This window comes from Streptomyces sp. NPDC024555 (genome assembly GCF_055559335.1).
Genome location: NZ_JBVHKV010000003.1, coordinates 1 through 56568 on the forward strand (window position 1 = coordinate 1; position 56568 = coordinate 56568).

Consider the following 56568-nt stretch of genomic DNA (forward strand, 5'->3'; position numbering starts at 1 on the left):
GTCCAACGTCAGGTCATCGGCGAAATGCCGGTCACCGGTCGCGTCGGGCACGTACTTCACACAGACAACGATCCTCAAGCTCACGCCGGCTCTCCCTGTACCTGGTGGTGTTTCTGCGGTCATCCTATGGCACTCAGTACCCTGCGTAAAGGTACCCAGTGTCGGATGCGCCGTTCTGGTGCTACGTTTCCGGCATGACTGAGGACCGCCGGCCTGCCAAGAAGCCGCCCATGCGTGACGTGCTCGCCGAGGCGGCCTTCGCCCTCTTCATGGAGCGCGGGTTCGAGCGGACCACGGTGGACGACATCGTCGCCAGCGCCGGGGTGGGGCGGAGGTCGTTCTTCCGCTACTTCCCCTCGAAGGAGGACGCGGTCTTCCCCGACCACGAGCGGTGCCTCGCGGAGATGACCGCGTTCCTGGACACCGCCGGGGACGGCGACCCGGTGGACACCGTGTGCGACGCGGCCCGGCTGGTGTTCCGGATGTACGCGGAGAAGCCCGAGTTCTCCGTCCAGCGCTACCGGCTCACCCGGGAGGTCCCGGGGCTGCGCACGTACGAACTGTCCGTCGTGCGCCGGTACGAACGGACCATGGCGGGATATCTGGAGCGCCGCTGGGGCGACACCCCCGACGCCGCGCTGCGCGCCGAGGTGATCGCCGCCGCCGTCGTCGCCGCCCACAACAACGGGCTGCGCTCCTGGCTGCGTTCGGGCGGCCGGGGCGACGCGGGCGCCGAGGTGGACCGGGCGCTCGAACTGGTCCGGTCCCTCTGGGGCTCGGCCGCCGAGCGGCCGCTGCCGCCCGTCGCCGAGGAGGACGTGATCGTGATGATCGCGCCGAAGGGCGCCCCGATGTGGCGCGTCGTGCAGCGCATCGAGGCGGCCATCGGAGAGGAAGAGGCCGTGGCTGAGAGGTAGTTCACTCTTCTTCGGTACTGAGTACCTTTACTTCATGGAACTAAGTGCCATACGGTGCCGATGTGCCGTCGACGACGCGGCGCACCGAGTCGAGAGCGGGAGGCCGAGCCGTGATCAGCACCGGAATCGACAGAGGACCGGCGGCGGTTCGCCACCCGGCCGAGGAGCGCCGCACGGAGGGCCTCGTCTACCAGGTCTGCCGCTGGTGCGGCACCGCGTCCTTCCGCAAACTCCTGTGTCCCGTCTGCGCGTCGAGCGATCTGGTGTCCCGGCACAGCGAGGGCCACGGGGTCGTCGTCCGGTCCAGCGTCGTCAACCGCTACTCGCGGATCATGCGCAACGAGTCCCTGGTCCGCTTCCCCGAGGGCTTCGTCTACCGCTGCCGCATCGTCGGCGCGGCCCCGCACCTGGTGAACGTCGGCGACCGGGTCAGGCCGGTGGGCGGCACCACCTCGGAGGCCGGTGAGGTCGTGCTCGAACTCTGCGACCCGCCCGGCCGGGGCGACTGGTACTGACACCCCGCCCCGGGCCCGCGTTCACGCCTCCAGATAGCGCAGCACGGCCAGGATCCGCCGGTTGTACCCGGTGGCCCGCTCCAGGCCCAGTTTGTCGAAGATCGTGTTGAGGTTCTTCTCCACGGCGCTCTGCGAGATGTGCAGCCGCTGCCCGATCGCCGCGTTGGTGTGCCCCTGGGCCAGCGCCTCCAGCACGCTCCTCTCGCGCGGGGTCAGCCGCGACAGCGGATCGCCGTGCGCACTGCGGATGACCAGCTGCCGCACGACCTCCGGGTCGAACACCGCCCCGCCCGCGTGGATCCGGTCCAGCGAGCCCAGGAACTCCTCGACCTGCGCGACCCGGTCCTTGAGGAGATAGCCGACCCGTTCGGCGTCGGAGGCCAGCAACTGGGCGGCGTACGCCCGCTCCACGTACTGCGAGAGCACGAGCACGCCCACACCCGGGAACCGGCCGCGGATCTCCACCGCCGCGCGCAGCCCCTCGTCCTTGTGGTCCGGAGGCATCCGGATGTCGGTGACGACGACGTCCGGCGGGTCCTGCGCCACCCGCGCGAGCAGCGCGTCCGCGTCGCCCACGGCGGCGGTCACCTCATGGCCCTCCTCGGTGAGGAGCCGGACCAGCCCCTCTCTGAGCAGGGTCGAGTCCTCGGCGAGCATCACACGCACGGCAGCTCCGCGGTCACGGTGGTGGGGCCCCCGGCGGGGCTGTGGACGTCCAGCATGCCGTCGAGCGCGGCGACCCGGCCGCGCAGCCCCGCGAGGCCGGTGCCCTCCGGGTCCGCGCCGCCCGCCCCGTCGTCGCGGACCAGCACGGACAGCACCCCGTCCCGGCGCACGACGCGTACGTACAGCTCGCCGGCCTCCGCGTGCTTGGCGGCGTTCGTCACGGACTCCGACACCACGAAGTACGCGGCCGTCTCGACGGGCGGAGGCAGCTCCCCGGCCGCCTCGTACTCCAGCCGCACCGGCAGCGCGCACCGCTCGGCCACCCCGGCCAACGCCTCCCGCAGCCCCACACTGTCCAGGGCCGTCGGATAGACCCGCCAGGCCACGTCCCGCAGTTCGGCCAGGACCTCGCCCGCCTCCCGGTGCGCCTGGGCGAGCAGCGCGTCGGCCCGTCCGGCGTCCCGGGAGCGGCGGGCCCGGCCGAGCAGCATGGCCAGCGCCACCAGGCGCTGCTGCACCCCGTCGTGCAGATCGCGCTCGACGCGCCGCCGTTCGGCGTCCACCGCGCGGACCACCGCGGCGCGGCTCGCGGCGAGTTCGCCGATGCGCCGCTCCAGCAGCTCCCGCTCGTCGGGCACGAAGCACTCCCGGGCGAGCCGGGCGTCGAGCGCCGCCAGCGAGACCAGACCCTGGAGATCGAGGAAGAGCAGGACGGAGCCGAGGAGGATCTGGGCCGGCAGCTCCGCCCAGTCCACCGTCGACCGCACCACCCCGACCACCAGGAGCACCGCCAGCACGAGCCCGAAGGCGAGGAGCCCGATCACCACCGCGCTGAGCAGGCCCGCGTAGGCGCGGGCGGCCAGATAGCGCAGGATCTGCCGGTCCCGGGGGCGGTGCTCGGGGAACCGGTCGCCGAAGAAGACGGTCCGGCGCCGGCGCTCGGCCGCCGTCAGCCGCCGGGCGCCCGCGAGGAACCGGGCCCGCGCACGGTCGCGGGTGCGGGGCCACAGCAGGAACGGACCCAGCAGGACCCCGGACACCGCGAAGTGGAGGAGACCGGCGACCGCCGTCGGACACCCCAGGAGCATGCCCACGACCGACAGCGCCCGGCCCGAGCCCCTGACCGCCCCCGCGTCCCCCGTCACGTCCACCGATCCTAGAAGACCTCGTGTCATGACCGCGTACGGCGGTGCTGGGCCCGGCCGTTCGGGGAGCGGAGACGGACCGCGACGTACAGGGCGAGGGCCGCCAGGGCCAGGGCGAGGACGGCCTTGGACAGGACGCCGACCCAGGTCCCCACGGTGTCCCACTGGTCGCCGAGCCAGTAACCCGCCATCACCAGCACCGTGTTCCAGCCCAGGCTTCCGAGTGCGGTCAGCCCCAGGAACAGCGCGAAGGGCATGCGTTCCAGCCCGGCCGGCACCGAGATCAGGCTGCGGAAGACCGGCACCAGCCGGCCCAGCAGCACCGCCTTGGTGCCGTGCCGGGCGAACCACGCCTCGGTGCGCGCCAGATCGGAGGTCCTGACGAGGGGGAGCCGCGCCCACAGCGCGTACATCCGCTCCCGGCCGAAGAGCATCCCGAGCCAGTACAGCGCGGCCGCGCCGGCCACCGAGCCCAGCGTCGTCCAGAACAGGGCGGACGCCAGGGAGAGCACTCCCCGTCCGGCGGCGAAGCCGGTCAGCGGCAGGATCACCTCGCTCGGCAGCGGCGGGAAGAGGTTCTCCAGCGCGATCGCGAGTCCGGCCCCGGGGCCGCCCAGGGTGTCGACGAGCCCGGCGGCCCATCCCGCCACCCCGTCGGCGGGTTCCTGGGGGAGGGCGAGCACGAGGTGGTCCATACGAGGTCTCCGGTCCGGGTGGCGACCGCGGCACGGCACCGCGGCTCCCTGGCCACGCTAGGAATCCGGAGGCCCCCGCCGGTATGCGGTTCGCCGCCGCATCCCCTGCGGTTTTCCTCAGGGCGGCGGGCGCACGAAATGACAGGGCCCGATCAAGTCATCCGATGAACCCTGTCGCCACCCTTCTCCCGGCGCGGGGGCGCCGCTACCATCGGGACGCGAAATGGGAGCGCTCCCACATCCGTGCACGCCCTTACCGCCGCTGTCGGCGGTCCTGTTCGGAGAGGACGTTTCCGTGCGCTCAAGCGCAAGATCCCTGGCCACCCTGCTGGCCGCGCTCACGCTTACCGCCGGGCTGTTCGCCACCGGCGCCCCGGCGTCGGCGCAGACCCGAGCGGCCGCCCCGGCCGCCGAGGCATCCGATGTGTCGACGGCCGCCGACACCTATGACTGGAAGAACGTCCGCATCGACGGCGGAGGCTTCGTCCCCGGCATCGTCTTCAACCGCTCCGAGAAGAACCTCGCCTACGCCCGCACCGACATCGGCGGCGCCTACCGCTGGGACCAGGCCGGCAAGCGCTGGACACCGCTGCTCGACTGGGTGGACTGGGACCACTGGGGCTGGACCGGGGTGGTGAGCCTGGCCTCGGACTCCGTCGACCCGGACAACGTGTACGCCGCCGTGGGCACGTACACCAACGACTGGGACCCGACCAACGGCGCCGTGCTGCGCTCCTCCGACCGGGGCGCCAGCTGGAAGGCGGCCACGCTCCCGTTCAAGCTCGGCGGGAACATGCCCGGCCGGGGCATGGGCGAGCGCCTGGCCGTCGACCCCAACAAGAACTCCGTGCTCTATCTGGGCGCGCCGAGCGGCAAGGGCCTGTGGCGGTCCACGGACTCCGGCGCGAGCTGGTCGCAGGTGACGGCGTTCCCCAACCCGGGCAACTACTCCCAGGACCCGAGCGACACCAGCGGCTACGGCAACGACAACCAGGGCATCGTCTGGGTGACGTTCGACGAGCGGACCGGCAGCGCGGGCAGCGCGACCCAGGACATCTACGTGGGCGTCGCCGACAAGGAGAACACCGTCTACCGCTCGACGGACGGCGGCACCACCTGGTCGCGGATCGCCGGCCAGCCCACCGGATACCTGGCCCACAAGGGCGTGCTGGACTCCGACAACGGCTACCTCTACCTCTCCCTCAGCGACACCGGCGGCCCGTACGACGGCGGCAAGGGACAGCTCTGGCGCTACACCACCGCGACCGGTGAGTGGAAGGACGTCAGCCCCGTCGCGGAGGCGGACACCTACTACGGCTTCAGCGGACTGACGGTGGACCGGCAGCACCCCGGGACGGTGATGGCGACCGCGTACAGCTCCTGGTGGCCGGACACGCAGATCTTCCGCTCCACGGACAGCGGTGCCACCTGGACCCAGGCCTGGGACTACACCAGCTACCCCAACCGCACCAACCGCTTCACCCAGGACGTCTCCTCGGTGCCCTGGCTGACCTGGAACGCCAACCCCGCGCCCCCGGAGACCACGCCGAAGCTCGGCTGGATGACCGAGGCGCTGGAGATCGACCCCTTCGACTCCGGCCGGATGATGTACGGAACCGGCGCGACGATCTACGGCACGGAGAACCTCACCAACTGGGACTCCGGCAGCACGTTCACGATCACCCCGATGGTGAAGGGGCTGGAGGAGACCGCCGTCAACGACCTGGCCAGCCCGCCGTCCGGCGCTCCGCTGCTCAGCGCGCTCGGTGACGTCGGCGGCTTCCGGCACACCGATCTCGACGCCGTGCCCGGGATGATGTTCACCTCGCCCAACCTCACCTCGACCACCAGCCTGGACTTCGCGGAGAGCAACCCGAACACGGTGGTCCGGGTCGGCAACGCCGACGCCGCCCCGCACATCGGCTTCTCCACGGACAACGGGGCCAACTGGTTCCAGGGCTCCGAGCCCTCGGGCGTCACGGGCGGCGGCACCGTCGCCGCGGCGGCCGACGGCAGCGGCTTCGTCTGGTCCCCGGAGGGCGCGGGCGTCCAGCACACCACCGGCTTCGGAAGCTCCTGGTCGGCGTCGGCCGGCATCCCGGCCGGGGCCACCGTCGAGTCCGACCGGAAGAACCCGAAGAAGTTCTACGGCTACAAGGCGGGCACCTTCTACGTCTCCACCGACGGCGGCGCCACCTTCACCGCGAAGGCGTCGAGCGGACTGCCCGCCGAGGGCAATGTGCGCTTCAAGGCCGTGCCGGGCGCCGAGGGCGACGTCTGGCTCGCGGGCGGCAGCGCGAACGGCGCGTACGGGCTGTGGCACTCCACCGACTCCGGCGCGACGTTCACCCGGCTGAGCGGGGTCGACCAGGCGGACGCGGTCGGCTTCGGCAAGGCGGCCGCCGGGGCCTCGTACCAGACGCTGTTCGTCAGCGCGAAGATCGGCGGGGTGCGCGGCATCTTCCGCTCCACGGACGCGGGAGCCACCTGGACGCGGATCAACGACGACGCCCACCAGTGGGGCTGGACCGGGGCGGCCATCACCGGCGACCCGAGGATCTACGGACGGGTCTACGTCTCGACCAACGGGCGGGGCATCATCTACGGCGACTCCTCGGACGGCGACGGAGGCGGCGACGGCGGCACGGACCCGGGAACCGACCCCGGCACCGACCCGGGCACCCCGCCCGGTGACGCCGTCTGCGCGGTGACGTACAAGGTCACCAACCAGTGGTCGGGCGGCTTCCAGGCGGATGTGACGCTCACCAACACCGGGACGGCGGCGCTGGACGGCTGGACGCTGGGCTGGACCTTCCCGGACGGGCAGCGGATCGGCCAGATGTGGAACGCCACCCCGGCGCAGGACGGCGCGAAGGCGACGGCGTCCAGCATCTCCTGGAACGGCACGGTGGCGCCCGGCTCCTCGGTGGCCTTCGGCTTCACGGGCACCCTGACGGGAGGCAACACCGCACCGGCCTCCTTCGCCCTGGGCGACAAGGCCTGCGCCGTGAACTGACCGCCCGCCGGCCGGCGGCGGACACCCGGGGGGCGGGCCGCGGCGACGCGGACCCGCTCCCTGTCGCGCCCCGGCGCGGGGGAGGGGACGGCGAACGGCGGACTTACTGGCCCCGTACAGGTTCGTCGGCCATACTGCCCGCCGTGGAGCAGCGCATAGATCCGAAGACTCAGCCCGCGTACGCCGCGGGGACAGACCCGGCGTACATCCCCGGTCTCACGGCCCCCCGGACCGCCGCGTCGGCGGACAAGGAGCCGGAGGAGGCCGAGGGGACCGAGGGGACCGCGTCCGGGGACGCGGCGACCGACGAGGCCGCGGCGCAGGCCGTGCCCGAGGACGCGGTCCCCGACGACGAGCCCGCCACCGCGAAGGCAGCGGACGACGAGGAGGACGAGAGCGACGAGGAGGCCGCGGACGAGGGCGGCGAAGAGACCGCGGACGGGACCTCGTTCGAGGTGAAGGACCGGCGCGGGTCGATCACCGCGGACCGCGCCGGGATCCGGTTCACGCTGGACGACCAGGAGGCGGACTTCCGCTGGGACGAGATCGGCGCCGTGGAGCTGAAGCCGGCGCGGTTCGGCCGCCGGTTCACCGTCACGGTCCACATGTCCTCCCAGCGCTGGTTCAACGCCGAGGTCGAGGCGTCCGCCAGGAGCGAGCTGAAGGGGTGGACGGAGGGCTTCGACGCGGTCCTCGACGCCTACTTCGAGGAGTCCTGACGCGTATCGGCGGCGGCCGGGGCGCGCCTCGTGCGAAGGCGCCCCGGCCGTGCGGCGCGCGGCCCCGGCCGGCTCAGGCCTCCGCGAGGACCACGGAACGGGTGAGGTGGCGGGGGCTGTCGGGGTCCAGGCCGCGGGCGGCGGCACGGGCGACGGCCAGGCGCTGGACGCGGACCAGCTCGGCCAGCGGGTCGAGCCCGCTCTCGATCCAGCGCGCGCCGGTGGCGAGGACCTGCTCGCGCAGCCCCTCGGGGGCCGGGCCGAAGGTCCAGGTCGCGGTGCCGGTGGTGGCGATGCTGATCGGGCCGTGGCGGTACTCCATCGCGGCGTAGGCCTCCGTCCAGGACAGCGAGGCCTCCTTCATCTTCAGGGCCGCCTCGTTGGCCAGTCCCGCCGTCCAGCCGCGGCCGAGGAAGGTGAACTGGGAGCAGTCCACGAGCCCTTCGGGCAGCGGCTCGGCGAGCGCGGCCTCCGCGTCGCGGACCACGGCGTCGCCGTGCAGGCCCAGGTGGGCGCGGAGCAGGGTGAGGAGCGTGGTGGCGAACCGGGTCTGCACGACGGACCGTTCGTCCGCGAAGCCGAGGACCACGACCGCGTCGGCGGCCGACATGACCGGGGTGTCCGGGTCCGCGGTGACGGCCACGGTCGGGGTGGTTCCGCGCAGCCGGTCCAGCAGGCCGAGGACCTCCGTCGTGGTGCCGGACCGGGTCAGGGCGACCACCCGGTCGTAGCGGCGCCGGAAGGGGAACTCCGAGGCGGCGAACGCGTCGGTCTCGCCCTGTCCGGAGTCCTCGCGGAGCGCGGCGTATGCCTGAGCCATGTAGAACGAGGTCCCGCAGCCGACGACGGCGACGCGCTCGCCGGTGGCGGGCAGGACGTCGGCGTGGTCCGGAGCCAGCTCCGCGGCGCGGCGCCAGCACTCCGGCTGACTGGCGGTCTCGATCTCGACAAAAGACACTTTTGCACTCCGTATCCGTGTGTGGATGCTCGATTACGCACGTTACTCGCGTTGAGTGAGCACTATCAAGCATGCAGCGTGCAGGCGGCTTGACTCGGAGGGGCCGTGTGCGACGCTTGCGCGTGTTCCGGTGATCGCGCCCCGGGGGACGGGCGCCCGCAGACCGGACCCGTGAGGAGAGAGCTCGTGTCCAGGGACGCCCGGTGGAACGCACTGCTGGAACTCGTCGGCAAGCACGGCCGGGTGGACGTCGAGGACGCCGCCAGGACGCTCGACGTCTCGGCCGCGACCATCCGCCGCGACCTCGACCAGCTCTCCGAGCAGCAGCTGCTCACCCGCACCCGGGGCGGCGCGGTGGCGCACGGGGTCAGCTACGAGCTGGCGCTGCGCTACAAGGCGGGGCGCAACGCCCCGGAGAAGCAGGCCATCGGCCGCGCCGTCGCCGGACTGGTCGCGGTCGGCGAGGTGGTGGGCCTGACCGGCGGCACCACCATCACCGAGGTGGCCAGGTCGCTGGCCGTGCGCTCCGACCTCGTCGGCGAGGGCGCGGGCGCCGCGCCGGGCCAGCCGGCCCTGACCGTCGTCACCAACGCGCTGAACATCGCCAACGAGCTGGTGATCCGGCCGCAGATCAAGATCGTGGTGACCGGCGGTGTGGCCCGGCCCCAGTCGTACGAGCTGACGGGGCCGCTGGCCAGCGGAGTGCTCGGCGAGATCACGCTGGACGTCGCCGTGCTCGGGATCAACGCGATCGACACCGAGCGCGGGGTGTACGTCCACCACGAGGGCGAGGCCAGCATCAACCGGCTGCTCGCCCAGCAGGCGCAGCGGGTGGTGGTGGCCACCGACTCGTCCAAGATCGGCAAGCGGGCCTTCGCCCGGGTCTGCGATCTCGATCTGGTCGACTTCCTCGTCACCGACCGGGGCATCACCCCCGAGGCCGCCGCCCGTTTCACGGAGGCCGGTGTCACGGTGATCACGGTCTGAGCCGTCGCGGCGATGGCTGCCCCGGCAGCTTCCACGCGTCTGTTTTCAGCCATGCTCGGTGGGTAATCGGCCTCCGCTCGTTTGATGGCGGGTCGTCACGTTCTCGGACAAGGGGGGTGTGGATCGCGTGAGTTGCGGGGGGTATGCCCTGATCATGCGTCCCGCCAGGGCGTTCGGCCGCTCTCGTACGGTCACCAATCGCACCGCGCCGGGATGAGGCAAGGGCGGTTTCACGCCAACGGAATCAAATCGAGACCTGGTTCGAACGCGCGCCCGGATCGGTGTCGGCATAATCGCGTCCATGTCGATCACGGGTGGAGAAGTCGCTGACCTGGGCCGTGGCCTGTACGCCTGGCTGCCGCCGAAGCGGGGCTGGGGGCTGGCCAACTGCGGGCTGCTCGTCTCGCCGCGGGGCGCGCTCTGGATCGACACCCCGTACGACGCGGTGCTGGCGGGCCAGTTCCTCGCCGAGTCCACCAAGCGGCTGCCCGACGGCGTCACCATCGACCGGATCGTCGTCACCCATGCCAACGGGGACCACTTCTGGGGTGCGGGGGTCCTGCCCGACGCGGAGATCATCGTCACCCGCGAGGCCAAGGAGCACATCCACTACGAGCCCACGCCGCAGCAGCAGCACGCGCTCGTCAGCGGCGGCGACTCCGCCACCCCGCTCGGCGCCTACCTGGGCCGCCACTTCGGCCCCTTCGACTGGTCGGCCACCGAACCGGTCCGCCCGACCACGTACTTCACCGGGGAACTCGAACTGACCGTCGGGGACCACCCCGTCCGCGTAAGCTCCCTGCCGCCCGCGCACACCGCCGGTGACCTCATCGTCCACCTGCCCGCGCAGAGCACCGTCTTCAGCGGCGACATCATCTTCTCCAGCACGCCGCAGCAGCCGGGCGACCACCCGATCCACTGGGCCGGCCCCCTGGACAACGTGATCGCCGCCTGCGAACAGGTCCTCGCCACCGGCGCCGAGACCATCGTCCCCGGCCACGGCCCGGTCCTGGACCGCTCCGGCGTCCGCGACCACATCGTGTACCTGGAGTACGTGCGCGAACGCGCCCACGCCTTCCACGCCGCCGGAGTGCCCCCCACCGAGGCCGCCCGCCGCGTCATCGCCGAGGGGCGCCACCCCGAACTCGGCCTCCCGGAGCGGCTCGTGGTCACCATCGGCAGCGAGTACCGCAACCTCGACGGCTCGGAACTCCCCGGCGTCCTCCAGGTCATGACCGAGGTCGCCGAGGTCGCCCGCGAAGTGGAGGCCCGCACCACGGCCCCCGCGGCCGACTGACCCCGGCCCCCGGCCGTCCGGCCGGAGGTCACCCCGACGACAGAAACGCGGTAACGGCATGGCATGGATCGTGGCGCTGATCGCCGTCGTCGCCGCCGTGGCGGCGACGGTCCGCTCCTACCGGGCGGCCCGCTCCGAACAGCTCGCCGTGGCCCACGCCGAACTGTCCGAACGCCAGGCGAAGACGGCCGAGGCCCGTACCGCGGCCCTCGTCGACGAGATACGCCAGCTGGCCCGCAAACGCATACCCGCCGCGGCGCTCTCGCTTTCCCACCCCAGCGCCCCGGTCCCCGGACTGCGCGAGGCCGCCGAGGTCGACGGGGACGCCGCCCGGCTGCTCACCGAGGCCGTCCAGGCCACCCGCACCGCGGTCCTGGAAGAGCGCCGCCGCGTCGACGCCGCCGCCCGCGCCGCGATGCGCGGCACCTCCGCCAAGATCCAGTCCCTGCTCAACCAGTCCCAGCGCCTGCTCCACGAACTGCAGCACGAGTACGACGACCCGCGCATCCTCCAGCTCGACTTCCGCAACGAGCTGGCCCTGCGCCGCACCCAGGCCACCGCCGTGCTCTGCGACGCCTGGCCCGGCCTCGCCCGGCAGAACTCCCCCCTCGTCGAGATCGTCCTCGGCGCCCAGTCCCGCGTCGCCGGCTACGAACGGATCAAGGTCTCCAACCACCTGCGCGACGAACGCCTCGCCCTCGCCGCCCGCGCCGCCGAACCCCTCGCCATCGCGCTGGCGGAACTCCTCGCCAACGCCACCGCCTACTCGCACCCCGACACCGACGTCCAGGTGACGGTCCAGCAGAGCGGCGGCCGCGGCGCCTTCCTGGTCGTCGACGACGCAGGCATCGGCATGGACGACGACGCGCTGGACCGGGCCCGCGCCCTGCTCGCCGGCCCCTCCGAGGTCCTGCTCACCGAACTCGGCGACCCGCCCCAGACCGGCTTCGCCGTCGTCGGCCGGCTCGTCGTCCAGTACGGCTTCCACTGCCATATCGAAGCCTCGCCCTTCGGCGGCATGCGGACCATCCTCCGGGTCCCCGCGCATCTGCTGACCGTCATGGAGGACGACCACACGCTCTCCGTGCTGGCCCCGGCCCCCGTCTCCGCCCACCCGGAGCCCGGCCGGCCCGCCGGCGGCCGGGGGCGCGAGACGGAGCAGGACGCGCCGGAGGCCGCCGCCGAACCCTCGGGGCTGCCCACCCGGCGCCGCCGCTCACCGCGCCCCGCCCCGGCGGCGGCCCCGGCCGCCCCGGTCTCCGTACCGGCACCGCGCACACCCGAGCAGGCCGAGTCCTCCTGGGCGGCGCTCCAGCAGGGCACCCAGATCGGCAGGAGCGTCACCGGGCGGGCCCCCGCACCGGACGAGGACGGCCACGACCACCTGGGCGACCAGGACGACCAAGGAGACGACGAGAAGTGAGCGCCCCCAGCCCCCTCACCGGTGACCTCGCATGGGTGCTGACCCCGCTGCTTGAGCTTCCCGGGGTCCAGCACGCCGTGGTCGCCACCGGAGACGGTCTCGTCGAAGGCGCCTCACCCGGCCTCGACCGGGCCTCCGGCGAACGCGTCGCCGCGATGACGGCCACCCTGCACGCCGCCGCCCGCGCCTTCACCACCGCGTTCACCGGCGCCGACACCCCGCACCTGGCCCAGACCGTCGTCGAATCCGATCTCGGCTTCGCGATCGTCGTCCCGGCCGGCAAGAACACCACCCTGGCGCTCTTCGCCGAACCCGGCGCCAAGCTCGGGGACATCGCCTACCAGATGCAGGTGCAGGTCACCGCGCTGACCCGGGCGATGCACGCGCCCACCCGCCGGCCGGACGCCACCGACCGGCCATGACCGCCGGCCCAGAACGCCGTCTGATACCCGCCTACCTCGTCACCGGGGGCCGCACCCGGCCCACCGGCCCCGCGCTCGACCGGCTCGCCGTCCTCCTGCGCACCGGGGAGGCACTGCCGGGAGACCTCGGTTCGGAGCAGCGCAGACTCTGCGAGCTGCTGGAACCCGGCGCCCTCACCGTCGTCGAATGCGCGGCGCATCTGGAACTGCCGGTCAGCGCCACCGTATTCCTGGCCACGGATCTCGCGGCCGCCGGACTTCTGCTCACGCGACCGCCGATACCCAGTGCCGGGGACATCGACCGGCCGCTCGTCGAGAGGCTGCTCGTTGGACTCCGCTCCCTCCACTGACCGCACGGGCGTCGGCTATCTGCCGGCCGGTGCCCGGACCCTGATGAAGCTCGTCGTCACGGGTCCCTTCGGCGTGGGCAAGACCACCCTGATCCGGACGCTCTCGGAGATCGCCACCCTCCACACCGAGGAGGCGATGACCCAGTCCAGCACCGGGCTCGACAGCACCGCCGGACTCCCCGACAAGACCACCACCACCGTCGCCATCGACTTCGGACGCCTCACCGTCCTGGACGACCTGGTGCTCTACATGTTCGGCACCCCCGGACAGGAACGCTTCCTGCCGCTCTGGGAGGACATCGCGCGCGGCGCGCTCGGCGCCCTCGTCCTCGTCGACACCCGGCGCCTCGCCGACTCCTTCGCCGTCATGGACATGGTCGAGGAGCAGGGCCTGCCGTACGCCGTCGCCGTCAACCGCTTCCCCGACGCCCCCACCCACAGCGACGACGTCCTGCGCAAGCACCTGGACCTCGCCCCGGGCACCCCGCTCGTCCAGTGCGACGCCCGGGAGCGGCGCGGCAGCATCGACGCCCTGATCGCCCTGGCCGAACACGTGCTGACCCGCCTGCCGCAGCCCGAGGACCCGTCATGACCCCACTGCCTCAGCCGCCGCAGCCGCTCGCGCTGTACGGCCCCGCCTTCGCCGCCGATCCGCACGGCCACTACCGCAGACTGCGCGAGCACGGCCCGCTCGCCCCGGTCCGCCTCGCCCCCGGCGTCGACGCGCTCCTCGTCACCGACTACCAGGCCGCCGTCGACCTGCTCCGCGACAGCGACACCTTCAGCAAGGACCCCCGGGCCTGGCAGGCCACGGTCCCCGCCGACTCCCCGGTCCTGCCGGTCCTCGGACACCGCCCCACCGCCCTGTTCAGCGACGGTCCGGAGCACGCCCGCTACCGCGAGGCGATCAACGACACCCTCGCCCTCATCGAACCGCACCTCCTGCGCGCCGAGGTGGCCAAGGTCGCCCAGCAGCTCATCGGCGAGTTCGCCGCCACCGGCAGCGGGGACCTCATCGCCCAGTACGCCCGCCGGCTCCCGCTCCACGTCTTCGTCACCTGGTTCGGCGTCGACCCCGCCGACGGCGAACGGATCGTCGACGGCATCAGCGGGATGATGAACTCCGCGCAGGGCGCGGCCGCCGCCTACGCCGACCTCGTCGCCGTCGTCACCCGGCTCGTCGCCGACCGGCGCGCCCGGCCGCGCAACGACCTCGCCTCCTACTTCCTCGCCCACCCGGCGCGGCTCGACAACGACGAGACCGTCCGTCAGCTCACCCTGCTGCTCAGCGCGGGCCACGACCCCTCGACCAACCTCATCGGCAACACGATCCTCCACATGCTCACCGACCGGCGGTACGCCGGCTCGCTGCACGGAGGCGCCATGACCGCGCACGAGGCGATCAACGAAGTCCTCTGGCAGGAGCCGCCGATCGCCAATCTGGCCGCCCACTACCCGCGCCACGACACCGAGTTCCACGGCGTCAGGCTCCGTGCCGGACAGCTCGTCATGGTCTCGTTCGCCGCCGCCAACACCCAGTCGGCACCCGGAGGCGCGGACCAGGACGTCCCCTCCGGCGGCAGTGCGCACCTGGCCTGGTCGGCGGGGCCCCACCGCTGTCCGGCCCGGCAGCCGGCGCTGCTCATCGCGATGACCGCGATCGAGCAGTTCACCAGTCTGCTGTGCGACGCGGAACTCGCCGTTCCGGCCGGGGAACTGCTCTGGCGCCCCGGCCCCTTCCACCGGGCCCTGGTCCACCTTCCGGTACGGTTCACCCCCCTGGACACCACGGCCCCGGCCGGAACGGGACGCGCCGGCGCGGACGAGACGGCGGAACCGGTCGGTTCGCCCGGCTCCTGACCCGTGTCGCTGGTAGGCCGAACGGGTGAGGGGCGAGAGAATTGCCCGATGAACAGAGAGCGCGGCCGGCGGGACGCCAACCGGCGCACAGACGGGGTGGTCCGGTGAGCAGGTACGACAGGTATGACGTCACGGACGAGCAGTGGGAGGGACTGGCTCAGGTCGTGCCGTTGCGCAGTCGCAACGAGTGGCCCTCCCGGGTCGACCACCGCACGGTCCCGGACGAACAGGAGAGCGCCGAGCAGCGCCGCATGGTGGTGCTGCGGGTCCAGGTCTTCGCCGACGCGCGCGAGGTCGCCGAGTACCTGGTCGCCCAGGTCCCCGTGCTGCTCGACCTGACCGGCGCCGAGACCGATGTGGCCAAGCGGATCCTGGACTTCGCCAGCGGCGTGGTCTTCGGTCTGGGCAGCGGGATGCACCGGGTGGACCGCAATGTCTTCCTCCTCTCACCGGCCGGTATGGAGGTCGAGGGAGTGACGGCGGCGGGCGTCCCGGGAATGTAGGCGTACGGGACCGGGCGCGGGCGCCTCGGGCTCCCCGCCCGGTCCCCGGCCCCCGTCCCCGCGTCCGTGTGCGCGGTGGTAGACCTGGGGCCGTGACGGAACTCGATGTACGGACCCTCCAGCGGCGGCTCGCCGCGTTCGCGGCCGCCCGCGACTGGGAGCAGTACCACACCCCGAAGAACCTCGCCTCCGCCCTGAGCGTCGAGGCCGCCGAACTCGTCGAGATCTTCCAGTGGCTGACGCCCGAGCAGTCGGCGCGGGTCATGGACGATCCCGCCACGGCCCCCAGGGTGGCGGACGAGGTCGCCGACGTGCTCGCGTATCTGCTGCAGTTCTGCGAGGTGCTGGGCATCGACGCGCTGGCGGCGCTCGCCGCCAAGATCGAACGGAATGAGACGCGCTTTCCCGTGTCCGACCCCACCGATACACCTGACCGTCACTCTTCGGAGTGATCGAGTTGCCCACAGTCGAGCGAGTGTCCACAGATTTCCGAAATCCCCTGGCCTTTCGGTACCACCTCCCTCACTGTGGGTAATGGAGAGGGTGAGCGGTTTTCCTATCGAGCGGGGGCATCGGATGGAAGCGGAGCGGCTGGTAGGCATCATCCGGCAGGCACTGGCGCAGAGCCGGGGCACACCGGACATCATCGCGGAGGCCTGGCAGGCCCAGGCCCTGGCCCAGGCGATCGGGAGCCGGCTGGCCGCCGACGGCCCGAAGGAGTTACGGGGCGAGGCCTCCGGACTCAGCGAGATCGGCGGCCGGAGCAACGGGGCCCTGGACCACCCGGCGGCGCGGGCCGGGGTGGCACGGGCCGCGCGGCTCTCCGGAGTGGCCGACCCGCGCACGGCCCTGACCGGACTGGGCACGCTGCTCGGTGAGGTGGGCATGGCCCTGGTCGGCGTGGCGTGCGAGACCGACGAACAGGGCCTGTACTGGCAGTGCATGGAGGCGATCGACGCCGCCGACGAGTCGACCGACCGGGTGCACGGCATGCTCCGGCTGCTCGACGAGCGGGAGCGCGAGCGCCGGGAGGACATCGACCGGCAGCGGGAGCGCGACGGTCCGCACGGTGTGCTCCACGGGCCGGCGGGGTGAGACACGGCGGCGCGGTGGGGCGGCGGGGCGGGTGGGGCCGGTGCGGGGTCCGGAGGTGCAGGATGGATGCATGGATCTTCGAATCTTCACCGAGCCCCAGCAAGGGGCCGACTACGACACCCTGCTCACCGTCGCGAAGGCGACCGAGGACCTCGGCTTCGACGCCTTCTACCGCTCCGACCACTATCTGCGCATGGGCGGGGGCGACGGACTCCCCGGCCCGACGGACGCCTGGATCACGCTCGCCGGACTGGCGCGCGAGACCAAGCGCATCCGCCTCGGCACCCTGATGACGGCGGGCACCTTCCGACTGCCCGGTGTGCTCGCCATCCAGGTCGCCCAGGTCGACCGGATGTCCGGCGGCCGTGTCGAACTGGGCCTGGGCGCGGGCTGGTTCGAGGAGGAGCACAAGGCCTACGGCATTCCGTTCCCGAAGGAGAAGTTCGGCCGGCTGGAGGAGCAGCTGGCCATCGTCACCGGACTCTGGGCCACCGCGGTCGGCGACACGTTCACCTACGACGGCACCTACTACCAGCTCACCGACTCGCCGGCGCTCCCCAAGCCCGCCCAGGCCAAGGTGCCGGTGCTGATCGGCGGCCACGGCGCGAAGCGCACCCCGAGGCTGGCCGCGCAGTACGCCGACGAGTTCAACATCCCGTTCGCCTCCCTGGAGGACAGCGAGAAGCAGTTCGGCCGGGTCCGGGACGCCGCGAAGGAGGCCGGCCGGTCCCCGGACAGCCTGGTGTACTCCAACGCGCTGGTCGTCTGTGTGGGCAAGGACGACGCGGAGGTGGCCCGCCGCGCCGCCGTCATCGGGCGGGACGTCGCGGAGCTGAAGGCCAACGGCCTGGCCGGTTCGCCGGACGAGGTGGTCGACAAGATCGGCCGCTACGGGGAGGTCGGGGCCTCCCGCATCTACCTCCAGGTGCTGGATCTCGACGACCTGGAGCACCTGGAGCTGATCTCCTCGCAGGTCCAGTCCCAGCTGGGCTGAGAGGAGCGACCCGTGCCACCCGTCCCCGGTCCGTCCGGCGACCCCCCTCCCGCCGGTCCGGTCCGCCCGCTCGCCGCGGCGCTGGCGGCGGGGACGGTCCTGCTGGACGGCGGGCTCTCCAACCAGCTGGAGGCGCAGGGCTGCGACCTGTCCGACGCGCTGTGGTCGGCCCGGCTGCTCGCCGACGGGCCCGAGCAGATCGAGGCGGCCCACACCGCCTATGTGCGGGCGGGCGCACGGGTGCTCGTCACCGCCAGCTACCAGGCGAGCTTCGAGGGGTTCCGGCGGCGCGGGATCGGTCCCGCCCGCGCCGCCGGTCTCTTCGCCCGGAGCGTGGAGCTGGCCCGCCGGGCGGCCGGGGCGACCACCGAGGACGTGTGGGTGGCGGCGTCGGTCGGCCCGTACGGGGCGGTGCTGGCCGACGGCTCGGAGTACCGGGGACGCTACGGCCTCACGGTCCGGGAGCTGGAGCGCTTCCACCGCCCCCGTGTGGAGGCCCTGGTCGCGGCGGGGCCCGATGTCCTGGCACTGGAGACGGTGCCGGACGCGGACGAGGCACGGGCCCTGCTGCGCGCGGTCAAGGGGTGCGGTCTGCCCGTCTGGCTCTCCTGCACGGTGGACGGGGACCGGACCCGGGCCGGGCAGCCCCTCGCGGAGGCCTTCGCCCCGGCCGCGGACAACGACCAGGTGGTGGCCGTCGGGGTGAACTGCTGCGACCCCCGCGACGTCGCCGCGGCCGTCCGCCTCGCCGTCGCGACGACCGGCAAACCCGCCGTCGCCTACCCCAACAGCGGCGAGCGCTGGGACCCCCGCCGCACGGCCTGGACCGGGGCCACCACCTTCGCCCCGGACCTGCTCCCGGCCTGGCGGGAGGCCGGCGCCCGGCTGATCGGCGGCTGCTGCCGCGTGGGGCCCGAGGCGATCGCCTCGCTGACGGGGCGGTAGCCGGACGCGGCGGTCAACCGCCGCTCAGCGGTGAGACCGCCGCGCGGGATCGTGGTGGCTCCTTCCCGCGAGATGGGCCGGCAGGTGGGCGGTGACCTCGATCTCGATCTTCATCCGGGGATCGGCGAGGCCGCAGACGAGCATGGTGGCGGCGGGGCGCACCTCGCCGAAGGTGCGGCGCAGCACGGGCCAGCAGGGCTCGAAGTCGGCCCGTTCGGGCAGGAGGTAGCGGACCCGCACCACATCGGCGAAGGCACATCCCGCCTCGGACAGGGCGGCCCCGATGGTGCGCAGGCACTGTTCGGCCTGTTCGACCACGTCGTCGGAGATGGTCATGGTGGCGTAGTCGAATCCGGTCGTTCCGGAGACATGGACCCAGTCGCCGTCGATCACGGCGCGGGCGTATCCGATCTGCTCCTCGAACACCGAACCGCCGAGGAGGGAGCGTCGCTCAGTCATGGGCCGAACGCTAGGTGACCAGGGATGATACGTCTAATACTTCTTCGGGCGCGAGATGATATCTCTGAGCATATGGAGCGCCCCGAACTCGGCCTGCCGCAGGTGCACGCCTTCGTCGTCCTGGCCGAGGAACTTCACTTCGGCCGTGCCGCCGCTCGGCTCGGCGTCGCCCAGCCGCCGCTGAGCCAGCAGATCCGCCGGCTGGAGGACAAGGTGGGACACGCACTGTTCAGCCGTGAGCCGGGGCGGGTCGCGCTCACGCCGGCGGGCCGCGAGCTGCTGCCCGCCGCTCGGCACGCCCTCGGCCGGCTCGCGGAGGGGCTGACCGCGGCCAGGGAGGCCGGGGACGGAAGGGCCGGACGGTTGCGGATCGGCTTCGCGGCCTCGCTGGCGCTCACCGTCCTGCCCGGACTGCTGCGGACCTTCCGGGAGCGGTTCCCGGCCGTGGACCTGGACATCCAGGAGATGACGACCACACCGCAACTGGCCGCGCTGCGCGCACGGACCATCGACATCGGCCTGGTGCGCGAGCCGCCCGAGCCCGACGCGGAGCTGGACTTCCGGACGGTGCTGACCGAACCGTACGTGGCCGTCCTGCCCGCCGCGCACTCCCTGGCGGCCCAGGAAGCCGTCCGCGTCGAGCAGTTGGCGGACTGCCCCTTCGTGCTGCTGCCGCGTGCCGTGGGCCCGCCGCTGTACGACCGGATCACCGAGGTGTGCGTCGCTGCGGGCTTCACTCCCCGCGTGACGCAGCACGCCGTGGAGTGGCAGACCGTCTGCGCCCTGGTGGGGACCGGTCTGGGGGTCTCCCTGGCCCCGGAGAGCATCCGGCGCATCCGTCTCGAAGGCGTCGCCTTCCGCCCGATCGCGCCCGGCACCGCCCGCACCCGGGTCGCCGTCGCGTGGCGCAGGAACGACGCCAACCCTCTGGTCTCCCGGCTCCTGACGGTGCTCGACCAGGCCTTCGGCTCTCCGGCGACCGGGAAATTGCCTGGTGGCGGGGGCGGGGGCGCAGCATACTCGGACGGGTGTTCCTGACGATCAGTACCACCGGCACCCCGGAGCGTCCCGCCACCGATCTCGGTTTCCTGCTGCACAAGCATCCCGAGAAGGCGCAGACGTTCTCCACCTCGCACGGCGTCGCGCACGTCTTCTATCCCGAGGCGTCCGCGGAGCGGTGCACGGCCGCACTGCTGCTGGAGGTGGATCCGGTGGCGCTGGTGCGGCGCGGCAAGGGCAAGGGCCGGGGAGGAGCGCCCGACGCGGCGCTCGCGCAGTACGTCAACGACCGCCCCTACGCGGCGTCCTCGCTGCTGTCCACCGCGATGAGCGTCACCTTCAAGTCCGCGCTGCGCGGTGACTGCAAGGCGATGCCGGAGCGGGCGGCGGCGCCGATGCCGCTGCGGATCGAGGTGCCCGCCCTGCCGGCCCGTGGTGGTGCCGAGCTGGTGCGCAAGCTCTTCGGTCCGCTGGGCTGGTCGGGCGTTCAGGCGCGGCCCGTGCCGCTGGACGAGCGGTTCCCCGAGTGGGGGGACTCGCGGTACGTACAGCTGGTGCTGGAGGGCGAGTTGCGGCTCGCCGACGCGCTGCGTCAGCTGTATGTGCTGCTGCCCGTGCTCGACGACGCAAAGCACTACTGGGTGGCGCCGGACGAGGTCGACAAGCTGCTGCGGGCGGGGGAGGGCTGGCTGGCCGACCACCCGGAGCAGAAGCTGATCACCAGCCGCTATCTCTCCCGGCGCTGGGGACTGGCCCGGCAGGCGATGGAGCGCCTGGAGCTGGTCCGGCTCGCCGAGTCCGACGACCTCGCCGTCGAGAGCATCGACAACGCCGTCGACGAGACCGCCGACACCGAGGAGCGGCCGGTTCCGCTCGCGGTGCGGCGCCGGGACGCCATCCTGGCGGCGCTGGCCGAGGCCGGGGCGAGCCGTGTGCTCGACCTGGGCTGCGGACAGGGCCAGTTGGTGCAGGCCCTGCTCAAGGACCCCCGGTACACGGAGATCGTGGGCGTCGACGTCTCGATGCGCGCCCTCACCATCGCCTCGCGCCGGCTCCGGCTGGAGCGGATGGGCGAGCGCCAGGCCTCCCGGGTCACCCTCCGGCAGGGCTCCCTCGCGTACACGGACAAGCGGCTCGCGGGGTACGACGCGGCGGTGCTCAGCGAGGTCGTCGAGCATGTGGACCTGCCGAGGCTGCCCGCCCTGGAGTACGCGGTGTTCGGCGCGGCCCGTCCCCGTACCGTGCTCGTGACCACGCCGAACGTCGAGTACAACGTCCGCTGGGAGACCCTCCCGGCCGGGCACACCCGGCACGGCGACCACCGTTTCGAATGGACTCGCGCCGAGTTCCGCGCATGGGCGGAGCGCGTGGCGGGCCGTTACGGGTACGGCGTGGACTTCGTACCCGTCGGCGACGACGACCCCGAGGTCGGCCCGCCGACCCAGATGGCCGTCTTCACCACGACGGCATCCCCCCGGGGCGACACCCGGAGCACCGGCAGGACCGACACGACCGAGAAGGAGGCGGACGCCGCATGAGCACCCCCAGCACCACCCGTACGAGTAACGGCGGCGAGGACGCCGGACGCGTCCTTCCGGTCACCGACCTCTCCCTCGTCGTCCTCATCGGCGCGAGCGGTTCGGGCAAGTCCACCTTCGCCCGCAGGCAGTTCAAGCCGACCGAGGTCATCTCCTCGGACTTCTGCCGCGGTCTGGTCGCCGACGACGAGAACGACCAGAGCGCCAGCCGGGACGCCTTCGACGTCCTGCACTACATCGCGGGCAAGCGGCTGGCCGCCGGCCGGCTGACCGTCGTGGACGCCACCAACGTGCAGTCGGAGGCCCGCCGCCAGCTCGTTTCGCTGGCCAGGGAGCACGACGTGCTGCCGATCGCGATCGTCCTCGACCTGCCGGAGGAGGTCTGCCAGGCCCGTAACGCCGAGCGTCCCGACCGGGCCGGACTGCCCCGGCACGTGGTCCAGCGCCACCGCCGCGAGCTGCGCCGCTCGCTGCGCGGCCTGGAGCGCGAGGGCTTCCGCAAGGTGCACGTCCTGCGCACCGAGGAGGAGGCCGAGCACGCCCGGGTGGTGCTGGAGCGCCGCTACAACGACCTGCGCCACCTCACCGGCCCGTTCGACATCATCGGCGACGTCCACGGCTGCGCCTCCGAGCTGGAGACCCTGCTCGGCAGGCTCGGCTACGTGGACGGAGCGCACCCCGAGGGGCGGACCGCCGTGTTCGTCGGCGACCTCGTCGACCGGGGCCCCGACAGCCCCGGGGTGCTGCGCAGGGTCATGTCGATGGTGGCCGACGGCCATGCGCTGTGCGTGCCCGGCAACCACGAGAACAAGCTCGGCCGTTACCTCAAGGGCCGCAAGGTCCAGCAGACGCACGGCCTCGCCGAGACCGTCGAGCAGCTGGAGCGCGTGGACAAGGAGGACCCGGAGTTCCGCGGGCGCGTCGCGAAGTTCATCGACGGACTGGTCAGCCACTACGTGCTGGACGGCGGGCGGCTGGTCGTCTGCCACGCCGGGCTGCCCGAGAAGTACCACGGCCGCACCTCCGGCCGGGTCCGTTCGCACGCGCTGTACGGCGACACCACCGGCGAGACCGACGCGTTCGGGCTGCCGGTGCGCTACCCGTGGGCCGAGGACTACCGGGGCAGCGCCACGGTCGTCTACGGCCACACCCCGGTCCCCAGCACCTCCTGGATCAACAACACCATCTGCCTGGACACCGGAGCGGTGTTCGGCGGGAAGATGACCGCGCTGCGCTGGCCGGAGCGCGAGCTCGTCGACGTACCCGCCGAGCGGGTCTGGTACGAGCCGGCGAAGCCGCTGGTCACCGAGGCACCGGGCAGCCGGGAGGGCCGGCCGCTGGACCTCGGGGACGTGCAGGGACGCCGCGTCGTGGAGACCCGGCACCTGGGGCGCGTCGCCGTCCGCGAGGAGAACGCGGCGGCGGCCCTGGAGGTCATGAGCCGGTTCGCCGTCGACCCCCGGCTGCTGGCCTACCTGCCGCCGACCATGGCACCGACCGCCACCTCGCACGAGGAGGGCTATCTGGAGCACCCGGCCGAGGCGTTCGCCCAGTACCGGGCGGACGGCGTGGACCGCGTCGTGTGCGAGGAGAAGCACATGGGCTCCCGTGCCGTCGCCCTGGTCTGCAAGGACGCGGCCGCCGCCCGGGAGCGCTTCGGGATCGGCGGGACGGACGGTGACGGCCCCACGGGCGCGCTGTACACCCGCACCGGCCGGCCGTTCCTGGACGACCCGGCGCTCACCGAGGAAGTGCTGGACCGGCTGCGCGCGGCCGTCACCGCCGCCGGTCTGTGGGAGGAGTGGGACACCGACTGGGTGCTGCTCGACGCCGAGCTGATGCCCTGGTCGCTGAAGGCGGCCGGCCTGCTCCGCTCGCAGTACGCGGCGGTCGGCGCCGCCTCCGGCGCCGTGCTGCCCGTGGTGGGCGGGGCGCTCGCCGCGGCGGCCGCCCGGGGCGTCGACGTGGGCGCGCTCGCGGACCGGCAGGCCGGCCGGGCCGAGGACGCCGCCGCGTTCACCGAGGCCTACCGCCGCTACTGCTGGAGCACCGAGGGGCTGGACGGGGTGCGTCTGGCACCGTTCCAGATCCTCGCGGTGCGAGGCCGTTCGCTGGCCTCCGTTCCGCACGACGAGCAGCTGGCCTGGCTGGACCGGCTGGTGGAGCACGACCCGACCGGACTGCTCCAGGTCACCCGCCGGCTCGTCGTCGACACGGGCGACGAGGCGTCGGTGCGGGCCGGTGTCGACTGGTGGCTGGAGATGACCGGCCGGGGCGGCGAGGGCATGGTCGTCAAACCGCTCGGCGCGCTCGTCCGCGACGGCAGGGACCGGCTGGTGCAGCCCGGGGTCAAGGTGCGCGGCAGGGAGTACTTGCGGATCATCTACGGCCCCGAGTACACCCGGCCGGAGAACCTGGAGCGGCTGCGCGGCCGTTTCCTCGGCCACAAGCGCTCGCTCGCCCTGCGCGAGTACGCGCTCGGGCTGGAGGCCCTGGACCGGCTGGCCGACGGGGAGCCGCTGTGGCGGGTCCACGAGGCGGTGTTCGCCGTGCTGGCCCTGGAGTCGGAGCCGGTGGACCCGCGCTTGTAGCGTCCTCGGGTTCCGCCCCGGCGGCGGAACCCGAGGGCGATTCGCCGGGTGAACGGTGCCCCGCGCGGTGAGGATGAGGGCATGGGATTCCATGTCGACTCCGAGGCCGGGCGGCTGCGCCGCGTCATCCTGCACCGCCCCGATCTGGAACTGAAGCGGCTCACCCCGCGCAACAAGGACGCGCTCCTCTTCGACGACGTGCTCTGGGTGCGCCGCGCCCGTCAGGAGCACGACGGTTTCGCGGACGTGCTGCGGGACCGGGGCGTGGAGGTGCATCTCTTCGGCGATCTCCTCCAGGAGGCGCTGGAGATCCCGGTGGCCCGCAGGCTGGTGCTGGACCGGGTCTTCGACGAGAAGGAGTACGGTCCGCTCGCCACCGAGCATCTGCGCGCCGCCTTCGAGGAGTTGCCCGCGTCCGAACTGGGCGCGGCGCTGGTCGGCGGGATGACGAAGCGGGAGTTCCTGGAGCGCTGCCCCGAGCCGGTCTCGGTGCGCTTCCACGTCATGGACCTCGACGACTTCCTGCTCGGTCCGCTGCCCAACCACCTGTTCACGCGCGACACCTCGGCCTGGATCTACGACGGGGTCTCCATCAACGCCATGCGCTGGCCCGCCCGGCAGCGCGAGACCGTGCACTTCGAGGCCATCTACCGCCACCACCCGCTGTTCACCGGCCCCGACGCGGGCCCCTTCCACCACTGGTCGGAGGGGCAGGACGACTATCCGTCCACGATCGAGGGCGGTGACGTACTGGTCATCGGCCGGGGCGCCGTGCTCATCGGGATGAGCGAGCGGACCACCCCGCAGGCGGTGGAGATGCTGGCGCGGGGCCTCTTCGACGCCGGGTCCGCGCGGACGATCGTGGCGCTGGACATGCCGAAGAGCCGGGCGTTCATGCACCTGGACACCGTGATGACGATGGTCGACGGGGACACCTTCACCCAGTACGCGGGCCTCGGGATGCTCCGCTCGTACACGATCGAGCCGGGCGAGGGCCCCCGGGACCTCAGGGTCACCGACCATCCGCCCGAGCACATGCACCGGGCGATCGCGGACGCGCTGGGGCTGGACGCGATCCGCGTCCTGACCGCCACCCAGGACGTGCACGCCGCCGAGCGCGAGCAGTGGGACGACGGCTGCAACGTGCTGGCGGTCGAACCGGGCGTCGTCGTGGCGTACGAGCGCAACGCCACCACCAACACGTATCTGCGCAAGGAGGGCATCGAGGTCATCGAGATCCCCGGCAGCGAGCTGGGGCGGGGACGGGGCGGCCCCCGCTGCATGAGCTGTCCGGTGGAACGCGACCCCGTGTAGCCGGGGGAGGGGAGGCGGGCGGGCGCCGGCGGTCCGGGCGGGGAGGAGATGTCCGCACGGCCCTGTATAGCGATGCATTGCATCGTATAGACTTCCAGGGTTACCGTATGCGTCCCCCCGCCCGACCCAGGAGCAGTCACCATGGCCATAGACCTCGCAGGCCGCCACTTCCTCAAGGAGCTGGACTTCACGGCCGAGGAGTTCCGCGGCCTGATCGGTCTGGCCGCCGAGCTCAAGGCCGCGAAGAAGGCGGGGACGGAGACCCGGCACCTGTGCGGCAGGAACATCGCGCTCATCTTCGAGAAGACCTCGACCCGCACCCGCTGCGCCTTCGAGGTCGCCGCCGCGGACCAGGGCGCCTCCACCACGTACCTCGACCCCTCCGGTTCGCAGGTGGGGCACAAGGAGTCCGTGAAGGACACCGCCCGGGTCCTCGGCCGGATGTTCGACGCGATCGAGTACCGCGGCGACAGCCAGCAGGCCGTCGAGGAGCTGGCCGCCCACGCCGGCGTCCCCGTCTTCAACGGGCTCACCGACGACTGGCACCCGACGCAGATGCTCGCCGACGTCCTCACGATGACCGAGCACTGCGCCAAGCCGCTGGAGCGCACCGCCTTCGCCTACCTCGGCGACGCCCGCTTCAACATGGGCAACTCCTACCTGGTCACCGGCGCCCTGCTCGGCATGGACGTCCGCATCGTCGCGCCGAAGGCCTACTGGCCCGCCGACGCCGTCGTGGACCGGGCGCGCGAGCTGGCCGCGAGCAGCGGGGCCACCGTCACGCTCACCGAGGACGTCGCCGAGGGCGTGCGCGGCGCCGACTTCGTCGCCACCGACGTCTGGGTCTCCATGGGCGAGCCCAAGGAGATCTGGGCCGAGCGCATCGCCGCCCTCGCGCCGTACGCCGTCACCATGGACGTCCTGCGGGCCACCGGCAACGACGACGTCAAGTTCCTCCACTGCCTCCCGGCCTTCCACGACCTCGGCACCAAGGTCGGGCGCGAGATCCACGACCGCTACGGACTGGCCGAGCTGGAGGTCAGCGACGAGGTCTTCGAGTCCGCGCACTCCGTCGTCTTCGACGAGGCGGAGAACCGCATGCACACGATCAAGGCCGTCATGGTGGCGACCATGGGGACGCGCTGACCCGGACATCCCGCATGAACATGCACCTCATGGGGTGAACATGCGCATATATGTCTAGGATGGTCGCCGCCGGTGGGGTTCGGGCTCGCACGCTCGAACCCCGCTTCCGTGTGCGCGCCGACCCCACGTCTCCCGGCGCCCCGCCCCCCACCGCCGCAGAATGAGAACACCGCCGTGAGCCCCTTGCGCCTGCCCGGCCCGCCGCCGCGCCTGAAGGACCCCCACCAGCTGATCGCCGAGTCCGGCGCCGACCTGGAGGGCCATGGGCTCAAGCGCACCATGGGACTCTTCCAGCTGGTCTGCTTCGGGGTCGGCGCCGTCGTCGGCACCGGCATCTTCGTCGGGCTCTCCGACAGCGTCGCCGAGGCCGGACCCGCCGTCGTGGTCTCCTACGTCCTCGCCGCCGTCACCTGCGTGTTCACCGCGTTCTCCTTCGCCGAGCTGGGCAGTGCCATCCCGGTCTCCGGCAGCTCCTACTCGTACGCGTACGCCACCCTCGGCGAGCGCCTGGCCTTCCTCGTCGGCTGGTGCCTGCTCCTGGAGTACGGCGTGTCGGTCTCCGCCGTGGCCGTCGGCTGGAGCCAGTACGTCAACGAACTGCTCGACAGCCTCGTCGGCCACCAGCTGCCCCAGGCGCTCTCCGCGGGCCCCGGTGACGGCGGCGTCGTCAATCTGCCCGCCGTCCTCGTGATCATGATGGCCGCCACCCTGCTGGTGCGCGGCGTACGGGAGAGCGCCGGGGCCACGGCCGCGATGGCCGTCCTCAAGATCGCCGTCCTGATCATGTTCTGCGCCATCGCCTTCACGGCCTTCGAGCGCGGCAACCTCACCCCGTTCCTGACCCACGGCCCCGGCGGCGTCACCGCCGGAGCGTCGCTCGCCTTCTTCTCGTACATCGGCTTCGACGCCATCACCACCACCGGCGAGGAGGTCCGCAATCCACGGCGCGACATCCCCGTCGCGATCATGATCTGCATCGGACTGGTGACGCTGCTCTACTGCGCGGTCGCACTCGCCGCGATCGGCGCGCTGGGCGCCGACGCCGTCTCGGACCGGCCCGCCGCGCTCTCGCTGATCGTCGACCAGGTCACCGGCTCGGACGTGGGCGGCGGGATCATCGCCTTCGGCGCGGTCGTCGCCATCGCCTCGGTCGTCCTCGCGGTGATGTACGGGCAGACCCGCATCCTGATGTCCATGTCGCGCGACGGCCTGGTGCCCAGGGTCTTCGAGCGGGTCTCGCCGCGCACCTCGACCCCGGTCGCCAACACCTGGATCGTCGCCGCCGTCTTCGCCGTCCCGGCCGCCTTCGCCTCGCTCGACGTGGTGGTGAACCTGACCACCATCGGCACGCTCGCCACCATGGTCGCCGTCAATGTCGAGGTCATCGTGCTGCGCCGCCGCAACCCCGAGGTGCGGGGCGCCTTCCGCGTCCCCCTCCATCCGCTGAGCCCGCTGCTCGGCATCGGCTTCTGCGGCTATCTGATGTACGGGACGGGCTGGGCGACCTGGGTGCAGTTCGCGGTGTTCCTGGCGGCCGGCGCGGCGGTGTACGCCGGATACGGGCACCGCCGCTCCCGGCTGGCCGGCTGACCCGGCCGCGCGCTCAGGACGCCGGACTCGCCGGTGCGCGCAGGGTGAACCAGACCGCCTTGCCGCGTTCGGTCGCGCGGTGCCCGCAGGCCGCGCTGAGCGTGCGGATCAGCAGCAGCCCCCGGCCGTGCTCCTGCCAGGGATCGGGCATCCAGTCGGGACCCGGGCGGGAGAGGTCCCCCGGCGGCGCCGGATCGCCGTCGTGCACCTCCACCTGGCAGACGCTCTCCAGCAGCTCCACCACCAGCTCCACCGGATCGTCCCCCGGGGTGTGCTCCACCGCGTTGGCGACCAGCTCCGCCGTCAGCAGCTCCGCCGTGTCGGCGTCCGCCGGGGCGTCGAGGTCCGCGAGGACCGAGCGGATCAGCGCGCGGGCGATCGGCACGGCCGCCGCGGAGTGCGGCAGGGAGATGCGCCAGGTGGTGGCGGGGGCGTCGGGCGGCACGGCGGGGTCCGTTCGGGCGGGTGAACACTCCTGGAATCGCCCGTTCCGGGGGCGCAGGACTTCATGGCTCCCACCTTACGAACGCCCACGACACGGGCAAGGGCCTCCCGACCGGTGCGAAGGGGACGTTCGTCACCCTCGGGCCGGCCGCCCCGCCCCGCGCGGGTCCGCCCGCACCCCGTCTATCGCGTACTCGTGACGGAAGTCACGTACCGGTGATAGCTTCGAGAGGCAGGCAGCAGCCCGACGGCCGAAGGGTCCCCCTCCATGAGCCCGTTCCCCAGCTCGGCCTCCCGCACCGAGAAGTGGCGCCATCTGCGCGTCACCACGCGGGACGGCGTCGCCACCGTCACGCTCGCCCGCCCCGACAAGCTCAACGCGCTGACCTTCGGCGCCTACGCGGACCTGCGCGATCTGCTCGCCGAACTGTCCCGGGAGCGCGCGGTCCGCGCCCTGGTGCTGGCCGGCGAGGGGCGCGGCTTCTGCTCCGGCGGCGATGTGGACGAGATCATCGGCGCCACCCTCGCCATGGACACCGCCCGGCTCCTGGACTTCAACCGGATGACCGGGCAGGTGGTCCGGGCCCTGCGGGAGTGCCCCTTCCCCGTCGTCGCCGCCCTGCACGGGGCCGCCGCCGGAGCCGGGGCCGTGCTGGCCCTGGCCGCGGACTTCCGGGTGGCCGACCCCACCACCCGCTTCGCCTTCCTCTTCACCCGCGTCGGGCTCTCCGGCGGCGACATGGGCGCGGCCTATCTGCTGCCCCGCGTCGTCGGCCTCGGCCACGCCACCCGCCTCCTCATGCTCGGCGATCCCGTCCACGCCCCCGAGGCCGAACGGATCGGGCTGATCAGCGAACTGACCGAGGAGGGCGAGGCCGACGCCCGCGCCGCCGCCCTCGCCCGCCGCCTCGCCGACGGACCCGCCCTCGCCCTCGCCCAGACCAAGGCGCTGCTCACCGCCGAACTCGACATGCCGCTGGCCGCCTCCGTGGAGATGGACGCCGCCACCCAGGCTCTGCTGATGCACGGCGAGGACTACGCCGAGTTCCACGCCGCCTTCACCGAGAAGCGGCCTCCCGCCTGGCGCGGACGATGACCGGCCCCACCGCACCCGACGCCGGCCCGCGGCGGATCGCGGTCATCGGCGGCGGCCCCGGCGGGCTCTACGCCGCGGCCCTCCTCAAACGGCTCGGCCCCGGTCGCGAGATCACCGTCTGGGAGCGCAACGCCCCGGACGACACCTTCGGCTTCGGCGTCGTCCTCTCCGACGAGACCCTGGGCGGCATCGAGCACGCCGACCCCGTCGTCCACGCCGCCCTCCAGCGCGCCTTCGTCCGCTGGGACGACATCGACATCGTCCACCGCGGCCACACCCAGACCTCCGGCGGCCACGGCTTCGCCGCGCTCGGCCGCCGCCGGCTCCTGGAGATCCTGCACACACGCTGCCAGGGCCTCGGCGTCCGCCTCCGCTTCCGCACCCAGGCACCGCCCGCCGCCGAACTCGCCGCCTCCCACGACCTGGTGATCGCGGCCGACGGCGTCCACAGCCCCACCCGCGACGCCCACGCCGAGCACTTCGGCCCCCGCATCACCCCGCACCGCTGCCGCTACATCTGGCTCGCCGCCGACTTCCCGCTGAACGCCTTCCGCTTCGAGATCGCCGAGACCCCCCACGGCGTGATGCAACTGCACGCCTACCCCTACGCCCGCACCCCCGACGGCGGCGGCGCCTCCACCGTGATCGTCGAGATGCGCGAGGAGGTCTGGCGCGCGGCCGGCTTCGACGCCCCCGACCCGGCCGCCTCGATCCGCCGCTGCGCCGCGATCTTCGCGGACGCGCTCGGCCACCGTCCGCTGCGCTCCCACCACTCCTCCTGGCAGACCTTTCGCACCGTCGTCAACGCGCACTGGTCGTACGGCAACACCGTCCTCATCGGGGACGCCGCCCATACCGCGCACTTCTCCATCGGCTCCGGAACCAAGCTGGCCGTCGAGGACGCCCTCGCCCTGGCCGCCTGCGTCCAGGAGCGGCCGGACCTGCCCGACGCCCTCGCCGCGTACGAGGCCGAGCGCCGGCCCGTCGTCGAGTCCACCCAGCGCGCCGCCGTGGCCAGCCTGCGCTGGTTCGAGGAGCTGGGGACCTACGTCGACCAGCCGCCCCGGCAGTTCGCCTTCAACCTCCTCACCCGCAGCCGCCGGGTCACCCACGACAATCTGCGGCTGCGCGACGCCGATTTCACCGCGGCCGTCGAGAAGGAGTTCGGCTGCCCGGCGGACACCCCGCCGATGTTCACCCCGCTGCGGCTGCGCGGACTCCAACTGCGCAACCGCGTCGTCGTCTCGCCCATGGACATGTACTCCGCCACCGACGGCGTCCCCGGCGACTTCCACCTCGTCCACCTCGGGGCCCGCGCGCTCGGCGGCGCCGGACTCGTCATGACGGAGATGGTCTGCGTCAGCCCCGAGGGCCGGATCACCCCCGGCTGCACCGGTCTCTACACCGACGAGCAGGCCGCCGCCTGGAAGCGGATCACCGACTTCGTCCACCGGGACTCGCCCGGCACCGCGATCGGCGTCCAGCTCGGCCACTCCGGCCGCAAGGGCTCCACCAAACTCATGTGGGAGGGCATCGACCAGCCCCTCGACGACGGAAACTGGCCCCTGACCGCCGCCTCCCCGCTGCCGTACGCGCCGGGCGTCAACCAGATCCCGCAGGCCCTGGACCGGGCCGGGCTCGACACCGTCCGCGCGCAGTTCACGGCCGCCGCCCGCCGCGCCGACGCCGGCGGGTTCGACCTCCTCGAACTGCACTGCGCGCACGGCTATCTGCTCTCGGGCTTCCTCTCCCCGCTCACCAACCACCGCACCGACGCCTACGGCGGCCCCCTCGCGAACCGGCTCCGCTTCCCGCTGGAGGTGTTCGACGCGGTCCGCGAGGTCTGGCCGGACGACCGGCCGATGACCGTCCGGATCTCCGCGACCGACTGGGCCGAGGGCGGCACCGGCGCCGAGGACGCCGTGGAGACCGCCCGCGCCTTCGTCGCCCACGGGGCCGACGCCATCGACGTCTCCACCGGCCAGGTCGTGCCCCACGAACGGCCCGAGTACGGGCGCTCCTACCAGACCCCGTACGCCGACCGGATCCGCAACACCCTCTGCGTGCCCGTGATCGCCGTCGGGGCGATCTCCTCCTGGGACGACGTCAACTCCCTGCTGCTGGCCGGACGCGCCGACCTCTGCGCCCTCGCCCGCCCCCATCTCTACGACCCGCACTGGACGCTCCACGCGGCGGCCGAACAGGGCTACACCGGGCCGGGCGCGCCCTGGCCCGCGCCGTACCGGGCGGGCAGCCGCACCCCGCCCACCGGCCGCACCGACGCGCCCAAGCCCCGGCTCACCCTGGGCTGAGCCCCTCGCAGGAGTGGCAGAGGCACGGATCCGGGTGCGGCGCCCCGTGGTGCGTGTCCCGGCCCAGCCGGGCGATCCGCTCCAGACGCTCCGCCAGCTCCGCCGCCTCCTCACGGGTGCGCGCGGGTGTGCCCGCGCAGCGCCGGATCACGGCGGGGGAGTACACCAGCCGCGCCCGGAAGGTGTGCAGATGGCGGGTGCCCGTGTCGATGGTGATCCACCGTCCGTTGTGCCGGCCGTGCCCCACCACGGTCAGCTGCTCGCTGCCCATCCCCGCGTAGGTGTCCACGACATAGACCTTCGCCCCGCCCCGGAACGCCTTCGTGCCCGGCCGGAACTCCTGTCCCAGCTCCCCGTACCGCCGCCACCGCACCACGTTCGCCGCGACCAGCCAGAGAGGCTCGGGCCGTTCGGGCGGCTCAGTCATCGCTGGGCCGGGCCTCGACCACCAGGCGGTCACCGACCGGGCGGTAGCCGATGCGGGTGTACACGCCGTTGCTCGTCGGATTCGCCAGATCGGTGAAGAGCAGCAGCTCCTCCGTGCCGGCCGCCAGCGCCGCGCGGCTGGCCTCGGCGGTCACCGCCGCCGCGTAGCCCCGGCCGCGGTGCTCCGGCGGGGTGTAGACGGGCGCGATGCGGGCGCTCCCCGCGATCCGGGGCGTGATCCCCGCCATCGAGACGGGAGTGTCCTCGTGCTCCCAGAGCGTCAGCCGCCCCTCCGCCGTCCGCTCGTCCACCCGCCGGGCATGGCGGTCGGCCCGGCTGTCCGGGCTGCCGATGTCGGCGGCGAACGCCCCGAACCACTCGACCAGCAGCTCCCGGTCGGCCGGGGTGGCGAGCCTGGCCCGTCCCGCAGGCGGGGGCGAGGGCGGCACCAACTCGCCCAGCCGGTACAGGCGCTGCTCCTCCTCGATCCGGTGGCCCGGCCAGTGCGCGGCCACCGCCAGGGCCGTCTCCCGGTCCGCGTTGACATGGGTGAGCGGGTGGGCGTCCATCAGCGGCCCGACGGCCTCCGGGGGCAGCAGCCCGTTCAGCGAGGCGGGATAGGGCGGGGTGTGGAGGAGTGTGCCCGTCACCTCGCCGTCCGGGCCGCTCCACCAGCCCAGCACCGGATCCCGGTCGCCGAAGGCCCGGGGGCCGTGGCGGCGCAGGGCGTCGGTGACGGTCAGCACGACCGTGTTCTCGGCGGGGCGGGCGGCCAGGGCGGGCCCCGCGGCGGTCAGGAAGGCGTCGACGTCGTGCGTGAAGGTCCAGGTCATGCCTCGGCATTCTGCCGCCGGGGCAGCCGCCGGGGCACGGGATTATCCGCGGACCGACACGGCCGTGCCCCCGCTCTCAGCCGTGGACGAACGCCGCCCCCGCGTCCCGCAGCCGCTCGTGGAGCAGGCCGAAGACCTCCGCCGACCGGCCGCCCCGCCACCCCCGGGGCAGCAGCTCCGCCGGAAGCCCCGGATCCGCGTACGGCACCCGCCGCCAGGAGTCCAGCGCCAGCAGATAGTCCCGGTAGGCCGCGCGCGGTTCGGGCGCGTGGTCCGGGCGCCCCTCCCAGTCGCGCAGCACCGGTTCGTGCCGGGCCAGGAACGCGGCGTGGAGCGCGTCCAGCGCGTCCAGGTCCCACCAGCGGGCCACGGACTCCTCGGTGGCCGCGAACCCCAGGTGCGTGCCCCGGAACAGCTCGACGTAGGGCGCGAGTTCCAGCCGCTCCAGGCTGTGCCGGGTCTCCTCGTACAGCCCCGCCGGGGCGATCCACACCCCCGGCGCGGCCGTGCCGAAGCCGAGCCGGGCCAGCCGGGAGCGGAGCAGATGGCGCTTGTGGCGTTCGGACTCGGGGACCGAGAACACGGCGAGGACCCAGCCGTCCCCGACGCGCGGATCGGGATGCCGGTAGATCCGCCGGTCCCCGTCGTCCAGCAGCTGCCGGGCGTCGTCCGACAGTGCGTACCCGGCCGCGCCGGCCTCCGTACGGGCCGCCACCAGCAGTCCGCGCCGCTTCAGCCGCGAGACGGCGGACCGCACGGCCGGTGGATCGACCCCGACGGCGCCCAGCAGCCGGACCAGTTCCGCCACGGCCAGCGGGGCGTTGCCCGGGGAGCGGCCGTACGCCCCGTAGAGGGTGACGATCAGCGAGCGGGGCGTGTGCGGTTCGATCATCCGATCATTCTCGTCCGGGCGGGCCGGATCCCGCACCGGCTTCGCCCTCGCGGAGCCGGAACCGCTGGAGCTTCCCGGTGGCGGTACGGGGCAGCTCCGGCAGGAACGTCAGCAGCCGGGGGCATTTGTGCGGGGCCAGCTCCGCGCGCATGAAGGCGCGCAGCGCGTCCTCGGTGAGCGCGGAGCCCTCCCGGCGCACGACGTAGGCGACGACGACGGCGCCGCGCAGCTCGTCGGGGCGGCCCACCACGGCGGCCTCCGCCACCTCGGGATGGCGCAGCAGCGCGTCCTCGACCTCGGGGCCGGCGATGTTGTACCCGGAGGAGATGATCATGTCGTCGGCGCGGGCCACATAGCGGAAGTAGCCGTCCGCGTCGCGCACATAGGTGTCCCCGGTCAGGTTCCAGCCGCGCTGGACGTACTCCCGCTGCCGGGGGTCGGCGAGATAGCGGCAGCCGACCGGGCCGCGCACGGCGAGCAGCCCCGGCTGCCCGTCCGGCACCTCGGCCCCGTCCTCGTCCACCACCCTGGCCTGCCAGCCGGGCACCGGGAGCCCGGTGGTGCCGGGGCGGATCGCGTCGTCGGCGGCCGAGACGAAGATGTGCAGCAGCTCGGTGGCGCCGATGCCGTTGATGATCCGCAGACCGGTCCGCTCGTGCCAGGCGTGCCAGGTCGCGACCGGCAGGTTCTCGCCCGCCGACACACAGCGGCGCAGCGCCGACAGGTCCTGCCCGTCGAGGTGGTCCAGCATCACCCGGTACGCGGTCGGCGCGGTGAACAGCACCGAGACCCGGTGCGCGGCCAGGGCGGGCAGCAGCTGCTTGGGACCGGCCTGCTCCAGCAGCAGCGCCGAGGCGCCGGCCCGCAGCGGGAAGAGCACCAGACCGCCGAGCCCGAAGGTGAAACCGAGCGGCGGACTGCCCGCGAAGACGTCGTCGGGCTCCGGCCGCAGGACGTGCCGCGAGAAGGTGTCCGCGACGGCCAGCACATCGCGGTGCAGATGCATGCACCCCTTGGGCCGGCCGGTCGTCCCCGAGGTGAACGCGATCAGCGCCACGTCGTCGGCCGCCGTGTCCGCCGGGCGGAAGGGGCCGGGCCGGTGCTCGGCCAGCCGCAGCAGATCGTCCGCTCCCTCGCCCCCGTACGCGGTGATCCGCAGTCCCGGGACGTCCGCCCGCACCAGATCGTCGAGCGCACGGGCGTCGCACAGTGCGTGGCCGATCCGGGCGATCGAGGCGATCGTGGCCAGTTCGGCGGCGCGCTGCTGCGCCAGAACGGTGACGGCGACGCCGCCGGCCCTGAGCACCGCCAGCCAGCAGGCGGCCAGCGTCGGCGTCGTCGGGCCGCGCAGCAGCACCCGGTTGCCGGGCACCATCCCCAGGTCCTCGGTCAGCACCCGGGCGATCCGGTCGACGAGGTCCCGCAGCTCCCCGTACGTCATGACCGTGCCGTCCGGCGTACGGAAGGCGGGCCGGTCGGTGCCGAAGCGTTCGACGGTGCGGTCCAGGAGTTCGGCGGCGCAGTTGAGCCGGTCCGGGTAGTCCAGTCCGGGCAGGTCGAAGAGCAGGTCCGGCCACTCGTCGGCGGGCGGCAGATGGTCCGCGGCGAAGGTGTCCACGTGCGCTGAGGTCTTCGGGTCCATGAAGGATCGCCCCCTTGTCGCCCTTGGAGCGTATCGTTTGGGTGACGGTAGTCAACGGTCCGCGATAAAAGGAGCGGACCCGGGGGCCGCACGGCACCGCCACGGGGACCGGACGCGGCCTTCGAAGGGATGCGACAGGAGAGGCGCCGTATGACGGCATTCTCGCTCGATCCGGCACAGACCGCCCGCTGCGAGGAACTGCGCACACTGGCCGGGGAGCGGCTGCGCCCGATCGCCGACCGGGGCGAGCCGGGCCACGTCAACCGTCCGCTCGTCGCGGCGCTCGGCGAGCTGGGCCTGCTCGACCGGATGTTCACCTCCGGGGCCCTCGACCTCTGTCTGCTGCGCGAATCGCTCGCCCGCGGCTGCACGGAGGCCGAGACGGCCCTGGCCCTCCAGGGCCTGGGCACCTTCCCCGTGGTGCAGTCGGGCACCCCGGAGCAGCGGTCGCGCTGGCTCCCCGGGGTCCGCGCCGGCCGGACCGTCGCCGCCTTCGCGCTCAGCGAGCCCGGCGCGGGCTCCGACGCGGCGGCCCTCGCCCTGGACGCCGCGCCCGCCCCCGGCGGCGGCTGGCGGCTGACCGGCGAGAAGTGCTGGATCTCCAACGCGCCGGAGGCCGACTTCTACACGGTCTTCGCCCGCACCACCCGGGGTGCCGGAGCCCGGGGCGTGACCGCCTTCCTCGTCCCCGCCGACCGGCCCGGCCTCACCGGCACCGCGCTGGACATGCTCTCCCCGCACCCCATCGGCGCCCTCGCCTTCGACGCCGTCCCGGTCACCCCCGACGACGTCCTCGGCGCACCGGACCGGGGCTTCCGGGTCGCCATGAACACCCTCAACCTCTTCCGCCCCAGCGTCGGAGCCTTCGCCGTCGGCATGGCCCGTGCCGCCCTGGACGCCACCCTGGAGCACACCGCCTCCCGGACGGCCTTCGGCGGCCCCCTCAAGGACCTCCAGTCCGTCGGGCACCGGGTCGCCGAGATGGCCACCCGCACCGAGGCCGCCCGGCTCCTGGTGTACGCGGCCGCCGCCGCGTACGACGCGGGGGAGCCGGGCGTGCCCGGGCGGGCCGCGATGGCGAAGCTGTTCGCCACCGAGACCGCGCAGTACGTCGTGGACCACGCCGTCCAGCTGCACGGAGCCCGCGCCCTGCGCCGGGGCCACCTCCTCGAACACCTCTACCGCGAGGTCCGCGCGCCCCGGATCTACGAAGGGGCCAGCGAGGTCCAGCGCACCGTCATCGCCAAGGAGCTGTACGCCGACCGGGAGCCCTCCGCATGAGCCAGATCCACCGGATCAACCCCGCCGAACTCGCCCCGCCCGCCGGCTTCTCGCACGCCGTCACCGTCACGGGCGGCCGGCTCGTCCTGCTCGCCGGGCAGACCGCCCTCGACGCCCGGGGCGAGCTGGTCCCCGGCACCCTGCCCGAGCAGTTCACCACCGCCCTCACCAATCTGCTGACCGCCCTCCGCGCGGCCGGCGGCTCCCCGGCCGACCTGGCCCGGGTCACGGTCTACACCACCGACGTCCCCGGCTACCGCGCGCACGCCCCCGAACTGGGCCGCATCTGGCGGCGCCTGGCCGGCCGCGACTACCCCGCGATGGCCGTCATCGGGGTGGTGCGCCTCTGGGACGAACAGGCCCTGGTCGAGATCGACGGCATGGCGGCCGTGCCGTAGCGCCTGTCCGTCGGGCCGATCGACGGAACCCGCGAGGCAGGCTCCAGGGGCCCGGAAACGACGGACGGGCCGCCCGGCAGTGCCGGACGGCCCGCTCGCGAACGGGTCAGTACGGCTGCACCAGCACGTGGGCCGCGCCCGGGATGCCGATCTTCAGCAGCTCGTCCTCCTCGGGCGTGGTCTCTCCGCCCGTCTCCTGCTTGAGGACCGCGCGCGACATGGCCTGCACCCACATGGCGCGCGGGCGGCGGCGGGCCTCCCACATGTCCAGCGCGGCGGCGACGTCCTGCTCGGCGTCCAGCGACTCGGCGAGCACCAGCGCGTCCTCGACGGCCATCGCCGCACCCTGCGCGATGTGCGGGGTGGAGGCGTGCGCGGCGTCACCGGCCAGCACCACCCGGCCGACGTGCCAGGGCTCCTCGACGGTCACCTGGGAGATCCGCGAGTAGACGACCCCCTCCGGTCCGGTGACCTGGTCCAGCGCCTCGGCGACCGGGCCGGTGAACATCGGCAGCCGCTCCTTGAGCTGCTCGTGCGCCCGCTCCGGGTCCGGCCGGAAGTCCTCGGCCTCGGCGAACACCGTGCCCAGGTACATCAGCTCGTCCGTGATCGGCGTCAGCAGCGCCTTCGCGGCCTGGCCCGCCGTGCCCATCACGACACCCCGGACCTCCTCCTGACGGGGCACGGTGACCCGCCAGTTGGCGAAGCCGGTGTACTGCGGGGCGTAGCGGTCGCCGTACAGCCGGGTGCGCAGCGGCGAGCCGATGCCGTCGAAGCCGACGACCAGGTCCCAGCGGCCGGACGAGCCGTCGGACAGCGTGACGTCCACGCCCTCGCCGTCGTCCGTGAGGTCGGTGACCGTCGCGCCGAAGCGGATCTTCGCGCCGGCCGCGGTGGCCGCGGCGCCGAGCACCTGGGCCAGGGCCGGGCGCGGGATGCCGTTGTTGGACGGGGCGTCGCCCATGCGCGGCTGCGGTATCGCGGCCAGGGTGTTGCCGGCCGGGTCCGCGATGGTGAGGACCTCCCACTCGAAGCCCGCCTCCAGGCACGCGTCGAGGACGCCGATCTCCCGCATGACGTGGAGGGCGTTGGACGGCTGGATGATGCCGACGCCCAGGGCGTCGAGCTCCTCGCGGAGTTCCACGACCTCGACGGTGTGGCCGCGCCTGCCCAGGGCGGTGGCCAGCGTGAGGCCGCCGATGCCGCCGCCGTGGATCAGGACGCGCAGGGGTGTTGCCATATCGGATCTCTCCAGAACGGGGAAAGGGGAAAGGGAAGGGCGGGGGCCCGTCAGCCCGCCACCGGCAGGCTCATCAGGTGGTCCACCAGGGCCAGCAGCACATCGCGGCCGAAATGCCGTTCCCGCACGTCGCCGACGAGCATCGGGACATGCGGGTCGAGGTCGAGAGCGGCCCTGATCTCCTCGGGGGTACGGGTGTTGTGGCCGTGGAAGCAGTTGATCGCGACGACGAACGGGATGTCCCGGCTCTCGAAGAAGTCGATCGACGCGAAACTGGTCTCCAGCCGCCGGGTGTCGGCGATCACCACGCCGCCCAGGGCGCCGTTGACCAGGTCGTTCCACATGAACCAGAAGCGTTCCTGGCCCGGGGTGCCGAACAGGTAGACGACCAGCTCGGGACTGACCGTGATCCGGCCGAAGTCCAGGGCCACGGTCGTGGTGTCCTTCTGCCCGATCCCGGCCAGGTCGTCGACGCCGATGCTCGCCTTGGTGAGGAACTCCTCGGTCCGCAGCGGCGCGACCTCGCTGACGGCGCCCACGAGGGTGGTCTTGCCGACGCCGAAGCCGCCGGCGATCAGGATTTTTACGGCGGCGGGGGCCGCCTGACTGATGGTCATCTTGGCTCAGAGTCTCCGGAGTCCTTCGCGAACAGTGGCCAGCATGGCCATGTCGGCACCGCCGGCCGCCCGTGCCACCGTGATCGGGGCGCGGGCGAACAGCAGGCCCTGGGCGACCAGGTCCGCCAGCAGGATCTTGGTCACCGAGACCGGGAGGTTGAGATCCGCGGCGACCTCGGCGACCGCCGCGGGCCGACGGCAGCGGTCCAGGATCATCCGGTGCTCCGGCTGGAGCCTGCCCGGATGGACCGGCGCGCCGCGGTCGTCCCGCGGGGTGTCCGCGGTCGTCAGTACCGTGATGAGGCTGAAGTCGTCCCGCTCGGGCGCGGTCCGGCCCCGGGTGATGGTGTACGGGCGCACCATGGTGCCCGCCCCGTCCTCACCGTCGTCGTGGTGCAGCTCGTCGTCCTCCCAGTGCGGGGTCACACGCGCGGCCCGTCCCCACCGCCGAAGGCGTCGAACTCGTTGCGCACCGGGGTGCTGAGCTTCTGGCCGACCTGCTGGACGAGGTTGTGCATGGCGAGCGACATGATCTCGGCGTCCACCTCCTGGGAGGCGACGACGGCCAGATGGGTGCCCTGGCCGGCCGAGATGATGAAGAGCCACAGCTCGGACAGCTCGACGATCACCTGGTGCACGGCGCCGCCGTTGAAGAGCTGGCCCACACCGCGGGCCAGACTCTGCTGTCCGGTGCAGATGGCCGCCAGTCGCTCGGCGTCGGACCGTTCGATGGTGCGCGAGTGGCTGACGACCAGGCCGTCGTCGGACAGCAGGACGGCGTTCAGGGTCTCGGCCACCGAGTCCACCAGACCGTCGAGGAGCCAGTCGAGGTCCTGGTGCGTGGCGGTTGTGCGTGTCATGACCGTTCTTCTCTCGTGGGGAGGGGGGCGGGGGGTTCGGGCTGCTTCGGCGGCTCCTCGGTCGCGCGGGCGGCGCGGGACCGACGCTGGAAGGCTCCGATGGCGGCTCCGGCGCGGCGGGGGGCCGGGCTGGGCGCGGGGCTGTCGGAGGGAGCGGCCGGCACGGACCCGGTGGAAGCGGCCGCGGGGTTGATCCGCAGTTCGTCCGCGAGGCTGGCCTGGCGCACCCGGCGCGGCAACGGGGGTTCCGTCGCGGGGCCGGAGGGCAGCGCGGGCCGTTCGGGCCCGCCGCCGTGGCCGGTGGTGCCCGCCGGCGGGGGAGCCGGGTGGTCGGGCTCGGAGACCGGGAGCCGTCCGGGCGGGGCGGCGGCCGGTTCCGGCTGCCGGGGACCGGGCACCGGGAAGCCCGCGGGGGCGGGGACGTTCCCCCCGTAGGCGCCGGGGTAGGGCTGCTGCGCAGGCATGTACGGCTCCTCGGGCGTCGCGTACGGCTGCTGGTGCGGCACCGGGTACTGGCCCTCGGCCTTCATATAGGGCTGTTCGCCCTCCTCGTACGTGTCCTGACGGCCACCGCCGAAGGCGCTGTCCGGTGCGGCGACGTACGCGTTCTGGTCCGCGCCCCGGTACGGCGACGCGGGCGCGACATGGCTGTACGCGCCGTCCGGCACGGAGCCGGGGTACGGGGCGTACGGGTGCTCCGGCTCGCCGAAGGGCTCGGCCGGCGGTGACGGCCGCTCCTCGCGGGCGGGGAACGGCTCCTCCGCCACCGTGTACGGCGTGCCGCCGGTGGTGAACGGGGCGCCCGAGGCGTGCAGGGCCGTGACATCGGCGAGCGCCTGGCCGCGGCCGCGGCTGGGCAGCGCGTCGGAGTCGGCCGTCTGGGCGGGCACCGCCGGGGGCGCGGGCGCCGCGGGGGCGGCGGCCGGCTCGGGCGAGGGCACGGGGGCCGGACCGCCGTGCGGGCCCGGGACGGTGAGCGCGTCCGGGACGAGGACGACGACGCGGGTGCCGCCGAAGGCCGAGTGCCGGAACTCCACCCGCAGACCGTGCTGGTCGGCGAGGCGCGCGATCACGTGCAGACCGAGGCGGATGTCGTCGGAGTGCGCCAGCACGTCCATCCGGGGCGGCACGCTCATCAGCTGGTTGGCCGCGGCGAGCTGCTCCTCCTCCATGCCCAGACCGCGGTCCTCGACCTCGATGGCCAGGCCCCGGCTCACCCGGGCGGCCCTGACCTCGACGGGGCTGGGCGGCTTGGAGAAGGTGAGGGCGTTCTCGATGAGTTCGGCGAGCACGTGCGAGACCGGGCCGACGGCCCGCTCCGCGAGCCAGGGGGCGCCGTCCAGGTCGAGCACCACGCGCTGGTAGTCCTGCACCTCGCCCTGGGCGGAGCGCATGACGTCCAGCAGCGGGACGGGCTTGCGCCAGCGCCGGTGCGGGGAGCCGCCGGCGAGGATCACCAGGTTCTCCTCGTAGCGCCGCAGTCGGGCGGTGAGGTGGTCGAGGTCGAAGAGGCCGTCCAGCACCTCGGGGTCCTCGTGCTTGCGCTCCAGCTCGTCCAGCTTCTTCAGCTGCTGGCCGATCAGCTGCTGGGTGCGGCGCGCGATGCGCTGGAGCAGCCGTTCGAAGCCGCGGTGCTGGTCGGCCTGTTTGACGGCCGCCTGGAGGGCACTGGTGCGGGCCAGGTCGAGCGCGTTGCCCAGCTGGGCCAGCTCGTCGCCCTTGGCGGCCTCCCCGTCCCCGCCGATGGCGCGGGCCTCGTCGTCGATGTCGATACGCTCGCCCTTGGCGAGCCGCTCGACGACGTCGGGCAGGGCCTTCTCCAGCTCCTCGGCGCGTTCCTGGAGACCGCTGATCCGGCGGCGCAGGTTACGGGTGAGACGCCAGGTGAACCAGATGACCGCGATGACCGCGAGCAGACCGACGACCGTGGTGAGGACCACGCGGATCAGCAGCGAGATGACGCTGTCCTTGCCGTTGGCGACCACCAGATCGGTGCGGTGCTCCATGAGCTTCACCAACTGGGGCGTGAGCGTGTCCATCGCGCCGCGCCAGGTCGACTCCTTCACGCCGAGCGTGACGAAGCCGGAGCCGTCCGGGTCGGCGGGCCGCAGGACCTGGTTCTCCACGTCGGTCTTGGTCTTCCAGGCCGAACTGGCGGAGATCTCCTCCCACATGGCCTTCTCGTCGGCCGAGAGGTAGGGGGCGACCTTGGTGTTGAACTGGAAGGACTGGCCGGACACCGCCTGGCGGACCTGCTGGAGGTCGGCCGTGCTCAGCTTGCCCTTGGCCCAGCCGCGGGCCAGCAGGGCGTCCGAGCGCGAGACCATCTCCTTGGCCCAGAACACGTCGACCAGCGGCTGGGACAGCGTGGTGATCTTGCCGTTGTCCACGTGGCTGAGCGCGGTGAAGAGCTTCAGGTCGACGGCGATCAGGTCCGTGTAGTAGCGGTACACGACCTTCTGCTGGCCGTCGCCGCCCTCGTCGACGAGGGTGCGCTGGGCGGGAAGTTGGGTGATCGCCGAACGGGCGGCGACGACGGCCTCGCGCACCTCGGTGGGGGCGTCGTCGGTGGCGATGTCCGAAAGCGACTGGAAGGTGTCGATCGCTTCGTCGGTCAGCTTGCGCTGCTTGCGCAGCGCGTCGGTGGTACCTCCGTGGCGGGCCAGAGCCTCGGCGCTGAGCCGGCGCTCCTCCTGCAGGTTGTAGTACACGATGTTGGACGGCTGGCCGGCCTTCTGGGCCAACTGCCCCTGGGCCGCCTGCTTCTGGAAGTCGAGCAGAGTCTGACCACTGGTGACGGCCCAGAGGGCGGCCAGTGCGACACCGGGGACGATGGCCAGTACGAGCAGGGCCGTCCGCAGCGACATTGTGGTCGAGCCGCTCCGCCGTGACGCGCGCGTGCGCAGGGCATGCTCCTTGACGATGGTGCCAGCCTCACGACTGGTCAATTCCGTTGAGAACTTCGACAGATAGATATTAGTCACACTGCGAAAATCGAAAGGAAGCGGGCTCACATGGACAACACCAGTCGCTCACAGGTCGTTCATCACCATGGGGAGCTGTCCGGAAATGGGCGGTACGGCGGTGGCTCCGAGTAGCGGAAGCTCCCGTTCGGGGGGAGGCTGAAAGCATCCGTACGGAGCGGTCCCCCGCCCGTACGCGGACCCGTGCCCCGCCCCAGGGAGGCTCCAGGTGGCCGCCGAACCGCCCCCGCGCCCCGCGGTCAGGTCGTACGACGGAGACGGCATCACCGTCGAGTACGACGTCCGCCGCTGTCTGCACGCCGCCGAGTGCGTACGCGGTCTGCCGGCCGTGTTCGACACCGGCCGCAAGCCCTGGATCCAGCCGGGCGGCACCCCCGCCGACGACATCGCCGAGGTCATCCACCGCTGCCCGAGCGGCGCCCTCCAGTACCACCGCGACGACGGCGGCCCCGCCGAGGCACCGGACGCGCCCACCCGTGTCGCGCTCCACGACGACGGGGTGCTGCATCTGCGCGGCGATCTGGAGGTGGAGACCCCCGACGGGCCCCGCGAGGAGACCCGGGTCATGCTCTGCGGCTGCGGACGCACCCGGAACACGCCCTACTGCGACCACAGCGGACCCTGCGGCGCGCACAACTGATCCCAGCGCGCCGCGACGGGCGCGGCGCGCCGTACGGGTGAAGCACGCCCAGGGATATATCTGTATTTAGTGCCCCTCGCCCGCTTCGTTCCCCACCGTGCCCCCGCGCCCGCCGCATGACCGCGCTCGTCGTCTGCCACTTCGTCCTGGCCGCCTGCGCGCGCCCCCTGGTGCGCCGGCTGGGCGCCCGCGCCTTCCTCGTCCTCGCCCTGCCCCCGGCCGCCACCACCTGCTGGGCGTTCACCCAGTGGGACACCGCGGCCTCCGGCGGCGCGGACACCTGGTCCTGGGCCTGGATCCCCGCGTACGACGTCACCGTCCAGCTGCGCCTGGACGCCCTCGCCGAACTCATGGTGCTGCTCGCGGCCGGCATCGGCACCCTCGTCCTGCTCTACTGCGCGTCCTACTTCCGCGACTCCGCACCGGGGCTCGCCGGATTCGCCGGGAACCTGCTGGCCTTCACCGGGGCCATGCTCGCCCTCGTCCTCGCCGACGACCTGATCACGCTCTATGTGTTCTGGGAGCTGACCACGGTCTTCTCCTACCTGCTCATCGGCCACGACAGCACCCAGCGCCACAGCCGCCGCTCCGCCCTCCAGGCGCTCACCGTCACCACCCTCGGCGGCCTCGCCATGCTCGTCGGCTTCCTGATCATCGGCCGCGAGGCGGGCACCTACCGCATCTCCGCGATCCTCGCCGACCCGCCCGCCCACGGCCCCGCCCTCACCGCGGCCGTGGTCCTCGTGCTGTGCGGGGCCCTGTCGAAATCGGCGGTCTGGCCCTTCAGCCTCTGGCTCCCCAACGCCATGGCCGCACCCACCCCCGTCAGCGCCTATCTGCACGCCGCGGCCATGGTCAAGGCGGGCGTCTACCTGATCGCCCGGCTCGCCCCCGCCCTCGCCGACGTCCCCGTCTGGCGGCCCGTCGTCCTCGTCCTCGGCGGCGCCACCATGCTGCTCGGCGGCTGGCGCGCCCTGCGCCTGCACGATCTGAAACTCGTCCTCGCCTACGGCACCGTCAGCCAGCTCGGCTTCCTCACCCTCCTCGCGGGCGTCGGCAACCGCGACGCCGCGCTGGCCGCCGCCGTGATGATCCTCGGCCACGCCCTGTTCAAGGCACCGCTCTTCCTCGTCACCGGCATCGTCGACCACGCCGCCGGCACCCGCGATCTGCGCCGCCTCTCCGGCGTCGGACGCGCGCTCCCGTACGTCTGCGCCGTGGGCACCACCGCCGCCGCCTCCATGGCCGCGCTGCCCCCGCTGCTCGGCTTCGCCGCCAAGGAGACCGCCTTCGACGCCCTGCTGAACGGAGACACCGCCGACCGCTGGGCGCTGGCCGTCACCGTCGCCGGATCGATGCTGACCGTCGCCTACACCGTCCGGTTCGTCTGGGGCGCCTTCTGGCGCAAGCCCGGCGTCCCCGACACCCCCGTCCACCGCGTCGGCGCGGCCTTCCTCGCCCCGCCCGCGCTCCTCGCCGGCTGCGGACTCGTCCTCGGCCCCGGCGTCGGCTGGACCGACCGGCTGCTGAGCGCCTACGCCGACACCTTCCCGCCCACCGCCCACCCGTACCACCTCGCCCTCTGGCACGGCTGGGGGACCGCCCTGCTGCTCTCCGCCGTCGCCACGGCCGGCGGCGCCGTCCTGTTCGCCGCCCGCGGACCCGTCACCCGGCTGTCCCGGCGCATCGCCTGGCCCACCGCCGACAGCGTCTTCGGCCAACTGCTCCTGGGCCTGGAACGGCTCTCCCTCCAGACCACCGGCTTCGTCCAGCGCGGCTCCCTGTCCGTCTACCTCGCCACCACCTTGCTGGTGATGCTCGCCGCCCAGCTCACCGTCCTCGGCGTCGACCGCCCCTGGCGGCACGCCGCCGCGCCGCGCCTCTGGGACACCTCCCTCCAGGGCGGCGTCGCGGTCCTCACCTGCGCGGCCGCGCTGCTCTGCCTGACCGTGCGCCGCCGCATGAAGGCCGTGGTCCTCGCCGGACTCACCGGATACGGGACCGCGCTGCTCTTCGTCGTCCAGGGCGGGCCCGATCTGGCGCTCACGCAGTTCTGTGTGGAGACCGTCTCGATGATCGTGTTCGTCCTGGTGCTGCGGCGGATGCCGGTGCACTTCCAGGAGACGGTCAGCACCTGGCGGCGGGCCGTCCGCATCCCCGTGGCGCTGGCCGCCGCCGCGACGCTGAGCGTGGTGGTCTGGGTGGCCGCGGCCGGGCGCACCGCCGATCCGGCGGGCGCCGCGATGGTCGAGGAGACCGCGCACCACGGACTCAAGGACGTCGTCGCCACCATCCTCGTGGACCTGCGCGCCTGGGACACCATGGGGGAGTCCGCCGTCCTGGCCGCCGCCGCGATCGGCGTGACCAGCCTCATCTATCTGCACCGCCGCGCCGAGGGCACGGGCACCCCGCCCGAACGGCCCGTGCGCACCGCCTGGTCGGTGTCGGGCGAGCCCCTGACCGGCGTCCCCCACGGCGACGAGGGCGCCCCCGAACGCGGCTGGCTGGCGGCCGGGTCCACCCTCGCCCCCGAGCACCGCTCCATCGTCTTCGAGGTGGTGGCCCGGCTGCTGTTCCACCCCATCCTGGTCCTCTCGGTCTACCTGCTGTTCTGCGCCGAGAACATGCCGGGCGGCGGATTCGTCGGCGGACTCGTCGCCGGGGTCGCCCTGATCACCCGCTACCTCGCCGGGGGCCGCTTCGAACTCGCCGAGGCCGCCCCGCTCCAGCCCGGCCTCTTCACCGGCCTCGGCCTCTTCCTCTCCACCGGCGTCGCGCTCCTCGGGCTCACCGACGGAACGGTCCTGCACGCCTGGACGTACCACGGCCACCTGCCGCTCATCGGCGACTTCCACTTCGGCACCCCGGTGATCTTCGACTGCGGGGTCTATCTGCTGGTCCTCGGCGTCGTCCTGGACATCGTCCGGGCCCTGGGCGCCAAGATCGACCGGCAGATCGAACGGGCGGCGGCCGAACAGGCGGCCCGCACCCGGCCCGCACCCGGGACGGGAGGCGCCACCCCGTGACCGTCAGCGCCTCCCTGCTCGCCACCGCCGCCGTCCTCTGCGCGGTCGGCGGCATCCTCATGCTCACCCGGCCGCTCACCCGGATCCTGCTGGGCGCGGTGATCGCCGGCAACGGCATCAACCTCCTCGTCCTCGCGGCCGGCGGCTCCGCCGGCCGCGAACCCCTGCTCTACGGAGTCGACCTCGGCAAGGTCACCGACCCGCTGCCCCAGGCCATCGCCCTCACCGCGATCGTCATCACCCTGGCCACCACCGCGTTCCTCCTCGCCATGGCCTACCGCAGCCACCAGCTCAACGGCACCGACGAGGTCCACGACGACCTGGAGGACCGGCGCATCGTCCTGCGCGCCGAGGTGCTGGACGAACGCGACGAACTGCGCGAGCGCTACCGCGCCGCCTCCGACCCCTCCGCCGAGGACCGCCGCCGCTACCGCGAGGAGCGCCGCCGGCTGCGCGCCCGGCTCCGCGCCGACCGCGCCCTCCAGGCCCGCGGCCGCGACGCCACCGGCGATCTGTGGGACGACGTGCTGGGCGCCGACCCGGAGGAGTACACCGCACCCCCCGGCGACGGAACCCCGGACCACGGCGGCGCGAACCGAGGAGAGACCGGATGAACGCACTCGTCCCGCTGCCCGTGCTGCTGCCGCTCTGCGCCACCGGCCTCAGCCTCGCCTTCGGCACCCGGCTCAAACAGATCCAGCGCCTGATCAGCGTCGCGGTGCTCACCGCGGTCCTCGGTCTCTCCGTCACCCTGATGGTCGTCGCCGACCGGGACGGCCCGCTCTCCGTGCACCTGGGCGACTTCGCACCGCCGCTCGGCATCACCCTGGTCGCCGACCGGCTCTCCGGGCTGATGCTGACCGTCTCCTCGGCCGTCACCCTCTGCGTCCTCGTCTACTCCCTGGGCCAGGGCATGGCCGACCGGGACGAGGAGACACCGGTGGCGGTCTTCCACCCCGCCTATCTGATCCTGGTCGCCGGAGTCTCCTGCACCTTCCTCGCCGGTGACCTGGTCAACCTGTACGTCGGCTTCGAGATCATGCTCGTCGCCAGCTTCGTCCTGCTCACCCTCGGCGGCACCGGCCCCCGGATCCGGGCCGGCTCCACGTACGTGATCATCTCGCTGTTCTCGTCGATGCTCTTCCTCACCGCCATCGCCATGACGTACGCGGCCACCGGCACCGCGAACTTCGCCCAGCTGGCGGGCCGGCTCGCCGTGCTGCCGCTGGGCGTCCAGACCCTCATCCAGGCGATGCTGCTGACCGTCTTCGCCATCAAGGCGGCCGTCTTCCCGCTGGCCGCCTGGCTCCCCGACTCGTACCCCACCGCACCGGCCCCCGTCACCGCGGTCTTCGCCGGACTCCTCACCAAGGTCGGCGTCTACTGCATGCTGCGCACCGAGACGCTGCTCTTCCCCGGCAACCGCCTCGGTGACGTCCTGATGGCCGCGGCGCTCGCCTCCATGACCGTCGGCATCCTCGGCGCGGTCGCCCAGACCGACCTGAAACGCGTGCTCTCCTTCACCCTCATCAGCCACATCGGCTACATGGTCTTCGGCATCGGGCTCGCCACCCGGGAGGCGTACGGCGGGGCCATCGTCTACGTCGTCCACCACATCACCGTCCAGACCACGCTGTTCCTGGTGGCCGGGCTGATCGAACGGCGCGGCGGCACCACCGAACTCACCCGCCTCGGCGGCCTCGCCAGGGCCGCCCCGGCCCTCGCCGTGCTGTTCTTCGTCCCCGCGATGAACCTGGCGGGCATCCCGCCGCTCTCCGGCTTCATCGGCAAGCTCGGCCTGATGCGGGCGGGCGTCGACGCCGGAGGGTTCTGGGCCTGGACCCTGGTGGCCGGATCGGCCGTGACCAGCCTGCTCACGCTGTACGTGATGGCCAAGGTCTGGAACCTGGCGTTCTGGCGGGCCGCGCCGCCCGGCCAGGCCGCGGACGGCACCGTCCTGGAGTCCGACGACGACAGCGACGACGACACCGACGAGGGCCCCGACCGGATGCCCGGCACCGGCGACGAAGGCGTACGCCACCGCCACGAACCGGCCGGACGGGCCGTCGCCGCCACCCTGCACGGCCACGCCGTCACCACCACGACCCGGCTGCCCCGCCCGATGACCTGGGCCACCGCCGCGACCGTGGCGCTCGGCCTGGCCTTCACCGTGCTCGCCGGACCGCTCACCTCGTACACCGACCGCGCCGCCGCCGAACTCCTCGCCCGCGCCCCCTACATCGAGGCGGTGCTCGGCCGGTGAGAAGACTGATCACGTTCTCCTTCCGCAACCGCGCGCTGCCGCCCTTCAGCCTCGACATCGGCCGCCGCCGGCCCCGGGTGCTCGATCTGCCCCTGATCGCCTGGCTCACCGTCATCTGGGTGCTGCTCTGGTCCAGCCTGAACTGGGCCAACCTGCTGACCGGCGCCGTCGTCGCCGTCGTCGTCTGCCTGGCCTTCCCGCTGCCGCAGGTCGACCTCGGACTGCGGCTGCACCCCTGGGGCATCGTGCGGCTGGTCGTCTATCTGCTGTACGACATGTACACCTCGGGCGTGAAGGTCACCCGGCAGATCTTCGTGGACCACCCGCACCGGGCCGCCGTCATGGCCGTCCCCCTGCGCTGCCGCTCCGATCTGATGCTCACCGCCACCGCGGTCGCCGTCTCGAACGTGCCGGGCGGCTCGGTCGTCGAGGTCCGCCGCGCCACCGCCACCCTCTTCCTCCACGTCCTCGACGCCGACCGGCCCGCCGAACTGGACCGTGCCCGGCGCTCGGTGTGGCGCCTGGAGGAGCTGACCGTCCGCGCCTTCGGCACCCGCGACGAGATCGAACGCGTCGCCGCCCCGCCCCCGACCGCACCGCACTCCGGCCACCGGCCGGAAGACCCGGAGGACACCGCATGAGCGTGCCGGAGACCGTCGACCGGGCCCTGCTGACCGCGGCCGTCGTCCTCGTCGTCCTCGCCGGGGCGGGGCTCCTCACCCGCATCTGGCGCGGCCCCTCGATGCTCGACCGGGCGATCTCGCTGGACGTCTGCGCGGCCCTGATCATCGCCGGGCTCGGCGCCAAGTCCGCCTTCGCCCGCGACCCGTTCTACTTCCCGATCATGCTGGTGCTGGCCTTCCTCGGCTTCACCGGCTCGGTCGGCATCGCACGGTTCATCGCGGTGCGCGACCGGCCGCCCCGCCGCCCGGACCCCCGGCGGCCGGCCGGCGAGGACACACCATGAGTCTCTGGCTCCAGATCGTCGACACGGCGGGCGCGGTCCTGGTCCTGATCGGCGCCGCCATCTGCCTGCTGGGCGTGGTCGGCATGCTGCGGCTGCCGGACGTGCTCTCCCGCAGCCACGCCGCGACCAAACCGCAGTCCCTGGGCATGCTCCTCGTCCTGGCGGGCGTCGCGCTGCGGCTGCGCAGCGGGATGGACCTCGCCACGCTGGGGCTGATCGGCTTCTTCCAGCTGATGACCGGACCGGTCGCCGCCCATCTGGTCGCCCGCTCCGCCTACCGCACCGGCCAGATCGACCACGGTGAGCTGCTCTTCGACGAACTCGACGAACAGCTCACCGAGGAGGGCTGACCGGGACCGCCGCTCAGCACTCCCTGCGCACCGCGCCGCGCCCCGCCGCCGACAGCAGCGACCCGATCGCGATCCCGATGACGAGGTACAGCGCCGCCGAACCGATCCGGGCGGCCGGCGGCGCGGACGTGGTGAAGGGCAGCAGCACCATGACGGCGGTGGCCAGCGCGACCAGCCACCCGAAGAAGGTGCCCGGCCGGGGGGTCGCCAGGATCAGCAGATGCAGCACGCCCGTGGCCAGCAGCGCGGAGAAGGCCGCGCCCACGGCCAGCACCCCGGTCGACGCGTCCCCCATCGCCCCGTCCCCCTCCGGCGCGAAGACCGCGATGCCCAGCACGCCCCGGATCAGCAGCAGGCCGACGACGGCGGTGAGCGCGGCCACCAGGGCCGTCACGGCACCGCCCGCCCACAGCCGCGCCGCGTCGAGCCGGGGCCCCGGGGTCCGGGGCCGGGACTGCGGCGGGACGAACCCGGTCCGCCGTTGCCGGGCGGCCCCGTCCTGCGGCTCCTGCCACGCCTGCCAGGCGTCCTCGCCCTGAGGTCCCTGCCGCGACTGCCTCTCGTAACCGTCCTGTGGGTCCATGCCCGGACCTCTCCCCTCGATCGACCGGATCCCGATCGTCGAACGGGGCACGGACGACGGCGACCGGACCCGTCCGAACGGGTGAGGGGCGCGGCGTCCGCGGCCGGCCCGGCGGATCGGGATCCGGGGCGGGCCGGGCCGGGTGTCCGGCCCTCAGCCGGCTGTCGCCCCCGGCTCCCCGTCGTCGGGACCGGCCGTCAGCAGCGCCTTGACGGTGCCCTCCTGGAGGGGATGCGGCTCCTGGGCGGCGAGCCGGTCGTAGAGCCGCTGCCAGGCGGCCTCGTCGGTGACCGGGAGATGCGTACGCACCAGATCCGCGACCTTCGCCACCGCCTCGGCCACCCCGGCGGGCGCGTCCGGGCGGTGGCGCGCGTCGCCGAGGTACCGCAGGACGCAGGGGCTCTTCCCGGCGACGGTGATCAGGTCGTCGGCGGTGACCGTGCCGGCCGTCAGCATGCGGTCCACATGGTCGATCGCCCCGTCGGGCGTACTGGACCAGCTGATGCCGTCGCGCAGGAAGCCACGTGCCACCTCGGGCATCTCCCGGTGGCACAGGGGCCGATGACGGTCCTGCGCGGCCGCCCCGGTGTGCCGGGCCAGGACCTCCGGCGGGGTCGACGCGCGGTTGACGATCCGAGGCCAGTGCTCGAAGGGCTCGCGGAGGTGTTCCGCCTCCAGATACGCCCAGTCGATGCCCCAGTCGTCGAAGAGGAGCATCAGCTGCGCGGAGTCGGAGGGGCCCCAGGAGCGGCTCACCCTCCGCAGCCGGGCGGCCAGCTTCGGTGGGGTGAACTCCCGCGCCGCGCGGGTGCGCAGGGCGGCGAGCGGATCCGGGGCGGTCAGCGCCTTGGCGCAGATACGGGTGACGGCGGGGGAGATCAGGCCGGTGGCCAGGAACGCGGTCAGCCGGGCCGGGCCGCCCGCGCGCAGCAGCGAGAGCGCGCCCGTCAGATGCTCCTGGATCTTGAACTTCTTCACGTTCGGTCCGGCGAACGCCGCCTCGACCAGCTCCGGTTCCCGGGCCAGGAGTATCTCCGCGTGGACGAGGGAGGTGATGCGCGCCGCGCGGGGAGCGAGGTCCACGGCCGGGTCGGTGAACGCCGCGCGCCGCTGGTCCGGGGTGACCCGGGCCCAGGCGCCCACCACCTTCATGTGGATGTCCGGGTCCTCCCGGGTCAGCAGCGGGCCGGCCGTCCGGTTGTCCAGGTCCACCCCGCCGGCCAGCACGAGCAGCGCCTCGCGGTCGTCCGTGGCGAGCAGATGCTCCAGGACGGCCGGGGGAGTGCCGTGGCGCAGGGCGACCACGTACCGCGCGAGCCGCACGCCGGTGTGCTCGGGCAGCGCCGGCACGACGGTCCCCAGCACGGCGCTGTCCGCCCGGCGCAGCACCTCGCCCGTCGGCCACCACCAGGTCGCGCCGAACAGCGCGTCCTCCGGCGACGGGCCCCGGCCCCGGCGCGCGGAGGCGCGCCGCGCCTCCAGGTCCATGGTGGGCCGCAGCAGCCCGGGGTCGGGGGCGGTGGTCGCGGCCAGTTCGAGCAGGTGGGGCCAGGTGATGTCCGGCCGGTCGGAGTCGGTGCGGCCGGTCAGCTCGACGGCGGTCAGGAGCCGGAGCCAGGCGTCCCGGTCGGTGCCCAGCGCTCGGGCGAGCAGGCTCCGCAACTCGCGCTCGACGGCGTGCCGCAGGGGGTTCAGCTTCCACTTCACCCGGACCGTCATCGTCAGCCGCACGGGCAGCACGTCCAGGATGTCCGCCACCGTCACGACGCCGCCCAGATAGAAGGGGGAGAGCCAGGTGGCGAGGGAATCGGTCTTGCGGTGTCCGCGCACCTCGCGGCAGGTCCGGTCCGTCTCCGTCCGCAGCTCCTCCAGGACCTCCGCCCGGCCGGGCAGGGGAACCGGGCGCGGACCGCGCGGGTCCCGCTCGGGGAATCCGCACGCCGCCCATGCCTCCATGAGCCAGTCGGGGCACCCGGTGGCCCTCGGCAGGTGCTCGCGGTGCGTGGCTCCGAGGAACCGCACGGTCCGGGGATCGCGCGGCAGCGGTGGCGGACCGTCGCCCCCGTCCGCCGCGAGACGCCGCAGCAGATCGACGGCCGCGACGGCGGCCCGCTCGGTCGACCTGAACGGGGCCCAGTGGACCGGGCTCCGGGTCCGGTCGGTGTGGCCGTCGTCCGCGCCGGGCTGCGAGCCCCCCGCCGCCGTCACGGCTGTCACGCCGTCACCGGCCGGTCCGGTCGCTGATGTTGTCGTCACCATGAGTGAAGTCCACCACACGGGTCTGACAACGGAGCGTGCGCGGGCCCCTCCGGCCCACCCGGCGCGGTCAAGGGGCTTGGGGCGAACGGAGGTTGGTGAGGCCCAGGCCGAGGCTCCGCCCCTGGCCCTCGGTCAGTCCGGCCTCCATCACCGCGACGAGCCGGGCGAGGGCGTCGACCACGGCGGTCCGGTCCTCGCCGAGTCCGGCCAGCAGCTGTGCCTCTGCGGTGAGCTGGCGCGGGAAGATCGCGTCGATGGCCCGCTTCCCCGACTCCGTGATCGTCACCAGCGCGGCCCGCCGGTCGGCCGGGTTGGGGGTGCGCTCGATGTGGCCGCGCTTCTCCAGCTTGGCCAGGGTCTTGCTCACCCCGGCGCGCGACAGCCCCATGTTGTCGGCCAGTCTGCGGGCGATGGACGGCTCGGTGGCATGGCGCAGCGGGATGAGCAGATCGGCCTCCGGCGCGGTGAGCGGGGCGCCCTCGTAGACCGGCTCCAGGGCCCGGTCGAAGAGCGCGGACACCTGCTTGACCAGCCCGGCGATCTCCATCGGGGAGACGTCGAGCCCGGGGTTGTGGCGTACCCAGTCGTCACGCACGCCATCGGGATGGGACTGCACGCGCACTCCTTCGTCGGCCGGTGAACGTATTTGTTAACCGGTGAATCATTGGTTACCTTTTTCGTCATGGTATCCCCTTCCCCTGCCTCCGACGAGGCGGCGCTCCGCGCTGCCCGCACCCCGGCCGCACCCGCCCGCGCCGCCGCCCTCATCGCCGTCCTGGGCGCGCTCACCGCCGTCGCCCCGCTCGCCACCGACATGTACGTGCCCGGCCTGCCCTCCATGAGCGCCGCGCTGCACGCGAGCGGTTCGGCCGTCCAGCTCACCCTCACCGCGTTCCTCGTCGGCATGGTCGTCGGCCAGCTGCTCATCGGCCCCGTCAGCGACGGCCGGGGCCGCCGCGGACTCCTGCTCGCCGGAACCGCGGGCTTCGTCCTCTTCTCCGTGCTCTGCGCCGCCGCGCCCACCGTGGAACTGCTCACCGCGGCCCGCTTCCTCCAGGGGTTCGCGGGCGCCGCCGGCATGGTGCTGGCCCGCGCGGTCATCACCGACCGCTTCCACGGGGCCGACGTCCCCCGCTACTTCGCGCTGCTCTCCCAGATCCTCGGCATCGCCCCGATCGTGGCCCCGGTCATCGGCGGCGCCGTCCTCTCGCTCTCCACCTGGCGCGCGGTCTTCGGCGTGCTCGCCGTCCTCGGCGCGGCCCTGCTGTTCGCCGTGGTGCGCACCGTCCCCGAGACCCTGCCGCCCGAACGCCGGCACACCGGGGGCCTCACCGGCACCTTCCGCACCATGGGGACCCTGCTCGGGCACCGCGCGTTCATGGGCTACGTGCTCGTGCTCGGCTTCACCTCGGCGGCCCTGTTCGCCTACATCAGCGGATCGAGCTTCGTCTTCCAGAACGTGCACGGTGTCTCGGCCACCGGCTACTCGCTGATCTTCGCGTCGAACGCGGTGGGCATGCTGATCGCCGGATTCGCCTTCGCCCGGCTCTCCTCGCGGGTCCGGCTCAACACCCTCCTGACCGCCGGGCTCGCGCTCTCCGGCGCCGGCGCGGTCGCCCTGCTCGCGCTCCCGGCCCTGACCGGGACGCACCTGGCCGTCACCTGGATCTGCCTCTTCGTCACGGTCTCCGGAGTCGCGATGATCTTCCCCTCGACCATGAGCATCGGCCAGAACCTGGGCCGGAGCGCGCCCGGCGCCGCCTCCGCGCTCATCGGCGGCCTCCAGTTCCTCTTCGGTGCCGTCGCCTCCCCGCTCGTCGGCCTGTTCGGCGAGGACACCGCGACCCCGATGGCCGTCATCGTGCTCGCTGCCCTCGGCGCGGCGGCCGTCTGCCTGGTCGTCCTGGCCCGCCCGTGGCAGGCCCACGGCGAGGTCCACCCCGGACCCGGCACCCGCTGAGACCGGCCGGGGGCGCGCTGTCCGGACGCACGGGCGTTCCCGTAGCCTCACCGGCACGACGACAGCACACGGGAGGAAGCAGTGGACGACAGCCGCACGAGGGCGCGTGACCTGGGCATCCGGCTGACCGGCGAACCCGGGAAGTGGAACGCCGTCACGGACGTCCCCGGGGTAGAGGTCGGATTCGTGACCCTTCAGGAGGGCGAGGACGTCCGCACCGGCGTCACCGCGCTCCTCCCGCGCGGCCGGGACGGCGTCGGCACCCCCTGCGCGGCCGGCTGGCACTCGTTCAACGGCAACGGCGAGATGACCGGCACCACCTGGATCGAGGAGAGCGGCGCCCTCGCCGTCCCGGTGCTCCTCACCAACACCTACGCCGTCGGCCCGGTGCACCGGGGCGTCGTCGACTGGGTGCGCACCCACTGCCGGGGGATGGCCCCCGAATGGCTGCTGCCGGTCGTCACCGAGACCTGGGACGGCCACCTCAACGACATCCACGGCGACACCGTGCGCCCCCACCACGCCGCCGAGGCCATCGAGGCGGCCGCCTCCGGCCCGGTCGAGGAGGGCTCGGTCGGCGGCGGCACCGGCATGCGCTGCTACGGATTCAAGGGCGGCTCCGGCACCGCCTCGCGGACCGTCTCCTACGGCGCGGACCGCTACACCGTCGGCGCGTTCGTCCAGGCCAACTTCGGGGCCCGGCGCGAACTGACCGTCGCCGGCGTACCGGTGGGCCGCGAACTGCCCGACGCGCCCCGCCCGGAGCCCGACGCCGAACGCCAGGTCCCGCCGGGGGCCGGCTCCGTGATCGTGGTCGTCGCCACGGACGCCCCGCTGCTCCCCGGCCAGTGCAAGGCCCTCGCCCGCCGCGCCACCCTCGGCCTCGCCCGCACCGGCACCACCGGCAGCCACTTCTCCGGCGACATCTTCCTGGCCTTCTCCACCGCCAACGCGGGGGCCCTCACCAGCACGTTCCCCGAGGACGACGGCAGCGCCCCGTACGAGTCGATGAGCTTCGTGCCCTGGGGGCGGATGGACCCCTTCTACACCGCGGTCGTCGAGTCCGTGGAGGAAGCGGTCCTCAACGTGCTCACCGGCGCACGCTCCATGACCGGGCGGGCCGGCCACCACGTCCCGGCCCTCCCGCTCGACCGGGTCACCGAACTCCTCGCGGAGCGCGGCGCCCTGGCGTAGCCCGTACCGCCCCGTCCGGCGCGGGAGATCCCGCGCCGGACGCAAGGCCGCAGGTCGCAGCCGTACGGGAGCGTGAGGCGAAGGTCACCTCCGGGCCGTGGCGGCCGCCCGGAACAGTAGAGTTCGGATGTGTCGGCCACCGGAGCGTCAAGGACGC

General features: G+C 73.2%; 53 protein-coding genes and 1 pseudogene. 35 read left to right on the forward strand and 19 right to left on the reverse strand.

The features are described 5' to 3' along the window. Positions 1–84 (reverse strand): annotated as a pseudogene (locus tag ACZ4FH_RS05415) (electron transfer flavoprotein subunit beta); the annotation flags it as partial. Between the two features lie 110 nt (positions 85–194). Between ACZ4FH_RS05415 and ACZ4FH_RS05420 the strand changes: the two are divergent. Together ACZ4FH_RS05420 and ACZ4FH_RS05425 are read left to right on the forward strand one after the other, a co-directional pair. After that, positions 195–917 carry a TetR family transcriptional regulator gene (locus ACZ4FH_RS05420; RefSeq protein WP_383642421.1) on the forward strand — a complete coding sequence of 241 codons (723 nt, stop codon included), beginning with the start codon at positions 195–197 and terminating at the stop codon, positions 915–917. Positions 918–1027: 110 nt separating this feature from the next. Beyond that, a complete protein-coding gene (locus ACZ4FH_RS05425) occupies positions 1028–1432 on the forward strand; it encodes a zinc ribbon domain-containing protein (protein WP_467302457.1) in 405 nt (134 codons plus the stop codon). A 21-nt stretch (positions 1433–1453) separates the two neighbouring features. On the opposite strand, the gene ACZ4FH_RS05430 is transcribed toward ACZ4FH_RS05425, so the two are convergent. From ACZ4FH_RS05430 to ACZ4FH_RS05440, 3 genes are read right to left on the reverse strand one after another with little or no spacing between them, the layout of a single operon-like run. Then, positions 1454–2089 carry a response regulator transcription factor gene (locus tag ACZ4FH_RS05430; protein ID WP_467303070.1) on the reverse strand — a complete coding sequence of 212 codons (636 nt, stop codon included), beginning with the start codon at positions 2087–2089 and terminating at the stop codon, positions 1454–1456. Then, positions 2089–3243, reverse strand: a complete 1155-nt coding sequence (locus ACZ4FH_RS05435; RefSeq protein WP_467302459.1) for a sensor histidine kinase — start codon at positions 3241–3243, stop codon at positions 2089–2091. Before ACZ4FH_RS05435 ends, ACZ4FH_RS05430 begins: the two co-directional genes overlap by 1 nt. Positions 3244–3269: 26 nt before the next feature. Beyond that, entirely contained in the window at positions 3270–3938 is a 669-nt protein-coding gene (locus tag ACZ4FH_RS05440; protein ID WP_467302460.1) for a DedA family protein, read from the reverse strand. A 295-nt stretch (positions 3939–4233) separates the two neighbouring features. Here ACZ4FH_RS05440 and ACZ4FH_RS05445 point away from each other — a divergent pair, with 295 nt between their 5' ends. Both ACZ4FH_RS05445 and ACZ4FH_RS05450 read left to right on the forward strand, forming a co-directional pair. Next, complete coding sequence (locus ACZ4FH_RS05445) at positions 4234–6954, forward strand: cellulose binding domain-containing protein (protein ID WP_467302461.1); 2721 nt, start codon at positions 4234–4236, stop codon at positions 6952–6954. Between the two features lie 143 nt (positions 6955–7097). Continuing rightward, positions 7098–7673: a hypothetical protein gene (locus ACZ4FH_RS05450; RefSeq protein ID WP_467302463.1), complete on the forward strand. Its 576-nt coding sequence runs from the start codon at positions 7098–7100 to the stop codon at positions 7671–7673. Between the two features lie 73 nt (positions 7674–7746). Here ACZ4FH_RS05450 and ACZ4FH_RS05455 read toward each other — a convergent pair whose 3' ends face one another. Continuing rightward, a complete protein-coding gene (locus tag ACZ4FH_RS05455; protein WP_467302465.1) occupies positions 7747–8631 on the reverse strand; it encodes an SIS domain-containing protein in 885 nt (294 codons plus the stop codon). A gap of 186 nt (positions 8632–8817) precedes the next feature. On the opposite strand from ACZ4FH_RS05455, the gene ACZ4FH_RS05460 reads away from it, so the two are divergent. From ACZ4FH_RS05460 to mmuM, 12 genes are all read left to right on the forward strand, one after another. After that, positions 8818–9618, forward strand: a complete 801-nt coding sequence (locus ACZ4FH_RS05460) for a DeoR/GlpR family DNA-binding transcription regulator (RefSeq protein ID WP_467302467.1) — start codon at positions 8818–8820, stop codon at positions 9616–9618. Positions 9619–9919: 301 nt separating this feature from the next. Then, positions 9920–10915, forward strand: a complete 996-nt coding sequence (locus ACZ4FH_RS05465) for an MBL fold metallo-hydrolase (RefSeq protein WP_467302469.1) — start codon at positions 9920–9922, stop codon at positions 10913–10915. Between the two features lie 58 nt (positions 10916–10973). Beyond that, positions 10974–12338 carry an ATP-binding protein gene (locus ACZ4FH_RS05470; protein ID WP_467302471.1) on the forward strand — a complete coding sequence of 455 codons (1365 nt, stop codon included), beginning with the start codon at positions 10974–10976 and terminating at the stop codon, positions 12336–12338. Beyond that, a complete protein-coding gene (locus tag ACZ4FH_RS05475; protein WP_467302473.1) occupies positions 12335–12760 on the forward strand; it encodes a roadblock/LC7 domain-containing protein in 426 nt (141 codons plus the stop codon). Before ACZ4FH_RS05470 ends, ACZ4FH_RS05475 begins: the two co-directional genes overlap by 4 nt. Continuing rightward, on the forward strand, positions 12757–13110 hold the full coding sequence (locus ACZ4FH_RS05480) for a DUF742 domain-containing protein (protein WP_383642388.1): 354 nt from the start codon (positions 12757–12759) through the stop codon (positions 13108–13110). The genes ACZ4FH_RS05475 and ACZ4FH_RS05480 overlap by 4 nt, the downstream gene beginning before the upstream one ends. Further along, entirely contained in the window at positions 13088–13702 is a 615-nt protein-coding gene (locus ACZ4FH_RS05485; protein ID WP_383642385.1) for a GTP-binding protein, read from the forward strand. The genes ACZ4FH_RS05480 and ACZ4FH_RS05485 overlap by 23 nt, the downstream gene beginning before the upstream one ends. Further along, the gene (locus ACZ4FH_RS05490; protein WP_467302476.1) at positions 13699–14970 is read left to right on the forward strand and encodes a cytochrome P450 family protein; all 1272 of its coding nucleotides are present in this window, start codon (positions 13699–13701) and stop codon (positions 14968–14970) included. The genes ACZ4FH_RS05485 and ACZ4FH_RS05490 overlap by 4 nt, the downstream gene beginning before the upstream one ends. A 104-nt stretch (positions 14971–15074) precedes the next feature. Further along, on the forward strand, positions 15075–15473 hold the full coding sequence (locus ACZ4FH_RS05495; RefSeq protein ID WP_383642379.1) for a cell division protein SepF: 399 nt from the start codon (positions 15075–15077) through the stop codon (positions 15471–15473). A 92-nt stretch (positions 15474–15565) separates the two neighbouring features. Continuing rightward, positions 15566–15925 carry a nucleotide pyrophosphohydrolase gene (locus ACZ4FH_RS05500; protein ID WP_467302478.1) on the forward strand — a complete coding sequence of 120 codons (360 nt, stop codon included), beginning with the start codon at positions 15566–15568 and terminating at the stop codon, positions 15923–15925. Between the two features lie 124 nt (positions 15926–16049). Further along, entirely contained in the window at positions 16050–16568 is a 519-nt protein-coding gene (locus ACZ4FH_RS05505; protein ID WP_467303072.1) for a DUF6099 family protein, read from the forward strand. Positions 16569–16638: 70 nt separating this feature from the next. Further along, positions 16639–17562 carry an LLM class F420-dependent oxidoreductase gene (locus tag ACZ4FH_RS05510; protein ID WP_467302480.1) on the forward strand — a complete coding sequence of 308 codons (924 nt, stop codon included), beginning with the start codon at positions 16639–16641 and terminating at the stop codon, positions 17560–17562. Positions 17563–17574: 12 nt separating this feature from the next. Next, the gene (mmuM, locus tag ACZ4FH_RS05515) at positions 17575–18507 is read left to right on the forward strand and encodes a homocysteine S-methyltransferase (RefSeq protein WP_467302482.1); all 933 of its coding nucleotides are present in this window, start codon (positions 17575–17577) and stop codon (positions 18505–18507) included. A 24-nt stretch (positions 18508–18531) separates the two neighbouring features. On the opposite strand, the gene ACZ4FH_RS05520 is transcribed toward mmuM, so the two are convergent. Next, on the reverse strand, positions 18532–18966 hold the full coding sequence (locus tag ACZ4FH_RS05520) for a RidA family protein (protein ID WP_467302484.1): 435 nt from the start codon (positions 18964–18966) through the stop codon (positions 18532–18534). Between the two features lie 72 nt (positions 18967–19038). On the opposite strand from ACZ4FH_RS05520, the gene ACZ4FH_RS05525 reads away from it, so the two are divergent. The 6 genes from ACZ4FH_RS05525 (at position 19039) to ACZ4FH_RS05550 (ending at position 28144) form a co-directional block, all read left to right on the forward strand. Continuing rightward, a complete protein-coding gene (locus ACZ4FH_RS05525; RefSeq protein ID WP_467302486.1) occupies positions 19039–20004 on the forward strand; it encodes a LysR family transcriptional regulator in 966 nt (321 codons plus the stop codon). Then, complete coding sequence (locus ACZ4FH_RS05530) at positions 19995–21503, forward strand: 3' terminal RNA ribose 2'-O-methyltransferase Hen1 (RefSeq protein ID WP_467302488.1); 1509 nt, start codon at positions 19995–19997, stop codon at positions 21501–21503. Before ACZ4FH_RS05525 ends, ACZ4FH_RS05530 begins: the two co-directional genes overlap by 10 nt. Continuing rightward, entirely contained in the window at positions 21500–24094 is a 2595-nt protein-coding gene (locus ACZ4FH_RS05535; RefSeq protein WP_467302490.1) for a polynucleotide kinase-phosphatase, read from the forward strand. The genes ACZ4FH_RS05530 and ACZ4FH_RS05535 overlap by 4 nt, the downstream gene beginning before the upstream one ends. An 81-nt stretch (positions 24095–24175) precedes the next feature. Next, positions 24176–25408, forward strand: a complete 1233-nt coding sequence (locus ACZ4FH_RS05540) for an arginine deiminase (RefSeq protein ID WP_467302492.1) — start codon at positions 24176–24178, stop codon at positions 25406–25408. A 141-nt stretch (positions 25409–25549) separates the two neighbouring features. Continuing rightward, positions 25550–26554, forward strand: coding sequence for an ornithine carbamoyltransferase (gene argF / locus ACZ4FH_RS05545; RefSeq protein WP_467302494.1), 1005 nt, complete (start codon positions 25550–25552; stop codon positions 26552–26554). 174 nt (positions 26555–26728) lie between these two features. After that, positions 26729–28144, forward strand: coding sequence for an amino acid permease (locus ACZ4FH_RS05550; protein ID WP_467302496.1), 1416 nt, complete (start codon positions 26729–26731; stop codon positions 28142–28144). Between the two features lie 13 nt (positions 28145–28157). Here the strand turns inward: ACZ4FH_RS05550 and ACZ4FH_RS05555 are convergent, their stop codons facing one another. Next, the gene (locus ACZ4FH_RS05555; RefSeq protein WP_467302498.1) at positions 28158–28589 is read right to left on the reverse strand and encodes an ATP-binding protein; all 432 of its coding nucleotides are present in this window, start codon (positions 28587–28589) and stop codon (positions 28158–28160) included. Between the two features lie 267 nt (positions 28590–28856). Between ACZ4FH_RS05555 and ACZ4FH_RS05560 the strand changes: the two genes are divergently transcribed. Beyond that, positions 28857–29684 (forward strand): enoyl-CoA hydratase family protein, encoded by an 828-nt coding sequence (locus ACZ4FH_RS05560; protein WP_467302500.1) that lies wholly within the window; start codon positions 28857–28859, stop codon positions 29682–29684. After that, complete coding sequence (locus ACZ4FH_RS05565; protein WP_467302502.1) at positions 29681–31996, forward strand: bifunctional salicylyl-CoA 5-hydroxylase/oxidoreductase; 2316 nt, start codon at positions 29681–29683, stop codon at positions 31994–31996. The genes ACZ4FH_RS05560 and ACZ4FH_RS05565 overlap by 4 nt, the downstream gene beginning before the upstream one ends. Here ACZ4FH_RS05565 and ACZ4FH_RS05570 read toward each other — a convergent pair. From ACZ4FH_RS05570 to ACZ4FH_RS05585, 4 genes are all read right to left on the reverse strand, one after another. Continuing rightward, positions 31983–32423, reverse strand: coding sequence for a hypothetical protein (locus ACZ4FH_RS05570; RefSeq protein ID WP_467302504.1), 441 nt, complete (start codon positions 32421–32423; stop codon positions 31983–31985). The genes ACZ4FH_RS05565 and ACZ4FH_RS05570 overlap by 14 nt on opposite strands. Beyond that, on the reverse strand, positions 32416–33255 hold the full coding sequence (locus ACZ4FH_RS05575; protein WP_467302506.1) for a GNAT family N-acetyltransferase: 840 nt from the start codon (positions 33253–33255) through the stop codon (positions 32416–32418). The genes ACZ4FH_RS05570 and ACZ4FH_RS05575 overlap by 8 nt, the downstream gene beginning before the upstream one ends. Positions 33256–33331: 76 nt before the next feature. Beyond that, positions 33332–34147 (reverse strand): PaaX family transcriptional regulator, encoded by an 816-nt coding sequence (locus ACZ4FH_RS05580; protein WP_467302508.1) that lies wholly within the window; start codon positions 34145–34147, stop codon positions 33332–33334. Positions 34148–34151: 4 nt separating this feature from the next. Continuing rightward, entirely contained in the window at positions 34152–35789 is a 1638-nt protein-coding gene (locus ACZ4FH_RS05585) for an AMP-binding protein (RefSeq protein WP_467302509.1), read from the reverse strand. A 150-nt stretch (positions 35790–35939) separates the two neighbouring features. Here ACZ4FH_RS05585 and ACZ4FH_RS05590 point away from each other — a divergent pair, with 150 nt between their 5' ends. Then, positions 35940–37070 (forward strand): acyl-CoA dehydrogenase family protein, encoded by a 1131-nt coding sequence (locus ACZ4FH_RS05590; RefSeq protein WP_467302511.1) that lies wholly within the window; start codon positions 35940–35942, stop codon positions 37068–37070. Beyond that, positions 37067–37468, forward strand: coding sequence for a RidA family protein (locus ACZ4FH_RS05595; protein WP_467302513.1), 402 nt, complete (start codon positions 37067–37069; stop codon positions 37466–37468). Before ACZ4FH_RS05590 ends, ACZ4FH_RS05595 begins: the two co-directional genes overlap by 4 nt. 106 nt (positions 37469–37574) lie before the next feature. On the opposite strand, the gene ACZ4FH_RS05600 is transcribed toward ACZ4FH_RS05595, so the two are convergent. Genes ACZ4FH_RS05600 through ACZ4FH_RS05620 form a run of 5 tightly spaced genes read right to left on the reverse strand, consistent with a single transcriptional unit; the run spans position 37575 to position 43052 of the window. Next, positions 37575–38708, reverse strand: a complete 1134-nt coding sequence (locus tag ACZ4FH_RS05600) for an FAD-dependent monooxygenase (protein ID WP_467302515.1) — start codon at positions 38706–38708, stop codon at positions 37575–37577. Between the two features lie 50 nt (positions 38709–38758). After that, positions 38759–39325, reverse strand: a complete 567-nt coding sequence (locus ACZ4FH_RS05605) for a GTP-binding protein (protein ID WP_383642320.1) — start codon at positions 39323–39325, stop codon at positions 38759–38761. A 6-nt stretch (positions 39326–39331) separates the two neighbouring features. Beyond that, positions 39332–39751, reverse strand: a complete 420-nt coding sequence (locus ACZ4FH_RS05610; protein WP_467302518.1) for a DUF742 domain-containing protein — start codon at positions 39749–39751, stop codon at positions 39332–39334. Continuing rightward, entirely contained in the window at positions 39748–40185 is a 438-nt protein-coding gene (locus tag ACZ4FH_RS05615; RefSeq protein ID WP_383642314.1) for a roadblock/LC7 domain-containing protein, read from the reverse strand. The genes ACZ4FH_RS05610 and ACZ4FH_RS05615 overlap by 4 nt, the downstream gene beginning before the upstream one ends. Continuing rightward, a complete protein-coding gene (locus ACZ4FH_RS05620) occupies positions 40182–43052 on the reverse strand; it encodes a sensor histidine kinase (RefSeq protein WP_467302520.1) in 2871 nt (956 codons plus the stop codon). The genes ACZ4FH_RS05615 and ACZ4FH_RS05620 overlap by 4 nt, the downstream gene beginning before the upstream one ends. Positions 43053–43377: 325 nt before the next feature. Between ACZ4FH_RS05620 and ACZ4FH_RS05625 the strand changes: the two genes are divergently transcribed. The 7 genes from ACZ4FH_RS05625 to mnhG all read left to right on the forward strand — a co-directional run bounded on the left by ACZ4FH_RS05625 (position 43378) and on the right by mnhG (position 50415). Further along, on the forward strand, positions 43378–43809 hold the full coding sequence (locus ACZ4FH_RS05625; protein WP_467302522.1) for a (4Fe-4S)-binding protein: 432 nt from the start codon (positions 43378–43380) through the stop codon (positions 43807–43809). Positions 43810–43925: 116 nt separating this feature from the next. After that, complete coding sequence (locus ACZ4FH_RS05630) at positions 43926–46835, forward strand: Na+/H+ antiporter subunit A (RefSeq protein ID WP_467302524.1); 2910 nt, start codon at positions 43926–43928, stop codon at positions 46833–46835. Beyond that, on the forward strand, positions 46832–47449 hold the full coding sequence (locus ACZ4FH_RS05635) for a Na(+)/H(+) antiporter subunit C (RefSeq protein WP_467302525.1): 618 nt from the start codon (positions 46832–46834) through the stop codon (positions 47447–47449). Before ACZ4FH_RS05630 ends, ACZ4FH_RS05635 begins: the two co-directional genes overlap by 4 nt. Then, entirely contained in the window at positions 47446–49098 is a 1653-nt protein-coding gene (locus ACZ4FH_RS05640; protein ID WP_467302526.1) for a Na+/H+ antiporter subunit D, read from the forward strand. Before ACZ4FH_RS05635 ends, ACZ4FH_RS05640 begins: the two co-directional genes overlap by 4 nt. Continuing rightward, positions 49095–49739: a Na+/H+ antiporter subunit E gene (locus ACZ4FH_RS05645; protein ID WP_467302528.1), complete on the forward strand. Its 645-nt coding sequence runs from the start codon at positions 49095–49097 to the stop codon at positions 49737–49739. The genes ACZ4FH_RS05640 and ACZ4FH_RS05645 overlap by 4 nt, the downstream gene beginning before the upstream one ends. Then, positions 49736–50065, forward strand: a complete 330-nt coding sequence (locus tag ACZ4FH_RS05650) for an MrpF/PhaF family protein (protein WP_467302530.1) — start codon at positions 49736–49738, stop codon at positions 50063–50065. Before ACZ4FH_RS05645 ends, ACZ4FH_RS05650 begins: the two co-directional genes overlap by 4 nt. Further along, on the forward strand, positions 50062–50415 hold the full coding sequence (gene mnhG / locus ACZ4FH_RS05655) for a monovalent cation/H(+) antiporter subunit G (RefSeq protein ID WP_467302532.1): 354 nt from the start codon (positions 50062–50064) through the stop codon (positions 50413–50415). Before ACZ4FH_RS05650 ends, mnhG begins: the two co-directional genes overlap by 4 nt. A gap of 13 nt (positions 50416–50428) precedes the next feature. Here the strand turns inward: mnhG and ACZ4FH_RS05660 are convergent, their stop codons facing one another. The 3 genes from ACZ4FH_RS05660 to ACZ4FH_RS05670 form a co-directional block, all read right to left on the reverse strand. Beyond that, a complete protein-coding gene (locus tag ACZ4FH_RS05660; protein WP_467302533.1) occupies positions 50429–50998 on the reverse strand; it encodes a DUF6069 family protein in 570 nt (189 codons plus the stop codon). 153 nt (positions 50999–51151) lie between these two features. After that, complete coding sequence (locus ACZ4FH_RS05665) at positions 51152–53215, reverse strand: hypothetical protein (RefSeq protein ID WP_467302534.1); 2064 nt, start codon at positions 53213–53215, stop codon at positions 51152–51154. A gap of 109 nt (positions 53216–53324) precedes the next feature. Further along, positions 53325–53873 carry a MarR family winged helix-turn-helix transcriptional regulator gene (locus ACZ4FH_RS05670; protein ID WP_467302535.1) on the reverse strand — a complete coding sequence of 183 codons (549 nt, stop codon included), beginning with the start codon at positions 53871–53873 and terminating at the stop codon, positions 53325–53327. 66 nt (positions 53874–53939) lie between these two features. Here ACZ4FH_RS05670 and ACZ4FH_RS05675 point away from each other — a divergent pair, with 66 nt between their 5' ends. Beyond that, positions 53940–55217 carry a multidrug effflux MFS transporter gene (locus tag ACZ4FH_RS05675; protein WP_467302537.1) on the forward strand — a complete coding sequence of 426 codons (1278 nt, stop codon included), beginning with the start codon at positions 53940–53942 and terminating at the stop codon, positions 55215–55217. 81 nt (positions 55218–55298) lie between these two features. Next, the gene (locus ACZ4FH_RS05680; RefSeq protein WP_467302538.1) at positions 55299–56411 is read left to right on the forward strand and encodes a DmpA family aminopeptidase; all 1113 of its coding nucleotides are present in this window, start codon (positions 55299–55301) and stop codon (positions 56409–56411) included. Positions 56412–56568 lie beyond the last annotated feature (157 nt).

Excerpts from the sequence above, each read along its gene's own strand:
- ACZ4FH_RS05420 (WP_383642421.1), top strand. The coding sequence starts at position 195 with ATGACTGAGGACCGCCGGCCTGCCAAGAAGCCGCCCATGCGTGACGTG.
- ACZ4FH_RS05430 (WP_467303070.1), bottom strand. The coding sequence starts at position 2,089 with ATGCTCGCCGAGGACTCGACCCTGCTCAGAGAGGGGCTGGTCCGGCTC.
- ACZ4FH_RS05440 (WP_467302460.1), bottom strand. The coding sequence starts at position 3,938 with ATGGACCACCTCGTGCTCGCCCTCCCCCAGGAACCCGCCGACGGGGTG.
- ACZ4FH_RS05465 (WP_467302469.1), top strand. The coding sequence starts at position 9,920 with ATGTCGATCACGGGTGGAGAAGTCGCTGACCTGGGCCGTGGCCTGTAC.
- ACZ4FH_RS05470 (WP_467302471.1), top strand. The coding sequence starts at position 10,974 with ATGGCATGGATCGTGGCGCTGATCGCCGTCGTCGCCGCCGTGGCGGCG.
- ACZ4FH_RS05480 (WP_383642388.1), top strand. The coding sequence starts at position 12,757 with ATGACCGCCGGCCCAGAACGCCGTCTGATACCCGCCTACCTCGTCACC.
- ACZ4FH_RS05490 (WP_467302476.1), top strand. The coding sequence starts at position 13,699 with ATGACCCCACTGCCTCAGCCGCCGCAGCCGCTCGCGCTGTACGGCCCC.
- ACZ4FH_RS05505 (WP_467303072.1), top strand. The coding sequence starts at position 16,050 with ATGGAAGCGGAGCGGCTGGTAGGCATCATCCGGCAGGCACTGGCGCAG.
- ACZ4FH_RS05510 (WP_467302480.1), top strand. The coding sequence starts at position 16,639 with ATGGATCTTCGAATCTTCACCGAGCCCCAGCAAGGGGCCGACTACGAC.
- ACZ4FH_RS05520 (WP_467302484.1), bottom strand. The coding sequence starts at position 18,966 with ATGACTGAGCGACGCTCCCTCCTCGGCGGTTCGGTGTTCGAGGAGCAG.
- ACZ4FH_RS05525 (WP_467302486.1), top strand. The coding sequence starts at position 19,039 with ATGGAGCGCCCCGAACTCGGCCTGCCGCAGGTGCACGCCTTCGTCGTC.
- ACZ4FH_RS05535 (WP_467302490.1), top strand. The coding sequence starts at position 21,500 with ATGAGCACCCCCAGCACCACCCGTACGAGTAACGGCGGCGAGGACGCC.
- ACZ4FH_RS05540 (WP_467302492.1), top strand. The coding sequence starts at position 24,176 with ATGGGATTCCATGTCGACTCCGAGGCCGGGCGGCTGCGCCGCGTCATC.
- argF (WP_467302494.1), top strand. The coding sequence starts at position 25,550 with ATGGCCATAGACCTCGCAGGCCGCCACTTCCTCAAGGAGCTGGACTTC.
- ACZ4FH_RS05560 (WP_467302500.1), top strand. The coding sequence starts at position 28,857 with ATGAGCCCGTTCCCCAGCTCGGCCTCCCGCACCGAGAAGTGGCGCCAT.
- ACZ4FH_RS05565 (WP_467302502.1), top strand. The coding sequence starts at position 29,681 with ATGACCGGCCCCACCGCACCCGACGCCGGCCCGCGGCGGATCGCGGTC.
- ACZ4FH_RS05570 (WP_467302504.1), bottom strand. The coding sequence starts at position 32,423 with ATGACTGAGCCGCCCGAACGGCCCGAGCCTCTCTGGCTGGTCGCGGCG.
- ACZ4FH_RS05575 (WP_467302506.1), bottom strand. The coding sequence starts at position 33,255 with ATGACCTGGACCTTCACGCACGACGTCGACGCCTTCCTGACCGCCGCG.
- ACZ4FH_RS05580 (WP_467302508.1), bottom strand. The coding sequence starts at position 34,147 with ATGATCGAACCGCACACGCCCCGCTCGCTGATCGTCACCCTCTACGGG.
- ACZ4FH_RS05585 (WP_467302509.1), bottom strand. The coding sequence starts at position 35,789 with ATGGACCCGAAGACCTCAGCGCACGTGGACACCTTCGCCGCGGACCAT.
- ACZ4FH_RS05590 (WP_467302511.1), top strand. The coding sequence starts at position 35,940 with ATGACGGCATTCTCGCTCGATCCGGCACAGACCGCCCGCTGCGAGGAA.
- ACZ4FH_RS05595 (WP_467302513.1), top strand. The coding sequence starts at position 37,067 with ATGAGCCAGATCCACCGGATCAACCCCGCCGAACTCGCCCCGCCCGCC.
- ACZ4FH_RS05600 (WP_467302515.1), bottom strand. The coding sequence starts at position 38,708 with ATGGCAACACCCCTGCGCGTCCTGATCCACGGCGGCGGCATCGGCGGC.
- ACZ4FH_RS05605 (WP_383642320.1), bottom strand. The coding sequence starts at position 39,325 with ATGACCATCAGTCAGGCGGCCCCCGCCGCCGTAAAAATCCTGATCGCC.
- ACZ4FH_RS05615 (WP_383642314.1), bottom strand. The coding sequence starts at position 40,185 with ATGACACGCACAACCGCCACGCACCAGGACCTCGACTGGCTCCTCGAC.
- ACZ4FH_RS05620 (WP_467302520.1), bottom strand. The coding sequence starts at position 43,052 with ATGTCGCTGCGGACGGCCCTGCTCGTACTGGCCATCGTCCCCGGTGTC.
- ACZ4FH_RS05630 (WP_467302524.1), top strand. The coding sequence starts at position 43,926 with ATGACCGCGCTCGTCGTCTGCCACTTCGTCCTGGCCGCCTGCGCGCGC.
- ACZ4FH_RS05640 (WP_467302526.1), top strand. The coding sequence starts at position 47,446 with ATGAACGCACTCGTCCCGCTGCCCGTGCTGCTGCCGCTCTGCGCCACC.
- ACZ4FH_RS05650 (WP_467302530.1), top strand. The coding sequence starts at position 49,736 with ATGAGCGTGCCGGAGACCGTCGACCGGGCCCTGCTGACCGCGGCCGTC.
- mnhG (WP_467302532.1), top strand. The coding sequence starts at position 50,062 with ATGAGTCTCTGGCTCCAGATCGTCGACACGGCGGGCGCGGTCCTGGTC.
- ACZ4FH_RS05660 (WP_467302533.1), bottom strand. The coding sequence starts at position 50,998 with ATGGACCCACAGGACGGTTACGAGAGGCAGTCGCGGCAGGGACCTCAG.
- ACZ4FH_RS05675 (WP_467302537.1), top strand. The coding sequence starts at position 53,940 with ATGGTATCCCCTTCCCCTGCCTCCGACGAGGCGGCGCTCCGCGCTGCC.